Source organism: Roseobacter sp. HKCCA0434 (assembly GCF_032464675.1).
Lineage (GTDB): Bacteria > Pseudomonadota > Alphaproteobacteria > Rhodobacterales > Rhodobacteraceae > Pontivivens.
Genome location: NZ_JAWDKL010000023.1, coordinates 1 through 55,377, shown reverse-complemented (window position 1 = coordinate 55,377; position 55,377 = coordinate 1). Strand labels below are relative to the sequence as shown.

Here is a 55,377-nt window from a genome sequence, read left to right as displayed (position 1 = left end):
CACTGCGGGCGCGGCCGGCGGAGCGGCGGGCGTCGGCGCGACCCTCGCGCTCGCGCGCCAGAATTCCGACACCACCGCCACGATCGAAGGCAGCACCCTGACCGCACAGGGTGACATCACGATCCGTGCCGTGCAGGCCGAGGATGCCGATGTCGAGGGCAGCGCCCGCCCCCGCGTCACCGCGATCAGCCTGCCGCTGGGCATCGGCGGCAGCGCCGGGGTCTCCGCGGGCGTGGGCATCGCGCTCAAGTCCGGCACGACCGAGGCGCTGGTCGAGGACAGCACCCTCAGCGCGCAGGACGATGTCGCCGTGCGCGCCCGCTCGGACGCGGATATCGATGCGATCGGCATCGGCGTCGCCGCAGGCGGGGCTGCGGGCGTCACCGGATCGCTCAGCGTCATTCGGCGCGACGACCTCACCCGCGCACGCATCGCCGACGGCACCGTGACCGCGCGCGACAGCGTGGCGGTGGAATCGCTCGTGCAGACCGGGGTCGGGGCCTCGGGCGGAGAGATGATCGACGCGGGCACGCTCGGCGTCGACTTCGGGGGCGCGGGCGTCAACATCGCGGCGGGCGGCGCGGCAGGTGTCGGCATCACCGTTGCCGTGCCTGTCCTGCGCAACACGGTCGAGGCGAGCATCGGCGGCGGGGCCTCCGTCACCGGGCGCGGCTACGCGCCGCTGTCGGGCGGCGATATCGGCACCGATATCCGGCTGCGCACCTCGCAAGGCACGCAAGCCGACGCCGCGGCGGACGCGGCGGGCGACATCACGCGCGCGCAGCGGCGCGGCGTGCTCGTCAGCGCCGACAGCGCCATCTCCCACGCGGCCACCGCCGTCACCGTCGGCGTCGGCGCCAAGGCCGGGATCGCCGGTCAGGTCGGCGTGGTCAGCGTCGAGGATACCGTCCTGGCCCGCATCGGCGACGCGAGCGGCGACCGCACCACCGTCACCACCGAGAGCAGTTCCGCCGACATCGTCCTGCAGGCCGCGGGTTCGCTCGCGCTGCGCACCAGTGCGATCGCGGGCGGGGCGGGCCTTGCCGCGGGCGTGGGCGGCAGCTCCACCACCATCCTGACCGCGCGCGACGTGACGGCGGAGGCGATCCGCGCCGATCTCGACTCCAACGACGATATCGAGATGGCCGCTCTCGCGGCGGATCGCGTCACCACCAGCGATTTCGCGGGCGGCATCGCCAAGTTCGCGGGCATCGGCGGCGCCGTCACCGTCGTTTCGGGCGAGACGCAGGTGCGCGCGCGCCTCGACCGCGCGGCGCTCGACGCGCGCGACGACGTGACGATCCGCTCTCTGCTCGACCGCGACATGCGCCTCGCCACGCGCAGCGTTGGTGGCGGCATCGCGGCCGTCGCGGGCTCCGTCCTCGTCTTCGACGCTACCGACACGGCGGAGATCGAGCTGGTCGACGGCACCGCCACGGATCACGTCACGGTCGCGGGCGATGCGGTCAGGCTGCAGTCCGGGCTCGGCCTCGCCGCCGATCTCGACGCGTCCTCCTTCGGCGGCGGCATCGTCGCGGTGCAAGGGACCGTGCTGACCGGCTTCGCCGACACGACCTCGCGCGTCGAGGTCGGCCGCAACGCCCGCATCGGCACCGCGCAGGACCGCACGGGCAGCGTCGACATCGATGCGACGCAGACCATCGGCCCGCGCCAGGGCGAGGACACGATGCTGGAGACGGGGGCGATCTCCGTCAGCATCGCGGCGCTCGGCGGGACCGTCTCCGTGCTGTCCTCCAACGCGATCACCGAAGCGATCGTCGATGCGGATGCCGAACTGCACGCCACCGGCAGCATCGCCATCGACAGTCTGACCGAGCGCGACCTCGACACCTCCGCACACAGCCTGCAGGTGGGCTTCGGCGGGGCGTTCCAGGGCATCGTCGCGCAGACCATCGTCGGCGCGCCCGCCCAAGGCTCCGACGCGGCGACGCTCTCCTCCGCAGGGCAATCGCTCGCCCAAGACGACGTGCTGGTACAGGACAACGAAGGCAGCGACCAGTCCATCCTCGCCGACGGGCAAAGCGGCACGGCGGAGGCGCAGCAGGTCGCCGCACGCCGCAACTCCGTGGGAGCGAAGCTCGCAGCCGTCGACAGTTCCGTGTCGCAGTCCCGCGCCGACCGCACCGTCACCCGGATCGGCAGCGCCGCGCGCATCGCCGCGGGCGGCGCGCTGACCGTGGCCGCGACCGACCGGACGGACGCCTCCGCCAGCGCGGGTGGTCTGGGCATCTCGGGCGGTATCTCCGCCACCGCAGGCCAGGCCGCCGTCACGCTCGACAACGGCATCACGACCGAGATCGGGGCGAATGCCGTCCTCACTTCCGGCGGCACGGCGACGATCGGGGCCTATAACGGTACGGCCAGCGACCTCTCCACCATCCGTGCCGAAGGGTTCGCCGGCGCGTTCTCCGCCACCGTCTCCGCCGCCCTCGCGGCGAGCGACCTGACCCTGCGCGGCGACACGCTGCTGCGGATCCATGACGACGCCTCCATCTCCGCCGCCACCCTGCGGGCCGAGGCCGAAAGCCACATCGCCGCGACCACGGCGGCGGACGGCATCAGCGGTTCGCTTCTGGGCGCAGCCTCGGGCCTGTCCGCGACCCTCACCGATCGCGGGCGCACCCGCATCCTGCTCGGCGCCGCCGACCTGACGGCTGGAACGCTGCGCCTCGATGCGCTCAGCACCGGAACGCGCAGCGCGACGGTGGAGGCCTTCGGCATCGCGCTCGGCGCTGCCGGGGCGCTGTTGGCGGCCGAGGTCGACGACCGCGCGACCGTCACCGTCGATCTCGATGGCACGCACGTCACGGCCGACGACGCCGACCTGAGCGCCGAGGCTCGGGCCTCCGCCATCTCGCGGGCCGAGGGCCTGACGGTTGCCGGTCTCGCCGCCGGTGGGATCGCGGACGCGGAGACGGATGTCGCCCGGACCGTGCGCGTCGACAGCGATGGCGCGACCCGGTTCGATGGTGGCTCGGTCGAGCTCTCCGCCACCCAGAAGGGAAGCCTTCAGGCGATCGGCCAGTCCGGCCTGGGCGCGATCGGCGCGGCGGTCTCCGGCTCCAATGCCGCGACCACGCGCGGCGGCACCGTCACCGCGACGCTGGGCGGAACCCTCGCTCTCGACGGCGGCGTGACCGTGCGGACCTTCCAGAACGGGCTGACCCGCGCTACCGCCGACAGCACCGCCATCGGTCTGCTGGGATCGGGCGGGGCCGCGGATGCGGATGTCGCGGCGGACGTCACCTCCACCGCGACGCTCGACGCCACCGGCTACGCCGCCTCCGCTCTAATCGGCGCGATCACGGCAGAGGATCTGCGCGTCGAGGCCGAGGGCGACAGCGGCGGGCTCGGCACCGTCGGTCGCACCACGGCGAACCTCGCCACCAGCTCCAACTCCCGCGCCATCGTCGGCAGTGGCATTGGCCTGCTGGAGCTCGGCCGCCTCGACGCGCTGGGCGACCACCAGGCGCTCTACACGGCCAAGGCCGATACCAGCGTCATCGGAGCGGTCGGGCGGGCCTCCGCCATCGCCGATGCCAACCTGTCCACCGACAGCGGCGTGCGCATTGCCGACAATGCCCGGATCGAAGCGGGCGACATCGCGCTGCGGGCCGAGACCGACCTGATGCGCCGCAGCGGCGACGGTACCACCGTCATCGGCGGCTCGGGCGGGGGCTTCGGCACCACCGGCGTGCGCGCGACCACCGATATCGATCTCGACGGCTCCGTGCGGATCGGCACCGGCGCACGCCTCTCGCAGACCGGCCCGGTCGGCGGGGTGGCGATCGACGTCGCCTCCCGTGCGCAAGGTTCCGGCAACGCCACCGTCTCCACAGTCGAGGCGGCGAGCCTGCCCACCGCCAACACGCGGACCACGATCACCAACGACGCGGCCTTCGCGCTCGGCCCGAACGCGCGCATCGACGCGGCGGGCGACGTGGACGTGACCGCGGGCACCACCGGCTGGTCGCTGGCGGATGCCAGCGCGCATACCGTCGCCGCGGGGTCGCGCATCACGACGACCGCGGATGCCGATTACGACGCGAACGACACCATCCTGATCGACACGGGCGCCGTGCTCGCCGGAGATGGAGAGGTCGCGATGACGACTGGCATGGGCGCCTTCGGTACCCGCTCCGCCGCCGCGACCGCGCGGGCGGGCTACCGCTCCGACAGCTTTGTGCCGCTCGACCGCGCGCCGGTCTCGGACGCGCGCTCCGACCTCGTCTCCACCATCACCGCCCGCGGCGCGGTCGAGGCGGGCGGCACCGTGCGCCTGCGCACCGAACGGGGCAACGCGAACATCAACGCGACCGCCATCGGCAAGAACCTGTGGCGCGAGACGGCGGAAGGCATCATCAACTATGTCGGCGACATCGTCGGCGCGGACGATGTCGACCTCGACATCATCGGCACGCAGAACCGCACGCTGACCGAGGATACCGGCGTCACCGTCGCCGCGGGCGGTGCGATCCGCTCCGGCCTCGCGGCCAGCATCGACATCCACGTCAACTCCAACGGCCAGCTGACCGACGGGCTGAACGGCCCGGTCATCACCGACACGGACGGCCTGCCGGTGCGCATCAGCGAGGTCAGCGTCGACGCACTGCGCGTCCTCACGCTGATCCCGCTCTACCGCCAGCGCGCGGCCTATGCGGCCGAGGGCAACGAGAACGCCGTCAGCCTGATCGACATCCAGATCGCCGAGGTGCAGGCGCAGCTCGACGTTCTGGAGCAGGATCTCGGCGGCGCGGACGTGCGCCTCGTCATCCTCGACGATCTCGACATCGAGGGCTCGGATATCGAGATCGACGGCGGCTACCTGACCGGGCAGGGCATCCTCGCGCCCAGCACGGATGCGGGCGTCCGGCTCGATGTGAACGACGCGACGGCGGCCGTCTACCTGCGCGACATTTCCATCCCCGACCGGCCCGGTTCGGTCCGCCTGAACGGCGTGGCGGTGCGCACGAATGCGGGCGTCGGCGACGTCAACCGCTTCGATGCGAACGAAGCGCGCGCCCGCATCACCACCTCCGGTCTTACCTCCTTCTCCACCGCCACGACCGGCCATTTCGCGCCCGGCCTGGTGTTCGAGAACCCCGGCGCCAATTCCGGCGGCATCGACGTGGACGCGATCGGCTCGATCTTCGCCTTCGGGGATCTGACGAACCGCTCGGGCAGCGTCTCGCTCAACTCCACCACCGGCAACATCCTGCTGCAGGGCAACCTCGTCGCGGCGACGGCACAGATCACGGCAACCCAGGGCAATGTCGTGGTCGGCTTCGTCGACGGGTTGCGCAACGCGGGCGGCGATCCCGCCGCCGCCGCGATGGCGGATCTGGAGCGGATCGAGCGCAATGGCTCCCAAGCGCTCGTCGCCCTCATCACGTCCGAGGATCTGACGCAGGAGGCGACCGGCATCCAGGCCAACAACGTCTCGATCTACGGCGAATGGGTCAACGTCAACGCCCGTATCGAGGCCGGTCTGCCCGAGGCGACGGTTTCCATCGGCACCCGCACCGACAGCATCATCTCGCAAAGTATCGCGCCGCAGATGGGCGGCACGGGCCGCGTGCTGGTGTTCGACCCGCTCGATCCGCTGCAGGCGGATGTGGACATCACCGGCAACCTGCCCGTCTGGTACAATGCCGAGACCGGCGCGCTGGAGATCGACCGCGCCGTCGCGACCGGCGGCCAGGTCCGCATCGCGGGTGAGATCATGTCGACCGGCGGCGGCGAGATCGCGGTGCTCGACGGCTATTCGCGCATCGACATCCAGTCCGAGAGCTACCGCACGCTGCAACTGGGCGCGCTCGACACCGGCGGAACGGACGGCGTGGCGGGTCGGGTGGAGTTCATCGACACCCGCTTCGTGGTCGATCCGACCGCGACCGACGCGCTCGACCGGTTCCGCGTGACGACCTACGAGGGCACGGACGGGACCAACCCCTTCGGCTACCGCGACATCCTTGTGACCGAGAACGGCCAGCAGACCCGGATCGACAACCGGTTCGGCCAGGCGGAGGTCAGCTACCAGATCGACGCCATCAACGGTCGCGTGCCCTACATCCTCTACGACGTGCTGACCAACCGTCAGCCTCAGAACACGACCGATATCAACGAGCGCGAGGTACAGGACGCCCGTGTCGTCGACCGCGTGGCGGGCGCGCTCTACACCTATTCCAACCAGTCCGAGGCGAGCTTCGGCTTCATGGGCCAGCGCCACTCCCACGGGTTCCGCGCGGATGCGCCGATCGCCATCGAGCTGATGGGCGCGCGCACGGGCGAGATCTCGATCGACCACCGCGGTGCGGTGCGGCTGACGGACCGCGTCACCAATGTCGGCGGCGAGGTCAGCATCGCCAACCAGTTCGGCGGCATTCTCGGCACCACCGCCGATGCGCTCGTGCACGGCTACAACATCTCGCTGATGGCCGGGGCCGGCGGCGACATCGCCGGGCAGTCCGGCACCGCGCTTCAGGTCAATCACGACAACACCTTCACCGGCGGCGGCGCGCTGCATCTGTTCGACGCGCAGACCACGTCCGGAGACGTGCGGATCGAGGCCCGTTCCAGCGGCCTCGACATCGGGCAGGTGCGCGGCGACGCGGTCGAACTGCGCGCGCTGGGTAATATCACCAACGGCTACGGCTTCGACGGTCAGGAGGCGGACGTCATCTCTTCCTCCGGCCTCGTGCTCGTCAGCCGCGACGGGCGCATCGGGCGCATCGCGACCTATGGCCAGCAGAACGACGACCTGCATATCGAGACGGGCACCGGCCTGCTCAACGCCACCGCGCAAGGCGATATCGGTCTGACCCATGCCCGCTTCGGCGATCCCGACCAGATCGTGCTGAACCTCGACCGGGTCGAGAGCCGCACCGGCAATGTCAGCCTGCAGACCTCGGGCCGCATGGTCGACGCGAACGACAATGACGTGCTCGACGTCCTGGCCGAGGAAGCCGCGCTCAAGGCGTTCTGGCAGCAAGTCGGCCTGATCGACGAGAACGGCAACACCAATGCCGACCGCGTCGCGATGGAGATCGAGGCGGAAAAGGCGCGGCAGCGCAACGCGCTCGCCTTCTACCGCGACGTCTCGGGCGCGCAGGGCGTGGCCTACGATGCCGATTTCGACGGCGCGCTGTCGGCGGCGGAGCAGCAGGCGCTCACCGCGCAGGGCTTCACCGCCGAGATGATCGCGGCCGAGCGCGACCGGCGCGCCGAACTCTACCATGACGGCCGCGCCATCGCGCTCGCCAATCCCGGCGCGACCGCGCAGACGCTGGTTCCCACGATCAGCGCCACCCGTCTGGCCGAGATCGAGGAGAATTTCGGCCTCGACTTCGCCCGCGATCTCGACATCGGCCTGCGCCGCGACCTCGTCGTCGCCGCCAGCGATACCGAGCTGGAAATCGAGGAGGCCAACGTCGCCGCCGCCGGTTACGTGCGCCTCTACGCCCAGAATATCGGCGAGGACAGCGTACTGGGCACCGTCATCACCGATGACAGCTCCTCGGGCACCGGCACGGGCATCATCTGGGATCTGCGGGGCGGTGCCGACATCCCGCGCGAGCTTCTGGTCGCGCTGGCCACGGCGGAGCGCGACGACATCGTCCGCCTCGGCCATCCGATCAACAAGATCCGCATCCTGGGGCAGGAGGACGTGGACGTCTCCGCGGGCACCTCGCAGAGCGGCGGCGGCGTCGTCGCGTGGGCGGGCCGCGCCGACGATCCCGAGGACACGCTGGCCTTCATCGGATCGGAGGGCGACATCCTGGTCGACTCGATCCGCGCGACCGACAGGGCGCGGGTCAAGGCGGGCGGCGCGATCCTCAGCCGCCTGAACCAGAACGGCACCGTCTCGACCGCCACCCACGTCTCGGGGGAGCGCGTGGTGCTGGAGGCCGCGGGCGGCGCCATCGGCGACAACGTTCAGCAGATCAACCTCGCCGGCCCCGTGGGCGCGACGATCACGCTCGATGCGCGCGCGACCGAGTCCGTCCATATCGGGCGGCAGGCTCAGGGCGACATCGCCATCGCCTCCCTGCGCGCCGACAATGGCGTGGCGCGGATCGTCGCGAATGGCGGCAGCCTCGTCGCCGCGACCAATGCGGGCGACGGCACGCTGCGCGCGGCCAGCGTCGACCTGACGGCGACGGACGATATCGGCGGGGGGCTGCGCATCGCGGCCACCGACACCACTGCGCCCACCCGGATCGAGGCGGGCGGCGCCATCGACCTGGTGATCGAGGGCGACATGACCGCACGCTCGATCCGCGGCGGCGACGACATCTACCTCAACATCGAGAACGGCGATCTGACACTCGACGGCCAGCGCAGCATCTTCAGCGGCTTCCAGACCGCGCCGGTGATCTTCACGCCGGGCGACCTGACGCTGCGGGCGGATGACGGCGCGATCCTCGACGGGGGCAGCGACATTCCCACCGCGGGCGGCGACGTGCTGCAGGATATCGAGGCCGACCAGCTCAACGTCTTCACGCAGGGCTTCGGCACCAGCACCAACGCCATCGAGACGCTGGTCACGGATGTCTGGGGCTCCGCCTCCGGCACCGGGGCGTGGCTCGCCAACCGGGGCGACCTGACGGTCAGCGGCTTCAGCGCCGACGGCCTGTCGGACGGTCGCATCTCCGCCGACGGGCACGACCTGACCATCGACGTCATGACGCAGACGCGCGGGCGCAACCTCGCCTATTCGGCCTACAACATCTTCGTGGATCGCTATTTCGACGCCAACGGGTCGAGCTACGGGCATCTGGGCAATCTCGAACTCGACGCCAGCAACCAGCTGCTCCTGCGCCAGCAGCGCCGCGCGGACGGCTCGCTGATCCCGTGGGGCACGGACGTTTCCGCGCTGGGCGACCTGACCCTCTCGGCCTATGACGTGACGGTCGAGAACGCGGACGCGCCGCTGAACCTGACCGCACGCTATGACGGGCTGTTCCGCGCGACCGGCACGCTCGACGTGACGGCGGGCAACAGCCTCGACGTGCGCCAGCTGCGCGGGCGCGACGTGATCGTGACCGGCGGCGGCGTCTTCGTGCAGGGGCAGTACGGTCCGCAAGAGATCGCGGTCGACATCGATGCGGGCCGCATCGTCGGCTCCCGCGACGTGACGATCACCGCAAGCGGCAATATCGACGTGCCGCTGGTTCTCGCGGGCCGCGACGCGGCGCTGAACGCGCGCGACCTGCTCGACGTGGGCGAGGTCCGCGCCGACAGCGTCGACCTGCGCGGCATCGGCTTCGCAGGCAATCGGCTCGATGTGACGGCAGAGGCGCTGAGCGGCTACTTCACCTCCACCGCGCCGGGCCAGACCATCCGGCTCGAAGGTCCCGCGACCGAGATCCGCGGCTTCGACTGGGGCTCCGTCTGGGACACGCTGACCATCGACGCGCTCGGCACCGACGTCACCTTCGCGGATGGCATCAACGGCCCCGTCAGCACCGGCGGGCTGGATCTGACGGCGCAGAGCGTCACCGTTACCGGCACGCTCGAAGGGTCGAACATCGCCATCACCTCGCTCAACGACATCGACGTCACGGCGACCGGGGCGATCCTGGGCTGGGACGTGGACCTGTCGGCGGGCGAGCGGCTGTTGCCCGACTTCCCGACCGCGCGCCTCGCGGATATCGAGATTGCCGATGGCGGGCGGATCGTCGCGCGCGGCGACCATTCCGTCACGCTGCGGGCTACGAACGCGATCCGCGCCAGCGGCATCGTCTCCGAACGCACCAGCGGCGGCGACGCGATCGTCCTGCAGGCCGAGGTGCTGCGCGCAGGCGGTGCGGCCAACGCGCATCTGACCGCCAATGGTGCGGGTGCCGTGACCCGCATCGATGTCGGATCGAGCGAGATCAAGCAGAACGCGCCCCTGCGCACCGCCGTCAACCGGCTCGACATGCAGGTGAACCGAGGCACCATCGCGATCCGCGAAGCCGACACGATCCGCCTGGGCACGCTCGCGACCAGCATGGGCGATATCGATCTGGTGGCCGGTGGCGACATCTCGCTTGAAAGCGACGGCACCGGCGCGTCGGTCGTGCGCACCGATACCGACCGCCACGTCATCCTGACCGCGCTCGGCAGTCTGTGGACCGACACCAATGGCGGGCCCGTGACCGTCGAGGCGGGCGAGGTGCACCTGCGCGCACTCGGCGGCTCGATCGGCACGGACGCGCAGAATTTCGACCTCACCGTGGGCGGCGCGCCGCGTGGCACGGTCCTGTCCATCGCGGCCGACCGGCATGTGGTCGCCAATCTCGACGGCCGGATCGCAGCCATGCCGCTCCTGATGTCGCGCAGCGGTGTCGTCCGGGTCAGCAGCCCGAACGTGCAGGTCGGCCAGTTCGGCTCCTCCGGGCGCGACGACCTGAACGGGCCGGACATCTCGAACGCCCAGACGCGCGGGCGGGTCTCCCTGCTGCCCGTCGCCGGGCCGGTGGTCGAACCTGCCATCTACCCGATCTGGTCGCTCGACGTGGCGGGCGAGGTGGACGACAACGGCGAGCCGATCTTCGACGAGAGTGGCCTCGATCTGACCTTCGTGGACTACACCCCGCCCTCGGGCGGCGGCAATGGCGACGATGACGGCGGCGACGGCGAAGGCGGCGAAGGCGGCGGCGATGAGGGCGGCGACGGCGAGAACGGTGGCGGCGGCACCCCGCTGAGCCCGGAGCAGCGCGACCGCATCGACCAATTCCTGTCCCAGCTCAGTCGCGACGGCGGCGGCAATGCCCAGATCAACCCCAACGGGCCGATGGTCTTCTTCAAGGAAAGCCCCGCGCAACGGCGCGAGCGGCTGGAAGAGCAGCGGCGGATCGCCGAAGATGGCCCCGAAGACGAGACCGAGGAGCGGTCCGACGAGGAAAAGACGGCGAACGGGGACGAAGATGACGGCAACCGCAACACCGATATCCGGGTCCTCTTCGACATGAGCGCCTGGAGGTGACGCCGATGCGCCTGACGAGCCTCGCCCTGGCCCTTGCCGCCGGGCCCGCCGCCGCGTTCTGCCCGCCCGCGGGCAGCGCGCCGGTCCTGACCGAGATCGAGGTGAGCGAGGGGTCAGGCTACCTCGACGACGCCACCCTCGCCGCCATCGTCGCCGAGGCGGTCGGCAGCTGCACGGCGGACGTGGCGGGCCTGACCGCGGTGGCCGAGCGGATAAACGCCGCCTACGACGCGGCGGGCGCCCGTCTCGCCTTCGCCCGGCCCGTCGAGCTCGACGGCACGCGCGGGCGCGTCGAATTGGTCGAGATCACCTATGGCGAGATCATCGTCGCGCCCACCGAGGATACCGATCCGGCCTATGTGCTGCGCCGCGCGCAGGCGCAGGCGGGCGACCTCGCGGATCTCGACGCGCTGCAATCCACCCTCGCCGTCCTGCCCGAAACCGACGACATCCGCATCGTGGCCGAGCTGGAGCCGGGTGCGGTCGAAGGCACCTCCAACCTCATCCTCACCGTCGAAGAGCCGGAGCGCTGGCAGCGCGCGGCCACGCTCAGCAACAGCGGCGCGCCCGATGTGGGCGAATGGCGGTTGGGCGTCGCCGCCACGCGGTCGAGCCTGACCGGCCTGCGCGATCCGCTCAGCTTCGGCGCCTCGGTGGGCGAGGGCGCGCTGGCGCTCGACGCGGGCTATTCCCGGCCCGTGGGGCGCGACGGCGCGCGCATCGGCACGGCCCTGTCGCTCGCGCGCAACCGCTTCGTCAACGCCGCCCCGCCGGTGGACGATCTGGAAAACCGCGTCGCGACGCTGGGGTTCAGCTACTCATACCCGCTGACCGCAGGCGACGCGGGCAACGACATCCTCGACGCGGGCCTCACCCTGACCCGCGAACGCAGCGAGCTTCTGGGCGTAGACATCACCGATCAGGATCTTGCCGAGATCACCCTTGGCTCCAACCATGTCCGCCGCGATCCGGGCCGCTCGATCACCGCGCTCAGCCAGCGCGTCGGCCTCGCCCGGCTGGAGGATGGCCTGGCGGATGACGACACCATCCTGCGCTGGTCGGGCACCGCGCTGCACGCGCGCCTGCTCTCCGAGGACTGGACCCTGACCGGCCAGCTCGACTGGCAGCTGTCGAGCACCGCGGTCGCGGCCGCGCAGGTCTTCTCCGCCACCGGCCCTGCCGCCGTGCGCGGCTACCCGACCAGCGAGGGCGGCTCTGACGCGGGCTACGTCGTTCGCGTCGAATTGGCCCGCGGCTTCGGCGACGGGGAAGGGACCGATTTCGGCGGCTTCCTCTTCGCCGATGCCGGGCGCGGCTGGGACCGCGTCGCGGGCACCGGAAGCGTGGCCAAGGATCCGCTCTACTCCGCCGGGATCGGCGCCACCGCCTCGATACCGTTCGGCGCGGGTGACACCCGCCTCAACCTGCGCCTGACCGCCGCAGTGCCGCTCGCCGACACCGCCACCTTCGACGACGAGGGCGAGGTCGATCTGCTCTTCGACGCGAGCCTGTCGTTTTGAGGGCGCTCGCCTGCCTGCTCGCCGCGCTGGCGACCCCGAGCGTGGCCGAGGAGGTTTCCCGCCACCGCGACTGGTCGCTCGACTGCCGCGCGACCGGGGTGGATCAAACCTCCTGCGTGCTCGCCCAACGCCTGATCTCCCCGGATACCGAGGCGGAGATCGCCCAGATCGTCCTGCGCGCGCGCGAGGACGGCACCGCACTGGTCCTGCGCGTGCCGACGGGCGTGGACCTGACCCGCCGTCCGGCTTTCGAGGTCGATGACGGCACCGCGCAGGCCCTGACCTGGACGGCCTGCGACGCGAACCACTGTCTTGCGGCCACCGCGCTGGATGCGGAGCGGTCGCAGGCCCTGCGTGACGGCGTCACCGCGACCTTTGGCTACCAGCCGCTTTCGGCCGAGGCGCCGCTGCTCTTCGATGTCTCGCTTCTGGGCATCAGCGCCGGGTGGGACGCGCTGCTGGAGCAGAGCGCGGACTAGGATCAGCCTGCGCGGCGCAGCACGTCCTGCAATTCCGCATCCTCCAGCACCACCGGATTTGCCTGCGTCGAGGAAGCCCCCGCCGTCTGCCGCGCCATCTGCACGTGATCCTCCGGCGTGACGCCCAGATCCGCCAGCGTCGGCAGGCCGTTGCGGTCCACGAAACCCTGCAACGCGGCGATGCCATCCCCGGCCCCGAACGCCTCGCCCAGCCAGCCCCGCACCTGCTCGATGCGTGCCGTCTCCTTACCGCGCCGCGCCAGCGCCTCGCCGTTCACCGCCAGCCCCGCCGCGAGCAAGCGCCCGCAGATCGCGCCATGCGCTCCACCCCGCGCGCCCAGAACCGAGGCGAAGCCATGCACCACCCCCAGCCCCGAATTGGCCAGCGCCAGCCCGCTCAGATGGCTCGCCCGCGCCATCGCGTCGCGCGCATCCGCAGCCTCGCCGTCCATCAGTCGGATCAGCGCGGCCAGCGCCTCCGGGATCGCGCCTGCGCAAATCGCTTGCGTCACCGGGGTCTCGCGCGCGCTGATATAGCTCTCGATCAACTGCGTCACGGCGTCGAGTCCCGAGGACAGCGTCAGCCCTTTGGGCGACCCATCCGTCAGTGCCGGGTCCACCAGCGCGAGCCGCGGCACCAGCCGCACGTCGCGCAGGCTGATCTTGGCCTGCCGCTCCGGCACGCCGATCACTGCGTTGCGCGTGACCTCCGCCCCGGTCCCCGCCGTGGTCGGGATCGCCACGAAGGGCAGGGGGTCGGCCAGCGGCACGGCCTGCCCGTCGAGCCAGACGTGATCCGCGATGTCAAAGCCACCCGGCGCGACGCCCGCGATCGCCTTGCCGAGGTCGATCACCGCCCCGCCGCCGACCGCGACCACGACGTCGCACCCCGCCTCCCGCGCCACCGCGACCCCCGCGCGCACCGCGTCGAGGTCCGGCTCGCCCGTCGCCACGACCCGCACGAGTTCGCCGTCGATCTGCCGCTCCAGCGCTTCGACCCACTCGACCGAGCGTCCGCGCACCATCAGCACCCGCCGCCCCAGCCCGGCGATCCGCTCCGCTGCCACGTCGCGCGCGCCGCGCCCGAACAGGGTCGCCTCGGGGGCGGTGAAGCCGAATTCCGTCACCATCGTCTCTCTCCTTGCGGCATGAAAAAACGGCCGGGGCCGCAGGGGCTCCGGCCGTTTCGATAGGTCAGGGCAGGGGCCGCGCGAACGGCCCCCACCGCGTCCGGCTTACTGCCAGGACTGGATCAGCTCGTCATAGGAGACGGTCATCGGTTCCTCGTCCTCGTTCTCCAGCTGCGCCTTGGGCGAGCCGGGCTGCTCCAGCCAGTAGGAGGGATCCTGCTCCTCGTTCATCACCGGTCCGAGCTCGCCCTGAACGCCGGCACGCTCCAGACGCTCCAGCACCCGCTCCTGCTGTTCGCAGAGGTTGTCGAGCGCTTCCTGCGCCGACAGCGCGCCCGAGGAGGCATCGCCGATGTTCTGCCACCACAGCTGCGCGAGCTTGGGGTAGTCGGGCACGTTGGTGCCGGTCGGCGACCACTGCGTCCGCGCGGGCGACCGGTAGAACTCGACCAGGCCGCCCAGCTCGTCCGCACGCTCGGTGAAGCTCTCGTGGTTGATGGTCGACTCGCGGATGAAGGTCAGGCCCGCATGGGACTTCTCCACGTCCACGGTCATCGAGGTGACGAACTGGGCATAGAGCCACGCCGCCTGCGCCCGGTCCACGGGCGTCGATTCCATCAGGGTCCAGGAACCGGCATCCTGATAGCCGACCTTCATGCCCTCTTCCCAGTAGACGCCGTGCGGGCTGGGGGCCATCCGCCATAGCGGCATTCCGTCCTCGTCGAGTACGGCCGCCGCCCCGTCACCCACCATGTCGGCGGTGAAGGCGGTGTACCAGAACATCTGCTGCGCCACGTTGCCCTGCGCCGGGATCGGTCCAGCCTCCGAGAAGGTCATGCCGGCCGCCGCGGGCGGGGCGTAGTTGGTCAGCCAGTCCACGTAGCTCTCGATCGCGTAGACCGCCGCGGGGGAGTTCGTGGCCCCGCCCCGCGCCATGCACGAGCCGACGGGCTGCGAGTTCTCGTTGACCCGGATGCCCCACTCGTCGACCGGCAGGCCGTTGGGCTCGCCCACGTCGCCCATCCCGGCCATCGACATCCACGCATCGGTGAAGCGCCAGCCGAGCGAGGGGTCCTTCTTGCCGTAATCCATGTGGCCGTAGATATCGCCCTCGATGCCCATGTGGCTGAGGTCGCGGCCGGTGAAGAACGCGGCGATGTCGGCATAGGCCGACCAGTTCACCGGAACGCCCAGCTCATAGCCGTATTCCTCCTGGAAATCGGCCATGTTCTTCTCGTCGGTGAACATGTCGTAGCGGAACCAGTAGAGGTTCGCGAACTGCTGGTCGGGCAGCTGGTAGAGCACCCCGTCCGGCCCGGTGGTGAAGTCGAGTCCGATGAAGTCGTCGAGATTGAGGCCGGGGTTCGTCACGGACGCGCCCTCACCCTCCATCCACTCGGTCAGGTTGCGCGCCTGGCCATAGCGCCAGTGCGTCCCGATCAGGTCGGAGTCGTTGACATAGGCGTCATAGATGTTCTCGCCCGACTGCATCTGCGTCTGCAGCTTCTCGACCACGTCGCCTTCGCCGATCAGGTCGTGTGTGACCTCGATCCCGGTGATCGCGGTGAAGGCGGGGGCGAGCACATTCGCCTCGTATTCATGCGTCGTGATGGTCTCGGACACGACGGTGATCGACATGCCCTGGAAGGGCTCCGCCGCATCGACGAACCACTGCATCTCCGCTTCCTGCTCCTCGCGCGTGAGGGCGGAGCGTTCGATGGTCTCGTCGAGGAAGGCGATCGCCGCCTCCATGTCGGCGAATGCGGGCACGGTCGTCAGACCCAGCGCGATCGCCGTGGTTGTTGTCAGTAGACGGTTCATGGTTTTCCTCCCCGTTGTGAACCTTGATATTGGCCGGCGGCAGGTCGTGCCCCCGGCGATTTCGCTACACCCAGCGGAACACCGCGAGGGCATAGACGGCACAGACCGCCAGCGCCCAGGGCTGGGATCCGAACTCGAAGCCGAGCCAGGCCAGGTTGATGAAGGCCGAACCCAGAAGCGTGATGAAGAGACGGTCGCCCCGCGTCGTCTCGATGCCCAGCACACCGGCGCGCGGCGTCTCGGGAAACCGGATCGCGAGCACGGTGAACAGCACCAGCAGCGCGGCGATGACGGCGAAGAAGATCGCGGTCGGTGTGGTCCATGCCATCCAGGCCATGTTGGAACCCCTCCCTTACACGCGGCCCAGGGCAAAGCCCTTGGCGATGTAGTTGCGCACGAAATAGATGACGAGCGCTCCCGGCACGATGGTCAGCACCCCTGCCGCGGCCAGCACGCCCCAGTCGAGGCCCGAGGCCGAGACCGTCCGCGTCATGGTCGCCGCGATCGGCTTCGCGTCCACGCTGGTCAGCGTGCGCGACAGCAGCAGCTCCACCCACGAGAACATGAAGCAGAAGAACGCTGCCACCCCGATGCCCGAGGAGATCAGCGGCATGAAGATCCGCACGAAGAAGCGCGGGAACGAATAGCCGTCGATATAGGCCGTCTCGTCGATTTCCTTCGGGACCCCGCGCATGAAGCCTTCGAGGATCCAGACCGCCAGCGGCACGTTGAACAGGCAATGCGCCAGCGCCACCGCGATATGCGTGTCGAATAGGCCCACCGAGGAATAGAGCTGGAAGAAGGGCAGCGCGAACACCGCGGGCGGCGCCATCCGGTTGGTCAGCAGCCAGAAGAACAGATGCTTGTCGCCCATGAACGTGTATCGCGAGAATGCGTAGGCCGCGGGCAGGGCGACGGTCAGGCTGATGATGGTGTTGAGCACCACGTAGATCAGCGAGTTCACGTAGCCCATGTACCAGCTCGGATCGGTCAGGATCTTGGTGTAGTTGGCGAAGGTCAGGTCCCGCGGGAACAGCGAGAAGGTCGACAGGATCTCCGCATTCGTCTTCAGGCTCATGTTCACGAGCCAGTAGATCGGCAGCATCAGGAAGATCAGGTAAAGCGCCATGACGACGGCGGAGCCGTTGGGCCGGAACCGTCGGCGCACGCGCGCCTGCGGGCGGCTCTCGACGACGCTGCCGGGGATACTTGCCGCACCGGGTGCGGCGGTGTCGGCGGATGCGGCCGCGTCGCTCATCACCGGCCCTCCCTTTTGTCGAGGTTGGTCATCACCGTGTAGAACACCCACGAGATCAGCATGATGACGAGGAAATACATCAGCGAGAATGCCGCCGCGGGGCCGAGGTCGAACTGCCCCAGCGCCATCTTCACGAGGTCGATGGACAGGAAGGTCGTGGCATTGCCCGGCCCCCCGCCGGTCACGACGAACGGCTCGGTATAGATCATGAAGCTGTCCATGAAACGCAGCAGGATCGCGATCATCAGCACGCCCGCCATCTTCGGCAGCTCGATATAGCGGAACACCTTCCAGCGCGACGCCTGGTCGATCTTGGCCGCCTGGTAATAGGCATCGGGGATGGATTGCAGCCCGGCATAGGCCAGCAGCGCAACCAGCGAGGTCCAGTGCCACACGTCCATCACGATGACCGTCGCCCAGGCGGCGAAGAAGTCCTGCGTGTAGTTGTAGTCGATGCCCAGCGCGTCGAGCGTGTAGCCCAGCAGGCCGATATCGACCCGTCCGAAGATCTGCCAGATCGTGCCGACCACGTTCCACGGGATCAGCAGCGGCAGCGACATCACCACGAGGCAGAAGGACGCCCAGAACCCCTTCTTGGGCATGTTGAGCGCCACGAAGATGCCCAGCGGGATCTCGATGGCGAGGATGATGCCCGAGAAGACGAGCTGTCGACCCAGCGCGTTCCACATCCGGTCGCTGCCCAGCATCTCCTCGAACCATTCGAGGCCCGCCCAGAAAAACTGGTTGTTCCCGAACGTGTCCTGCACCGAGTAGTTCACGACCGTCATCAGCGGAATGACCGCGGAAAAGGCCACCAGCACCAGCACCGGCAGGACGAGGAACCAGGCCTTCTGGTTGACTGTCTTGTTCATCACGCGGCCTCCCGGCGCCCGGCCGGCGTCACGCGCCAGTCGTTCTCGTAGACGTTGATGCCCTCGGGCGCGAAGGTGATCCGGTCGACGCCCGCGGGTACCGCCTGATCCTCGCGCAGGATGGCGTTGACGGGCGTCTCCCCGACCTTCAGCCGCGCGATGCGGTGGCGGCCCACATCCTCGACACGCTCCAGGGTGGCGGGCAGGCCCGGCCCGCCCTGCGACAGCCGCACGAATTCGGGCCGCACGCCGACCTGCACCCGCCCCGTCCCGGTTTCGTAAGCGGTGCCGAGCTCCACCTCAGTCCCCGCGATCCGCGCCGTGCTCCCCGATATCTCGGCATCGAACAGGTTCATCCCCGGCGATCCGATGAAATACCCCACGAAGGTATGGCCCGGCCGCTCGAACAGCTCCTGCGGCGTGCCGATCTGCACCACGCGCCCATCGTGCATGACGACCACCTTGTCCGCGAAGGTCAGCGCCTCGGTCTGGTCATGGGTCACGTAGATCATCGTGTGCCCGAAATCCTGATGCAGCTTCTTGAGCTGCGTGCGCAGCTCCCATTTCATGTGCGGGTCGATCACGGTCAGCGGCTCGTCGAACAAGAGCGCGTTGACATCTTCGCGCACCATCCCGCGGCCGAGGCTGATCTTCTGCTTGGCATCCGCCGTCAGCCCCCGCGCCTTGCGGTCGAGCTGCGCTTCCATGTCGATCATCGCGCCGACCTTCTGCACCCGCCGCTTGATCTCGCCTGCATCCATCCCGCGGTTCTTGAGCGGAAAGGCCAGGTTCTCGCGCACGGTCATCGTGTCGTAGACCACGGGGAACTGGAACACCTGCGCGATATTGCGCTCCGCCGTGGGCGCATGGGTCACGTCCACATCGTCGAACAGGATGCGCCCCTGGCTCGGATGCAACAGGCCGGAGATGATGTTGAGCAGCGTGGACTTCCCGCAGCCCGACGCGCCGAGAAGCGCATAGGCCTCCCCGTCCACCCAGTCGTGGTTCAGCTCCTTCAACGCATAGTCGTCGGGCGAGGACGGGTTGGGCAGGTAGGAATGCGCCAAGTTGTCGAGCGTGATCTTGGCCATGTCAGGCGGCCTCCGCATAGGGTGCCGCGGACATCAGCGCGCCGTCCTCGGCGAAGATGTAGACGTGCGCGGGGTCGAGATGGATGGTCAGCGGCTCGCCCGGCTTCAGGCTGCGCACGCCGTGGACCAGCCCCACCCAGCGCTCGCCGTGATGGTCGAGATGGATGAAGGTCTCCGACCCCGTGATCTCCGTCACGGCAAGCGTCGTCTCGAACCGCATCGCGCCCGCGCCGGGGCTTTCCATCATCACGTGGTTGGGCCGAAACCCCGCCACGTAGTCTCCGTCGGCCAGCCCCGCCGCGCCCGAGGGCACCGGCGCGCTCTGCCCGTCGCCGAAGGCGAGGCGGTCGCCCTCCTTTCGGACCTTCAGGAAATTCATCGGCGGGTCGGAGAAGACCCGCGCCGTCACCGTGTCGCCGGGGCGACGATAGACGCTCGGCGTCGGCCCGAACTGCGTGACCCGGCCCTCCCACAGCGTCGCGGTATTGCCGCCCAGCAGGAGCGCCTCCTCCGGCTCGGTCGTGGCGTAGACGAAGATCGCGCCCGATTTCTCGAAGATGCGCGGGATTTCCGCCCGCAACTCCTCGCGTAGCTTGTAGTCGAGATTGGCCAGCGGCTCGTCCAGCAGCACCAGCCCCGCGTTCTTGACCAGCGCGCGGGCCAGCGCGCAGCGCTGCTGTTGCCCGCCCGACAGCTCCAGCGGCTTTCGATCCAGCATCGGCGTGAGCTGCATCAGCGCCGCCGTCTCGCGCACGCGGGCGTCGATCTCGGCCTTGTCCACGCCCATCAGCTTCATGGGAGAGGCGATGTTGTCGTAGACGCTCATCGAGGGGTAGTTGATGAATTGCTGGTAGACCATCGCGACCTTGCGGTCCTGCACGCGCATGCCCGTCACGTCGTCGCCGTTCCAGATCACCCGGCCTTTGGTGGGCACGTCGAGCCCCGCCATCAACCGCATCAGCGAGGTCTTGCCCGCCGAGGTCGGCCCGAGCAGCACGTTCATCGTGCCCTTTTCGAGCACCAGATCCGTCTCGTGGATATGCGTCTGTCCGTCCACGGACTTCGACACGCCCCTGAGCTCCAGCGTCATCGCGTTTCCTCTTCCACGTCGCCCGCGCGCCGGTGGCCGTCCGGTGTGGGAAGGGCGCGCGAAGACACGGACCCCGTTCGGCCCGTCGGCATCGCGACTCCTCCCCGTGCGGACGGCGCGTTCTTCGCCGCGCTCGTTCGCCTCATCTATGACGGGACGTCACGCGATACGCAAGCCGTTCCTGTTCGTTTATGTTCGATATTCCCTTGTAAGGCGAAGCCGTTTTCTTCGCCGGGAATGCGGCCCTCAGGGCATACCTGAACCAAAATCATTGCATTCGTGGCGCGCTCCGGTCAGTCTCCGGAAATCCAAGGCGATTTGAATCGCCCGAAACGAACAGAAACGAACATCGGGTCGACTCTCTTGTCGCAGACCTTCCGCCATCCCGAGATCCTCGAGATCGCCCGCCGCGACGGGCGGGTGACCGTCGAGGGGTTGGCCGACCATTTCGGCGTCACCCACCAGACCATCCGCCGCGACCTCACCGATCTGGCCGAGGGCGGGCGGCTCGAACGGGTGCATGGCGGCGCCGTCCTGCCCTCGGGCACCACCAATATCGGCTACGAGGAACGCCGCGCCCTCAATCAGGAGGCCAAGCGCGCCATCGCGCAGGCCTGCGCGCGCGAGATTCCGGACGGCATCTCCCTCTTCCTCAACATCGGCACCTCGACCGAAGCGGTGGCCGAGGCGCTGCTCAGGCACGAGAACCTGATGGTCGTGACCAACAACATGAATGTCGCCACCATCCTGTCGGCCAATCCCGACTGCCAGATCGTCGTGACCGGCGGGGCGCTGCGACGCGCGGATGGCGGGCTGGTCGGCGCGCTGGCGGCGGAGACGATCCGCCAGTTCAAGTTCGACCTCGCCGTGATCGGCTGCTCCGCGCTCGACGCCGATGGCGACCTGCTCGACTTCGACATACAGGAGGTCAGCGTCAGCCAGGCCATCCTGACCCATGCGCGCAAGACCTTCCTGGTCTCCGACCACACCAAGTTCGCGCGCAGCGCGCCCGCGCGCATCGCCTCTCTCTCGGCCATCGACACCTTCTTCACCGACCGCGCGCTGCCGCCTGGCCTGGCCGAGGCGTGCCGCAGCTGGGGCACCCGTGTCGAGATCGCGGAGTGATACCGCGTTAACCCTTCCTTAACCAATCGGGCGGCCTTACCCGCGGGGAAATCGCAAACCCGCGCGCCTGGCCGACCCGCGCGATCCGCCCTCCGTTTCCCCGCGGGGAAATGGTCAGCGCTCTTGCCCTATCCGCGCCGACTGGCGCACGCCGCTCCACGCCCTAGTTTCCCCGCGGGGAAACGAAGGGGCCGCCCGTGGACAGCATCGAAACGCTCGCGCTCGTCGCGCATGACGGCATGAAGGACCGGCTGGTCGACTGGGCCGGTCGTCACCGAGAGGCGCTGTCGCGCCGCACGCTCTACGCCACCGGCACCACAGGCGGGCGGCTGGTCGACGGGCTGGGGCTGGAGGTCACGCGCCTGCGCAGCGGCCCGCTCGGCGGCGACGCGCAGCTCGGCGCCATGATCGCCGAAGGCCGGCTCGACGGGCTGGTCTTCTTCATCGATCCTCTCTCCGCCCTGCCGCACGACGTCGATGTGAAGTCTCTGCTGCGCCTCGCCACGCTCTACGACACCGCCCTCGCGATCAACGAGCGCACGGCCAACGCCCTGCTGGCCGCGGGCTGATGCGCGTCTCGGCCAGCCTGCCGATGCTGTTCCCCGACCTCGCCCCGCCCGCCGCGGTCCACGCGGCCAAGGCGGCGGGCTTCGACGCGGTGGAGCTGCACTGGCCCTACCAGACCGACGCGGGCGAGGTCGCCGACGCGCTCGACGCGACCGGCCTGCCGCTGCTGTCGATCAACACGGCACGTGGGGATGACGGCGATTTCGGCCTCTCCGCCCTGCCGGATCGCGGGGCCGAGGCCCGCCGTGCCATCGACGCGGCCATCGGCTATGCCCGCCGCACGCGTGCGCGCTTCGTGCACGTCATGGCCGGGAAGGCCGAGGGGTCGCAGGCCGAGGCGACGTTTCGCGACGCGCTTCTCTACGCCTGCGAGGGGGCGCAGGCGCACGGCCTCACGACCCTGATCGAGCCGATCAACGGCCACGATGTCCCCGGCTATTTCCTGCAAGACATCGACCACGCCGCGCGCATCGTGGACGAGCTTGCCTGCGACGGCCTACGGCTGATGTTCGACTGCTACCACGTCGCGCGCATGGGCGGCGACGTGATGTCCGCGCTGAAGGCCCACCTGCCGCGCATTGCCCATATCCAGATCGCGGGCGTCCCCGACCGGGCCGAGCCCGACCACGGTACGCTCGACTACCGCCCCATCCTCGACTGGCTGGATGCGCAGGGCTGGGAGGGCTATGTCGGCGCCGAGTACCGCCCCGGCATGCCCGGCGATTTCGACTGGATGACGCGCCTGCGCTAGAACGCCTCGTCCTTGATCGATTCCATCGACACATGGGTCGAGGTCGAGGCGACATGCGGAAGGGACGAGATCTTCTCCCCCAGCACCTCGCGATAGGAATGGATGTCGCGCGTGCGGACCTTCAGCAGGTAGTCGAAGGCCCCCGCGATCAGGTGGCACTGTTCCACCTCGGACAAAACGCGGACGGCGCGCCGGAACTCGGCCAGCGCCGCCTCGCGCGTATCACTCATCTTCACCTCGACGAAGGCGATATGCTCCAGCCCCATCTTGCGCGGGTCGAGCCGAGCGTGAAACCCCTGGATGAACCCGTCCGCCTGCAGCCGCTTCATGCGGACCTGGCAGGGGCTCTTGGACAGACCGACCTCCTTGGACAGCTCCGTGACGGGGATCCGCCCGTCGCGCGACAGCACGTCGAGGATCTTGCGGTCGAACATGTCCAATTGACTGGCATCGGCAGTAATATCGGGTCTCATCACGGCGTTTCCTCGAAAACTCGGGTCGAATTCCGACTTGCGTGGCGGATGCGGGAAGATTTCCCGTGGCTTCAGGCGTAATCTGGCTTGGCAGTTCCGGCAAGGATTTTTGAGATGAACAGGCAGAGCACGTCCCCCCTCGACCATTATCGCAGCGCGCTGCGCGAGCTGACACTCGCGCCCGAACGGATGGTGATCGACGGATTGCTGGAGGCGCACCCGCTCGACGACGACCTGCGGGCGCGGGCGGGCGAACGGGCGGTAAAGCTGGTGCGCGCGATCCGCGACGATACGCGCCCCGGCGTGATGGAGGTCTTCCTCGCCGAATACGGCCTGTCGACCGAGGAAGGCGTCGCACTGATGTGCCTGGCCGAGGCGCTGCTGCGCGTGCCCGATGCCGACACGATCGACGCGCTGATCGAGGACAAGATCGCTCCGTCTGAATGGGGCACACATCTGGGCAAGTCGTCCTCCTCGCTGGTCAACGCCTCGACCTGGGCCTTGATGCTGACCGGCAAGGTGCTGCGCGAGGATCGGCGCGACGGCGTGGCGCGGACGCTGCACGGCGCGGTCAAGCGGCTGGGCGAGCCGGTGATCCGCACCGCCGTGGGCCGCGCCATGCGCGAGCTCGGCCACCAGTTCGTGCTGGGCCGCGATATCGGCGAGGCGGTGAAGCGCGGCAAGGCACAGCAGGCCAAGGGCTACACCTATTCCTACGACATGCTGGGCGAGGCGGCGCTGACCTATGCCGATGCGCAGGGCTTCCACGATGCCTATGCCGACGCCATCGCGCGCATCGCCAAGCATTGCGATGAGAGCGATATTCGCGACAATCCGGGCATCTCGATCAAGCTGTCGGCACTCCATCCCCGCTACGAGGTCGCGCAGAAGGACCGCGTGATGGCCGAGCTGGTGCCGCGTGCGATCGAGCTCGCGCTGGCGGCGAAGCGGGCGGGCATGGGCCTCAACGTCGATGCGGAGGAGGCCGACCGGCTGGACCTGTCGCTCGACGTGATCGAGGCGGTGCTTGCAGAGCCGGAACTGGCCGGATGGGACGGGTTCGGCGTTGTCGTGCAGGCCTACGGCAAGCGGGCAGGCGCCACGATCGACTGGCTGCACGCGCTGGCGGCCCGGCTCGACCGGCGGATCATGGTGCGGCTGGTCAAGGGCGCCTATTGGGACACCGAGATCAAGCGCGCTCAGGTCGAGGGGCTGTCGGGTTTCCCGGTCTTCACGCACAAGGCGGCGACGGATGTGAGTTACCTGACCTTGGCGCGCAAGCTGTTGGGCCTGACGGATCGGATCTATCCGCAGTTCGCGACGCACAACGCGCATTCGGTCGCGACGATTCTGGAGATGAGCGCGCCGGGCCCGCATTACGAGTTCCAGCGGCTGCACGGCATGGGTGCCGCGCTGCACGATCTGGTGATGCGGGAGAAGGGCGCGCGCTGCCGCATCTACGCCCCCGTCGGCGCGCATCGGGACCTTCTGGCCTATCTGGTGCGCAGACTGTTGGAGAACGGGGCCAACTCCTCCTTCGTCAACCAGATCGTCGACGAGGACGTGCCGGCCGAGGTCGTGGCCGCCGATCCGCTGGTCGAATGGCAGGCCGCGCAGGGGCTCGGGCCGGGGGTGGTGCCACCGGCGGAGATCTTTGCCCCGCGCGATAATTCCCGCGGTTTCGACCTGACCGATCCGCGCGACTTGGAGGAGATCGAGGCGGCGCGCGCGCCCTTCGCCACCCATGTCTGGCAGGCGGCCCCGCTGATCGCGGGCGATGCCGACGATGGCGCGGGGGAGGAGCGGTTCAATCCCGCCCGCCCCGGCGAAGTGGTCGGCAGGGTGCGCGACGCGAGCGACGCGGAGATCGCGCGGGCGCTCGACGCGGCCCGCCCCTGGGATGCCCCGGCGGAGAAGCGGGCGGAGGTGCTGCGCCACGCCTCATACCTCATGGAGGACCGGTTCGGCGAGATCTTCGCCCTGCTGACGCGGGAGGCGGGCAAGACGCTGATGGACGGCGTGGCCGAGCTGCGCGAGGCGGTGGATTTCCTGCGCTACTACGCCGGGCAGGCGGGCGAGGTGGAGGCCCCGGCGGGGGTGTTCGCCTGCATTTCGCCCTGGAACTTCCCGCTCGCCATCTTCTGCGGGCAGATCGCGGCGGCACTGGCGGCGGGCAACGGCGTGATCGCGAAACCGGCGGGGCAGAGCCCGCTGATCGCCCACCGCGCAGTCGAATTGCTGCACGAGGCAGGGGTGCCGCGAACGGCCTTGCAACTGCTGCCGGGTGACGGGGCGCGGGTGGGCGGGGCGCTCGCCTCCGATGCGCGCATCGACGGGTTGTGTTTCACCGGCTCGACCGCAACGGCCAAGCGGATCGACAGGGCGATGGCGGAGGCGATGGCCCCCGAGGCACCGCTGATCGCGGAGACCGGCGGGCTGAACGCGATGATCGTCGACTCCACGGCGCTGCCCGAACAGGCGGTGCGCGACATCGTCGCCTCCGCCTTCCAATCGGCGGGGCAGCGCTGCTCGGCCTGCCGGATGCTCTACGTGCAGGAGGACGTGGCCGGGCCGATGCTCGCGATGCTGGAAGGCGCGATGGATGCGGTGGTGGTCGGCGATCCGTGGCATCTGTCGACCGATGTGGGGCCTGTGATCGACGCGGCGGCGCGCGACCGGATCGAGGGGCATGTGGCGAAGAATGCCGCGCGCGTGCGCAAGCGGCTCGTCGCGCCGGGCGAGGGCACCTTCGTCGCGCCGACCCTGATAGAGGTCGACGGCATCGCGGATCTGGAGGAGGAGATCTTCGGCCCGGTACTGCATGTCGCGACCTACCGGGCGGATCAACTCGACGCCGTGGTCGATGCGATCAACGCGACGGGCTACGGGCTGACCTTCGGGATGCACAGCCGCATCGATGATCGTGTGCAGCGGGTCTGCGCGCGGGTCGCGGCGGGCAATCTCTACATCAACCGCAACCAGATCGGCGCGATCGTCGGCTCGCAGCCCTTCGGCGGCGAGGGGCTGTCGGGGACCGGGCCGAAGGCGGGCGGTCCGGCCTACGTGCCGCGCTTCGGACGCGTGGAGGTCGCGCCGGGCGAGGCTGCGGAGGCAGTGGCGGAATCCGGTGCGATCCGCACGGCCATCGAAGGCGCGCGTCCGGTCGATCCGAAGGTAGCCGTCACCGCGTTGCCCGGCCCGACGGGCGAGTCGAACCGGCTGACCACGCTGGGGCGGGGCACGATGCTGTGCCTCGGCCCGACCCGCGAACTGGCCGCAAGGCAAAAGGAGGCGGCCGAGGCGGCGGGATGCGCGGCAGTGGTGCCGGACCGGCTGCCCGAGGCGTCGGTTCTGAGCACGCTCGACGGGTTCGACGGTGTCATCTGTGACGGACCGGAGGCGCTGCGCCGCTTGTATCGTCAGGCGCTCGCCGCACGCGACGGCGCGATCCTGCCCTTGATGACATTGGCGGAAGTGCCGCGCCGCGCGCGGGCCGAGCGGCACGTCTGCATCGACACGACGGCTGCAGGTGGCAACGCGCAGCTTCTGGCGGCCTCGGGCTGAGGTCGCGCTTACTCTCTCCCCCCTCTTCCCGGTGGGGAAACTCGGGCCGTCCTGCACCTTCCCGGCAGGACGGCCCTTTTTTCAGCGGGCGAAGGCGGCGAGCGCGTCGATCTCGCCCTGCGCGATCTCGTGACCCGAGCGATGCCAATGCGTATGCAGGTCCGCGCCAGCGGCGCGCAAAGTCGCGATCAGGCTTTCCGTCAACGGCGCCGGGCAGATCGGGTCGGCCTTGCCCGCCGTTACGAGGATGCGCTTGCCCTGCAGCCGGTCGCCCAGATCCGGTTGCCACGGGATCAGCGGGTGTAGCAGGGCGGCTTCCTCGAACAGTTCGGGCCTATCGAACAGGACGGATGCGAGGATGTTCGCGCCATTTGAGTAGCCCAGGCCAATCACCCGCTCAGCCCCCAGACGCGCGCGATGCCCCGCGACGAAATCGGCCATCGCCGCCGTGCGCCGCGCGAGATCGTCCATGTCGTAGACGCCTTCGCCCGTTCGGCGGAAGTAGCGGGCCGCGCCCATCTCCGACACGTCGCCGGCAGGCGAGATCACATGCGCACCGGGCCAGAGCTGCCGGGCGAAGCCGTGGAACTGGTCCGGCCCGCCGCCCGTACCGTGGAAGGTGAAGACGAGGGGCGCGCCCTCGGACCCCTCCGTCTCCTGGTAGCGGTAATCGCCCATCGTTCAGCCCTCCAGCGGTTGCAGGTGATCTTCGAGGAAGCCGCGCAGATGCTCGTGCTGGCTCGGCAGCTTCAGTGCCTCGCCCAGATGCGCGCGATCCTCGTCGCGGTCGAAGCCCGGCTCGTTGGTCGCCACCTCGAACAGCACGCCGCCGGGGGTGCGGAAATAGATCGCCCAGAAATAGTCGCGGTCGATCACCGGCGTGACCTGATAGCCGGTGTCGAGCAGGGCCTTGCGGACCTCAAGCTGCTTTTCGCGGTTCTCCACGGCGAAGGCGATGTGGTGGACCGAGCCTGCGCCCTGCTGAGCCTGGGCGGCCCCCGGCAGCGTCTCCACGTCGATCACTGTGGCCGCATCGCCGTTCACGGCGAAGCGGGTCACGTCGCCGCTGGTGTCGAGCTTCTCGTAGCCCATGAAGCCCAGCAGCTCGCCCATCGCGCCGCCGTCGCGCAGCCGCATGGAGGCGGAATGGAAGCCGCGGATCGCCTCGTCCGCGCCGACGCCGTTGCCCGCCCAGGGGGTACGGGTGTCGCCCGGCTGCTCGACCAGCGCGAATCCGTCGCCATCGGGGCCGTCGAAGGTGAGGCGGGCCTGACCGAAGGGCGCGTCCTCGGCGAGATTCGCCGCGCCCTTCGCCGCCAGCCGGTCGCGCCAGAAGCCGAGGCTCCCTTCGGGGACCGAGAACACGGTGGTCCCCACCTCGCCCGTACCGGGACGGCCGCGCGCGGCATTTGGGAACGGGAAGTAGGTCATCACCGAGCCGGGCGTGCCGACCTCGTCGCCATAATAGAGGTGATAGACGTCCGGCGCGTCGAAATTGACGGTCTTCTTGACCCGGCGCAGGCCGAGCGTGTCGGTGAAGAAGGCGTTGTTCTGCGCGGCATCCCCCGCGATGGAGGTGACGTGGTGCAGGCCCTTGATCTGGTTCAGCATGGAATCGCTCCTTGGATTGCGTGATGGGATAAAGGTGGGCTTGCGGCGTCGTTTCGAGAAGCTAGGCTTATTGCAATTCATCGTTCCGAATTGTGTAATGATCGCATGTCCGGTCAGATCGAACGCATCCGCATCTTCCTCGACGTGCTGGACGCGCGCAGTTTCGCCGAGGCGGCACGGCGGCGAGGGCTGTCGCCGCCAGCCGTCACACGCGCGGTGGCGGAGCTGGAGGCGGAGCTCGGCACGCAGCTGCTGGTGCGCACGACGCGCAAGGTCGCGCCCACACTCGCGGGAGAGAGGTATGGCGTGGATGCCGCCCGGATCGTCGCCGATCTCGACCGGGCGGATGCGGCACTCAAGGCGCTGTCGGACGGGGATGGCGGGCTGCTGCGGCTGGCGGCACCCCTGAGCTTCGGCCTGCGCTTCCTGCCGCAGATCGTCGCGCAGTTCCGGGTCCTCTGGCCGCGGACCGAGCTGAGGCTCGACCTGTCGGACCGGTTCGTCGACATCGTCGAAGGCGGCTACGACATGGCGCTGCGCATCTCAGGCCCGCCGGACGACAAGTCCTCGATCTGGCGCAAGATCGCTTCGGTGGAGCGGGTGCTGGTGGCGGCGCCAGCGCTGGTGGCGGAGCACGGTCCGATGGACCACCCGAGGGACCTGCGCGCGCTGCCCTGTCTCGGCTACGCCAACATGGCCGATGGATGGTCGCTGCGTGATCCTGCGAGCGGCGCGAGCGTGCCCGTGCCGGTCCGGGCGATGACGGTCAGCGACAATGGCGACGTCCTGGCGCGACTGGCTGAGATGGGGCAGGGCGTGGCGTTGCTGCCCTGCTTCATGGTGGCGGAGGCGCTGGAGGAGGGCCGACTGGTCGAGCTGCTGCCGGACTGGAAAGCGCCCGAGATCTGGCTGACGGCCTTCTACCCGCCCTATGAACGGCTGCCGTTGCCCGTTGCGCGCTTGACCGAAGTGGTGGAAGGGTTCGACTGGTCGGGGCTCGCGCGCAGCCCGTAATAGAGGCCGACGACGTGCTCGGCTTCGGCGAAGAACAACCAGCGCTGGACGAAGGTGCCTGCAAGGTGGACCAGCACCGCGAGACCGGCGAGCAGATGGCTGTTGTAGAGCAGACCGATCATCGCGGCGGGCAGCAGGCTCATGGCCAGCAGCGAAATGATGCGCAGGCGGGCGGCGTGCTTGCGCCCGATGCGGTAGACCATCTCGTGCGTCAGGTAATTGCCGCCCGTGTGCGGCGGCTCGAACAAGCGCACGGTCGCGGCAGGGCCGAGGCCCGTGGCGGTGCCGGTATCGCTTCCCGAGCGGGCGAGCGCGCTATCACCGTGGTGCCAGGCGTAGAGCTGCAGCCCGCCCGCGATCAGCAGCAGGATCGCCGCGGCCTCGCCTTGGGCCGCCAGCAGCGCACCGCCGCCGAGGGAGAGCGTCAGGAACAGCGCGGGCGTGGTCCAGTGGCGCCAGCGCGGGACAGTCTTCATCTGCGTGTAGATCATCGCCGTGCTGAATACGGTCGCAAGGCTGAGCAGGGCTGCGAGCCAGCCAAGCGGGGCGATGCGCGCCTCCCAGAACACCGGGCCGAGTGCGTACAAGCCATTGGCGGTCAACGCGGAAACCGAGAGCCAGGCCTCCCGGCTCAGCCAGCTCGTGCGCCATTGGGTGAAGGCGAGGAGCGCGCGCTGCGGGTTGCCCAGGTGGAAGGTGGAAGAGATCAGACCGCCGACCGCCAGCGCGAAGCCGAGCGCGAAGAAGGTCGCGGCGACCCAGCCGGTGACGGCAGGAAAGCCGAGTCCGAGCCAGGCCAGAAGGCCGAAGCCGAGACCGGAGAGGACCGAGAAGATGATGACGGAAGGTGCTGGATTCACGGCAGTTTCTCCAGCGCGCGGTCGAGCCAACCGAGGAACCCGCCGGGTGTTTCCTCGACGCTGTCGAGCGGCGGGGCGCTCGTCTCGTCGAGCGTATCGCGCGGGCGAGGCGGCAGGTACTGGTTGACGGGTCTCGTGCCCTGCTCGGGCATCAGATCGATGCCGCCACGTTCCCTAACCAGTTGGGAAACATGGCTTTCCGGGTCGGCGAAATCGCCGAAATGCCGGGCGTTCGCGGGGCAGGTGCGCACGCAGGCGGGGATGCGATCCTCCTCGGCGAGGTCGTCGTTGTAGATGCGGTCGACGCAGAGGGTGCATTTCTTCATCACGCCCGCCGCCGCGTCCATTTCGCGAGCGCCGTAGGGGCAGGCCCAGGCGCACAATCCGCAGCCTATGCAGCTGTTTTCGTTGACCAAAACGATGCCGTCCTCGACCCGCTTGTAGCTGGCGCCGGTGGGGCAGACGGTGACGCAGGGGGCGTCCTCGCAATGCAGGCAGGATTTGGGGAAGTGGACGAGCCGCGCGGCGGAGCCGTCCTCGGGCGTGACCTCGTAGGAGTGGATGCGGTTGAGGAAAGTTCCTTTTGGATCAGCGCCGTAGGCGTCGATGTCCGAGAGCGGCGCTCCGTAGTTCTGCGTGTTCCAGCCCTTGCAGGAGGTGACGCAGGCGTGGCACCCGACGCAGGTGTCGAGGTCGATGACGAGGCCGAGTTTCCGCTCGGTCCGGGTGGGCAGATCGGTCATTTCGGGCGGTCTGCCATGCGTATGCACCCCGTATGGATTGCGTATGGCGAGTAAATGGCTCGGGTATTGTCGGCGCGATGCGGAAAACGGGCCGTTCGGGGCGACGGACGGGAGCCTCCGGCGGGGATATTTGGCGGAAGTGAAAGCGGGACGGTCATGCGCCGACCTTTCGGGTGACGCGCGCGGGCGCGGGGGGAACGGGGGAGGTCTGCGCGCCGGTGTCGGGGCGCGCGGCGGCGTCCGCCGGGGCGGTGGTCTTCTCCAGCCGGACACGCAGGTCGAACCAGGCGGCCTGTCCGGTGACCGGATCGGAATTGGCCCAGCGCAGCCCGTCGCCTCTCGGCGGCAGCAGCTCGTGGATCAGGTGGTTGAGGAGGAAGCCCTTGGTGGTCTCTGGGGCGTCGCGGTCGAGCGCCCAGGCGCCCTTGCGCTTGCCGATCGCGTTCCAGGTCCAGACGGTGTTCTCGTTGAGGGCGGCCATGTGGGCGACCGGCACCACGATCTCGCCGTGCGGGGAGGTCACGCGCGCCCAGTCGCCCTCCGCGAAGCCGTGGCGCTGCCAGAGTTTTGTCGGGACGTAGAGCGGATTGCGGCCGTGGATCTGGCGCAGCCAGGCGTTCTGGCTGCCCCAGCTATGATACATCGCCATCGGGCGCTGGGTCAGGGCGTGGACCGGGTACTCGGTGCCGTCGGTCGCCTGCTGTTCCAGCGGCTCGGACCAGTGCGGCAGCGGGTCCATCGCGGCGCGGACATGTGCGCGCAGGTGCTCGGGCGGTTGGGTGTCGCCATGCCCCTCGGCAGCGAGCTGGAAGCGGCGCATCGGCTCGACATAGAGCTGGAAGAGGTAGGGCGTCGGCGCGTCGAAGATGCCAAGCTGCACCGCCCAGTCCTGATAGGCGGCGTTCCAGGGTTTGTAATACTGCGCCTCCTGCGGAATGTGGTGCATCCAGAAGGCGCCGTTTTCCTTGTAGCGCTCGATCTGCTCGGGATTGGGCGCGCCGCGGCCCGAATCCGTGCCGTCGCCGCGCCAGCCCGCGAGCGGGCCGATGCCGGGGCGGCGTTCGTGATTGGCGATGTAGTCGGCATAATCGGACCAGAGCGGGCTTCCATCCTCGGCGGTGAAGCCGGGCAGCTTCATCCGGTTGGCGAGGTCCACCAGCACCGACTGGAAACCGCGCACGCCCGCGTGGCCGGGGCGCTTGGGCTCCACCACCGGCCAGCGGATCGCGTCGGCGGCGGCGTCGGCCTCGCTGATCGGGCGATCGAGCAGGGAGATGCAGTCGTGCCGTTCGAGATAGGTCGTATCCGGCAGGATCAGGTCGGCATAGGCCACCATCTCGGACGAATAAGCGTCGGAATAGATGATGTAGGGAATGCGGTAGTCGCCATTCTCGTCGGTGTCGGTCAGCATCTCCATCACGCCGCGCGTGTTCATGGAGGAGTTCCAGGCCATGTTCGCCATGTAGAGGAACAGCGTGTCGATCCTGTAGGGATCGCCTGCATGCGCGTTCGAGATGACCATGTGCATCAGCCCGTGCGCCGACATCGGGTTCTCCCAGGTGAAGGCCTTGTCGATGCGGGCGGGGGTGCCGTCGGGCTTTAGCGCGAGGTCTGCGGGCGACTGGACGAAGCCCAGATGCGGGCCGTCGAGCGGGCTGTCGGGATTGGCCGCGCAATGGGGCGTGGGATGCGCCTCGGCCGGTTTGGGGTAGGGCGGCTTGAACCGGAAGCCGCCGGGCACCTCCACCGTGCCGAGCAGGATCTGCAGGATGTGAAGGGCGCGGCAGGTCTGGAAGCCGTTGGAATGGGCGGAGATGCCGCGCATCGCGTGGAAGGAGACGGGGCGGCCGGTCATGCTCTCGTGCCGCTCCCCGCGGAAATCGGTCCAGACGATCGGCAGTTCGAACGCCTCGTCGAAGGCCACGCGGGCAAGCTCCGCGGCCAGGGCGCGGATGCGGGGCGCGGGGATGCCGCAGCGGCCGGCCACGGCGTCGGGGGAATAGGCGTCGGAGAGGTAGCGTTCGGCGAGATGCTGGAAGACGGGGCGGTGGGTGTGGCCCTCCGACTGGTAGGTGGCGGCGAGGTCGGGTCGCACACCCTTGCGGTCGAAGGGGGTGAGGGTGCCGGTCGCGCGGTCGATGACCAGCGGCTTGCCGTCCGCGTCGCGCAGGAACAGGCCGTGTTCGGGGCTGTCGGGGTTGCCGTTCACGAGGACGGGCGCGTTGGTGAAGCGGGCGAGGTAGTCGAGGTCGATCTTTCCCGAGCGCAACAGCTCATGGACCAGCGACAGGATCAGCAGGCCGTCGGTGCCGGGCGTGATGCCGAACCAGTCGTCGGCGATCGCGTTGTAGCCGGTGCGGATCGGGTTGATGCCGACGGTGCGCGCGCCGCGGGCCTTGAGCCGGGCGAGGCCCATCTTGATCGGGTTGCTGTCGTGATCCTCGGCCACGCCGAAGAGCAGGAAGAGCTTCGTCCGCTCCCAATCGGGCTGGCCGAACTCCCAGAAGGCGCCGCCCATCGTGTAGATGCCCGCGGCGGCCATGTTGACCGAGCAGAAGCCGCCATGCGCGGCGTAGTTCGGCGTGCCGTAGTTCTGCGCCCAGAAGGAGGTGAAGCTCTGCGACTGGTCGCGGCCGGTGAAGAAGGCGAGCTTCTCGGGGGCCTCGTGCCGGATGCGGGTGAGGCGGTCGGTGGCGAGGGTCAGCGCCTCCTCCCACGGGATTTCCTCGAACTGGCCGGAGCCGCGGGGGCCGGTGCGCTTCATCGGGGCGTTGAGGCGGGCGGGGGAGAGGTGCTGCATCAGGCCGGCCGCGCCCTTGGCGCATAGCACGCCGCGATTGACCGGGTGGGCGCGGTTGCCCTCGATATAGGAGACCTCGCCCGCCTTGATGTGCACGTCGATGCCGCAGCGGCAGGCGCACATGTAGCAAGTGGTGCGCCGGATCTCGTCGGAGGGGGCGGCGGTGAGGTCGGGATTGTCCATGAGCCCTCGTCGCAGAACGGCGTTGCGCTTGAGCGCGCATTGAAGGACCGATCGTGCGCCTTGTCCAGCGTTCGTGCGAACGAAATTCCGTCACACTCGACCGGGGTCGCGACGGATTGATTCGGGGGGCGTCAGCGGCTATCCCCGGCCCCGGTGCGGAGGGTCGGATGATCGCGCGCCCTTCGGGGCACGAGGAAAGTCCGGACTCCGGGAAGAGACGGCGCCGGGTAACGCCCGGCCGGGGTAACCCGAGGGACAGCGCCACAGAGATGAGACCGCCCGGTCGAGGCCGGGTCAGGGTGAAACGGTGGGGTAAGAGCCCACCGCCGGGGTGGCGACACACCGGGCATGGCAAGCCCCGCCGGGAGCAAGGCCGAATAGGAATCGCATAGGGCCTCGGCCCGGAGGGTGCTTCCCCCTCGACGATTCGGGTTGGCTGCTCGAGGTCGCGCGCGAGCGTGGACCCAGATGAATGATCATCCATGGGACCGCATGGTCCCGGGACAGAATCCGGCTTACAGACCCTCCGCACCGCATGATCCAGGATGGCATGGGACGAAATGGTCCGCCGTGGCGCCCGCGACACACTCCCTAGATATAGTGGCTTCAAGGATTTTCGCGCAGAAGGGGTGGTGTGTCCGACGCCGCGTTAATCTGTATTGACAAGGTTTGGGCGGATTTCTGCCGTTTTTCCCATCAAATTTGTTTGTCTCCCATGTGCGCCCATGCTATCCCTTTTGACAGACGAGAGCAGGGCCGCACCGGGACAGAAAAAGAATTCGGGCGGCGAGTTGGCAGAGCTCATACAGGCAAGCTCTCGTCATTAAAGACCGAAGGTGAAAACGATAAGAAATCAGGCGCGGACCGAACCAATGCAGCCGATCTATCGAATAGCTTTCGAGGGACAGTATGGCGGATGTGCTTTGCGAGCAGCACATCCGCCATTTCTGTTCGGAACCATGACTTCGTAAGAGGTCGAGCAGGGACAGGACAGTGGCGCAGCGGTTTCGCGGAGAATGGACGCATAAGGTGGACGCGAAGGGTCGCGTCTCCGTCCCTGCGCCGTTCCGCCGGGTTCTGGAGAGCGTGCAGGGCTGGCAGAGCGGCGATCCCGTGCAGCTGGTCGTGGTGCTGGACCAGGACGAGCGGCCCTGCCTCAACGTCTACACCACCGACGAGATCGACCAGATCGACGACCTGATCGCGTCGCTGCCGCGATTCGCGCGGGAGCGCGAGGCGCTGTCGACGCGGCTCGCCTCGGGGGCGGAGCACGTCACGCTGGACGAGAACGGGCGATTCGGCCTGACCAAGGAGATGCGGGCCAAGGCCGGCATCGAGGGGCAGGCGGTGTTCGCGGGCCTGATCGACAGCTTCCAGATCTGGTCGCCCGAGGGCTACGAAGAGAAGAAGGCCCGGATGGCCGACTGGATCAAGGAAGAGCGCGACCCGAACGACCTGTTCGAGCTGCTCTACGCCGCCCAGCAGAAATACCTGGGATGAGCGGAGCGCCGCATATCCCCGTCCTGCTGGACGAGGTGATCGCGGCGGCGTCGCCGGTGGGGGGCGTCTGGCTCGACGGCACGCTCGGCGCGGGCGGCTACACGCGGGCGCTGCTGGACGCGGGCGCGTCCCGCGTGCTGGGCGTGGATCGCGATGCGCGGGCGGAGGCGGAGCTGGCGGTCTGGGCCGCGCCTTATGGCGAGCGGTTCACCTTCCTCAAGGGCACGTTCGGGCGGCTCGACAAGCTCGCGGCGGAGGCCGGGGTCGAGGCGCTGGACGGCGTGGTGCTCGATATCGGGGTGTCCTCGATGCAGATCGACGCGGCGGAGCGCGGGTTCTCGTTCCAGAAGGACGGGCCGCTCGACATGCGCATGGGGCAGGAGGGGCCGCGCGCGCTCGACCTCGTGAACGGGGCGAGCGAGGCGGAACTGGCCGACATCCTGTTCCAGTACGGGGAGGAGCGGGCCTCGCGCCGGATCGCGAAGGCGATCGTGGCGGCACGGCCCGTCGCCGATTCGACGCTGGCGCTGGCGGGTATCGTGTCGGGCGAGCTGCCGCGGCAGAAGGCGGGCCAGCCGCATCCGGCGACGCGGACCTTCCAGGCGCTGCGCATCGCGGTGAACGAGGAACTGGCCGAACTGGTGCGCGGGCTGATCGCGGCGGAGCGGGCGCTGGCCCCCGGCGGCGTGCTGATCGTCGTGACGTTCCATTCGCTGGAGGACCGGATCGTGAAGCGGTTCCTGGCCGATCGCGCGGGGAAAGGCGGCGGGGGCAGCCGATATGCACCCGTGGCCGACGGCCCGCAGGCGAGTTTCGAGGCGGTGACGCGCAAGGCGGTCACGGCCACGGGCGGGGAGCTGGCGCGCAACCCGCGCGCGCGCTCGGCCAAGCTGCGCGCGGCGCGGCGGACCGATGCGCCGGCATTCCCCGCGGAAATTTCGGGTCTGGGCCTGCCGGGCCTCGACCGCAAGCTTTTGTCGCGTGAGGTATCGTCATGAAGTCCCCCATCTATGTGCTGGCCACCGCGCTGGTCGTCGGCGTCGCCTTCTGGGCCTACCAGGTGAATTACCGCACCAAGGCCGCATTGGAATTCGCCCATGACCTGCAGCGCGAGATCGACCGGGAGCGGGAGGCGATCTCGGTGCTGGAGGTGGAGTGGGCCTGGCTGAACCGGCCCGAGCGGTTGCAGTCGCTGGTCGCGCTGCACATGGAGACGCTGGGCCTGATGCCGCTGCATCCCGACCATTTCGGGGAGCTGCGGATGGTGGCCTATCCGGTCGAGGACATGCTGGTGGCGGGCCCCGTGCCGGTGCAGGCGACGCGGCTGCCGATGACGCTGGACGAGGCCTTCGAGGAGGCGATGCAATGATGCGCGTCCCCCTGCGCCCGCTGGCGCGCGTCATCGCGGCGCGCGACCAGGGGCTCGATCCCGATCTGGGCGAGGCGGAGCGGCGCGCGAACGCCCTGCGCGCTCGGCGCAGCGAGGAGCGGCGGCGCGCGGAGTGGCGGCTGTGGCTGCTCTGCGCGGCCTTCGTCATGGGCTTCGGTGCCGTGGGCGGAAAGATGGCGGTGCTTGCCACCACCGATCCCGAGGAGCCGGTGCAAAGCGCGGGCGGCGAGCCGATCCGCGCGCATCGGGCGGATATCGTCGACCGCAATGGCGTGCTGCTGGCCACGAACATCGTGACCTCGTCCCTCTATGTCGAGACGCGGCAGATGGTGGACAAGCCCGGCGTGGCGCGCGGCCTCGCCGCGATCTTCCCCGATCTGGACGAGGCGGTGCTGCTGGCGCGGCTGGAGGGGCGCGGGAACTTCCACTGGATCCGCTCGGAGATCAGTCCTGAGCAGCGGCAGGCGGTGCATGAGTTGGGGCAGCCGGGCGTCTATTTCGGCCCGCGCGAGACGCGGGTCTACCCGCAGGGGCGGCGCATCGGGCATATCCTCGGCGGCTCCCGCTTCGAGCGGGAGGGCGCGCGGGCGGCGGAAGTCGCGGGCGTGGGGGGCCTCGAATACCTGTTCGACGAGCGGCTGGGCGATCCGGCGCGCGTGAACGAGCCGATGCGGCTGTCGATCGACATGCGGGTGCAGAACGCCGCGCGCGAGGTCATGGCCGCGCAGATGGAGCGCTATGACGCGATCGGGGCCGCGGCGGTGGTGATGGACGCGCATAATGGCGAGATCGTCGCGATGGTCTCGTTGCCCGATTTCGACCCGAACCAGCGGCCTGCGGATGACGACCTCCTGTTCAGCCGTGCCTCGCAGGGGGTGTACGAGCTGGGCTCCACCTTCAAGGCCTTCGCCGTCGCCAATGCGATGGAGCGGGGCGTCGCCAATGCCAACACCATCGTGGACACGCGCGGGCCGCTGACCTGGGGGCGGTTCCGCATCCGCGACTATCGCAACTACGGCTCGGAGCTGAGCGTCACCGACATCATGGTGCACTCGTCCAATATCGGCACGGCGCGGCTGGCGCTGGAGACGGGGACCGAGGCGCAGCAGGACTTCCTGCGCGAGCTCGGTTTCTTCGACGCCTCGCCGGTGGAACTGCCCGAGGCGCGGTCCGCGCGCCCGCTGCTGCCGCCCAACTGGTCGGAGCTGAGCACGATGACCGTCAGCTATGGACACGGGCTGGCGGCGACGCCGCTGCACCTCGCCTCGGCCTATGCGTCGCTGGTCAATGGCGGCCTGCGGGTCGAGCCGACGCTGATGGCGGACGCTCCGCTGCCGACAGAGGAAGACCGGATCGTCAGCCCCGAGACGAGCCGCGCGCTCAACATGATGCTGCGCGCGGTGGTCAGCCGGGGCACGGCGAGCTTCGCCGACGTGCCGGGCTACGAGGTCGGCGGCAAGACGGGGACGGCGGACAAGCCGGTCGCGGGCGGCTATGCCGAGGACCGTGTGATCGCCACCTTCGCGGGCATGTTCCCGGCCTCCGACCCCCGGTACGTCATCGTCATCAGCCTCGACGAGCCGGAGACCTTCGCCGCCGGGATGGTGCGCCGGACGGCGGGTTGGACCGCAGCACCCACGATGGGAATGCTGGTGTCGCGGATCGCGCCGATCCTGGGGATGCGGCCGCGCCCGGAGGTGACGGTGGAAGACGCGGACGTGACCACCCTTGCGGCTTCGACCCGGTGACACAGATTGAGGGGCGCGCGGGGCCGCGAGCGGCCTCGGCGCACCAAATGTTGACACCACCCGACCGGAAAGACCGAACACTTGTCCGACCAGACGTCCCCTGCCGCCCGTTCCCGTGACCTCGCCGCGCTGGGCCTCGACCGGTTGCGCCGTTCGGGGCCGGAGGGGCCGGTCGTCCTGACCGATCTGGCCGTGGACAGCCGAAAGGTGGGGGCGGGCACGCTGTTCGCCGCGTTGCCGGGGACGAAGGTGCATGGGGTCCGCTTCGCCGAAACCGCGATCGCCGCGGGCGCGGCGGCGATCCTGACAGACGAGGAAGGGTTCGCGCAGGCCGACGAAGGTTCGCGCGCGCGTGCCGTCTGGCTGGTGGCCGAGGATGTGCGCGCCACCCTCGCGCACGCGGCGGCGGCCTGGTTCGACGCCCAGCCCGACACGATGGTCGCGGTGACCGGGACGAACGGCAAGACCTCGGTTTCGAGCTTCACCCGGCAGTTGTGGCAGGTCGCGGGGCTGTCCGCGGTCAATTTCGGCACCACCGGCGTCGAGGGCGCGGTGAGCGCGCCGCTGACGCATACGACACCCGAGCCGGTGGAACTGCACGGGCTGCTGGCGGACCTCGCGGATCGAGGCGTGACCCACGCGGCGATGGAGGCGTCGAGCCACGGGCTGGCCCAGCGGCGGCTCGACGGAGTGCGGCTGAAGGCGGCGGGGTTCACGCATCTGACGCGCGACCATCTCGACTATCACGACACGGTCGAGGAGTACGAGGCGGCCAAGGCATTGCTGTTCACACGCGTCCTGCCCGAAGGGGCGGTGGCGGTGGTCAATCTCGACACGCAGGCCGGGCGGCGCATGGCGGCGCTGGCCGAGGGCGCGGGGCGCAAGGTGTTCGGCGTGGGCGAGGCGGAGGACGCGAAGCTGCGGCTGGTCAGCGCGCGCTTCACCGGGGAGGGGCAGCGGATCACCTGGGAGTATGACGGCGAAAGCCATGCGGCGAGCGTCCCGCTGATCGGGGCCTTCCAGGCGGAGAACGCGCTGCTGGCCGCCGGGCTGGCCGTGGCGGCGGGGGCCGAGCCGGGGGCGATCTTTGCCGCGATGAACGGGTTGCGCCCGGTGGCGGGGCGGATGGAGCTGGTGGCGCGGTCCCGCTCGGGCGGGGCGGTCTATGTCGACTATTCCCATACGCCCGACAGCGTTGAGACGGCGCTGAAGGCCCTGCGCCCGCATGTGGCCGGGCGGCTGATCTGCATCGTCGGCGCGGGCGGCGACCGGGATGCGGGCAAGCGGCCCCTGATGGGGCAGGCGGCGGCGGAGAACGCGGATGCGGTCATCGTCACGGACGACAACCCGCGCAGCGAGGATCCCGCGACGATCCGCGCGGCGGTGCTGAAGGGTGCGCCCGGCGCGCGCGAGATCGGCGACCGGGCCGAGGCGATCGCGGCGGGGGTGGCCGAACTCGGCCCCGACGACGTGCTGCTGATCGCGGGCAAGGGGCACGAGACCGGGCAGATCGTGGGCGACCGGGTGTTGCCCTTCTCGGATGCCGAGGTCGCACGGGCGGCGGTGGCGCGATGAGTATTTCAGACCAATCCGAAGGAGGCGGCATGGGCGCGTTGTGGACGGCCGCGGAGGCGGCGGAGGCGACGGGCGGCGGCGCGGTGGGTGATTGGCAGGTCACGGGTGTCAGCATCGACACGCGCGAGATCGCCAGGGGCGACCTGTTCGTGGCGCTGAAGGCGGCGCGGGACGGGCACGAGTTCGTGGCCGCGGCGCTGGAGGCGGGGGCCGGGGCGGCGCTGGTGTCCCGCGTGCCCGAGGGCGTGGCCGAGGATGCACCGCTCTTGATCGTCGAGGACGTGCTGGAGGCGCTGGAGGCGCTGGGCGTCGCGGCGCGTGCGCGTTCGGAGGCGAAGGTGGTGGCGATCACCGGCTCGGTCGGCAAGACCGGGACGAAGGAAATGCTGCGCACGGTGCTCGGCGATGCGGGCCGTGTGCACGCGGCGGAGCGGAGCTTCAACAACCATTGGGGCGTGCCGCTGACGCTGGCGCGGATGCCGCGCGAGACCGAGTTCGCGGTAATCGAGATCGGCATGAACGCGCCGGGCGAGATCGCGCCACTGTCGCGGCTGGCGCGCCCGCATGTGGCGGTGGTCACAACCGTCGCCGCGGTTCATGCCGAGGCCTTCGAGGACGTGCGCGGCATCGCGCGCGAGAAGGCGGAAATCGTCGCGGGGCTGGAGCCGGGGGGCGTCGCCGTGCTGAACCGCGATGTCGAGACCTATCCGATCCTGCGGCGGCGGGCGCAGCGCGTGGGGGCCGAGATCGTGCCCTTCGGCAGCGGCGGGCGGCCTCCATTCCGGCTGGTGAATGCGACGATGTCGGGGACGACGACCTGCGCCACGGCGCGGATCCGGGGCGAGAAGGTGATGTTCAAGCTCGCCACGCCGGGGCGGCATCTGGCCGAGAACGCGATGGCCGTGCTCGCCGTGGCGGAGGCGGTCGGCGTGGATGTGGCCCATGCGAGCCTGTCGCTGGGGTCCTGGCAGGCGCCGAGCGGGCGTGGCGCGCGCTGGCGCGTGAACCTGGGGCTCGCGGCGCTCGACGGGGCGATCCTGCTGATCGACGATGCGTACAATGCCAACCCGACCTCGATGGGCGCGGCCTTCGAGGTGCTGGCCGCCGCGGAGCCGCGCAACGGGGTTGGCCGGGTCGCGAAGGGGCGGCGGGTCGCATTTTTGACGGATATGCTGGAACTGGGGCCGCAGGCGGAGCGCCACCACGCGGACCTGGCGCAGCATCCGGCGCTGGCCACGGTCGACCGCATCCATTGTGCGGGGCCCTTGATGAAGCATCTGCACGCCGCGCTGCCGCACGGGCAGCGGGGCGAGTGGCACGAGGAGGCGACGGGCCTCGCGGCGAAGGTCGGGCGGTTGCTCGACGCCGGTGACGTCGCGCTCGTCAAGGGATCGAACGGTTCGCGGGCCGCACTGGTCGTTGACGCCATCCGTAAACTGGGCCAAGCCGTGCCGGCGGCTGACGCGGGCGAGGACGAGGAACTCTAGAGTGCTGTATCTGTTGACGAACCTTTCGGATGGCGGGGATTTCTTCAACCTGTTCCGATATCTGACCTTCCGCTCGGGCGGGGCGTTCTTCACCGCGCTCGTCATTGGCTTCGCCTTCGGCCGACCGCTGATCGACGAATTGCGCCGTCGCCAGAAGAAGGGCCAGCCGATCCGCGAGGACGGGCCGGAGCGGCACCTGATCGAGAAGGCGGGAACGCCGACGATGGGCGGCGTCCTCATCCTGGTGGCGCTGCTGATTTCCACCCTGATGTGGGCACGGCTCGATTCGGGCTGGGTCTGGATGGTGCTGATCGTGACCTTCGGCTATGGCGCGGTCGGATTCGCGGACGATTTCGCCAAGGTGAGCGCGGGCAACGTGGCGGGCATCTCGGGCAAGATGCGGCTGGCCATCGGCTTCACCCTCGCCGCGATCGCGGGGGTCTGGGCGATGTACCTGCACACGCCGGACCTGTCGGGGCAACTGGCCTTCCCGGTGTTCAAGAACGTGCTGCTCAATCTCAGCTTCGTCTTCGTGCCGTTCGCGATGATCGTCATCGTGGGGGCGGCGAATGCGGTGAACCTGACGGATGGGCTGGACGGGCTGGCCATCATGCCGGTGATGATCGCTGCCGCCTCCTTCGGCGTGATCTCTTATTTCGTCGGACGGACCGACTTCACCGAATATCTCGACGTGCACTATGTCGAAGGGACGGGGGAGATCACGGTGTTCTGTGCTGCGGTGATCGGCGCTGGGCTCGGGTTCCTGTGGTACAACGCGCCGCCGGCGGCGGTCTTCATGGGCGACACGGGATCGCTGGCGCTGGGCGGCGCGCTGGGCGCGATCGCGGTCGCGACGAAGCACGAGATCGTGCTGGCCATCATCGGCGGGCTGTTCGTGGTCGAGGCGCTGAGCGTCATCATCCAGGTCGCCGTCTATCGCCAGACCGGCAAGCGGGTGTTCCTGATGGCGCCGATCCACCACCACTTCGAGAAGAAGGGCTGGGCGGAATCGACCATCGTGATCCGCTTCTGGATCATCGCGCTGATCCTGGCGCTGATCGGGCTCGCGACACTCAAGCTGCGGTAACGCGTGGCGGCCGTCGGAGCCTCCGGCGGGGATATTTGACACGAAGAAGAAGGATGGGCCGATGATCCCGGTCAGGGGCTACGAAGGCTGCAAGGTCGGTGTCCTGGGGCTGGGCCGGTCGGGGCTGGCCACCGCGCGCGCACTGCGTACGGGCGGGGCGGAGCCGATTTGCTGGGACGACGGCGAGAAGGGCCGCGCGGTCGCCGAGGCCGAGGGCTTCGCCATCGCGGATCTGCGACGCGAGGCGGCGTGGGAGGGGATCGTGGCGCTGATCACCTCTCCCGGTATCCCGCATCTGTACCCCGAGCCGCACCCGGTCATCGCGCTGGCGCAGGAGCGTGGCGCGGTGGTCGACAACGATATCGGGCTGTTCTTCCGCAGCTTCGCGACCGAGGACTGGGAAGCGTTCGACCGGGTGCCGCGGGTGGTGGCCGTCACGGGCTCCAACGGGAAATCCACGACGACCGCACTGATTGCGCATATCTGCCGGGAGGCCGGTATGCCGGTGCAGATGGGCGGAAATATCGGGCGCGGGGTTCTGGACCTCGACCCCGGCGTCGAGGGCAGCGTGACGGTGCTGGAGCTGTCGAGCTACCAGACCGAGCTGGCGCGCGCGCTGGCGCCCGACATCGCAGTATTCCTGAACCTGTCGCCCGATCATCTCGACCGGCATGGCGGCATGGGCGGCTATTTCGCGGCCAAGCGACGGCTGCTGGTCGAGGGCGGGCCGGAGCGGGCCGTGATCGGCGTCGACGAGAAGGAAGGCCGCTTCCTGGCCGCGCAGATGCGCGAAGACGCCGAGAGCGGCGATCCGGTGATCCGCATCTCCTCGGGGCGCAAGCTGTCGGGGCCGGGTTGGTCGGTCTTTGCCCGCAAGGAGTTCCTGGCCGAATGGCGCAAGGATCGGCAGGTCGCCTCGCTCGACCTGCGGGGAATCGCGGGGTTGCCGGGGGCGCATAACCACCAGAACGCCTGTGCGGCCTATGCCGTCGCGCGCTCGCTGGGGCTGGGGCCGAAGGTGATCGAGGGGGCGCTGCACTCCTATCCGGGCCTGCGGCATCGCTGTCAGGTGCTGCGCGAAGTCGGCGGCGTGCGCTGGGTCAACGACTCCAAGGCCACGAATGCCGATGCGGCGGAGCAGGCGCTCAAGGCTTTCGACAAGATTCGCTGGATCGCGGGTGGTGTGGCGAAGGAGGGCGGGATCGCCTCGCTGATGCCGCTGATGGACCGGGTGGAGCGGACCTACCTGATCGGTGCTGCGGCAGAGCAGTTCGCCGGGCAGTTGGGCGACCGGCCGCATGTGGTCAGCGGCACGTTGGCGCAGGCCGTGGCCGATGCGCGCGCCGATGCCGAGCCCGGCGAGGTCGTTCTGCTGGCGCCCGCCTGCGCGAGCTTCGACCAGTTCGAGAGCTTCGAGGCGCGCGGCGAGGCGTTCGAGGCGCTGGTCGCCGCACTCGACTGAGCGGCGGCGCGTCCTAGCTGGCGGGTCACACAGCTGTGAAGCGATGCGAGGATGCCTGTGTTGTATCCGCCACAGACGCTACGCAAATATAGGCGATCCGGCCGCCGAGAACGGCCGGAAGAGGTAGATCAGGAGGACAGAGAGAGTGACCCCAATGCGCATGACGATCGCCCGGACGGGCAACGCAGCCCTGGCGCTGTGCCTCGGCCTCGGGATCGTGATGGCCGATGTCGCGCCCGCCACGGCGCAGGCGCGGCCCGACAGTTTCGCCGAACTGGCCGAGAGGCTGAGCCCCTCGGTTGTCAACATCACCACCAGCCAGACCATTACCGAGCAGGGGCCGGGCGGCATGTCGCCGATGATCCCCGAAGGCTCCCCGTTCGAGGATTTCTTCCGCGAGTTCATGCAGCCCGAGGGGCAGGTGCCCCGGTCGCGCCAGGCTTCGGCGCTGGGCTCGGGCTTCGTCATTTCGGCGGACGGGTTCATCGTGACGAACAACCACGTCATCGAGGAAGCGGACGAGATCCTGATCGAGTTCCTCGACGGCAACGAGCTGCCGGCGGAGCTGATCGGGACCGATCCGCGCACCGATGTGGCGCTGCTGAAGGTCGAGCCGGAGGAGCCGCTGCCCTTCGTCGAGTTCGGCGACAGCGACACGGCCCGCGTGGGCGAGTGGGTGCTGGCGATCGGCAACCCGCTGGGGCAGGGCTTCTCGGTCTCCGCCGGGATCGTGTCGGCCCGCAACCGGGAGCTGTCGGGCAGCTATGACGACTTCATCCAGACCGATGCCGCGATCAACCGGGGCAACTCGGGCGGTCCGCTGTTCAACATGAACGGCGAGGTGATCGGCGTGAACACCGCGATCCTGTCGCCCAATGGCGGCTCGATCGGGATCGGGTTCTCGATGTCTTCGGCGGTCGTGTCGGGCGTCGTGGACCAGCTGCGCGAATTCGGCGAGACCCGTCGTGGCTGGCTGGGCGTGCGCATCCAGCCGGTCGACGAGGGTGTGGCCGAGGCGATCGGGCTCGAGGATGCACGCGGCGCGCTGGTCGCGGATGTCCCCTCCGGCCCTGCGGCCGAAGCGGGGATCGAGGCGGGCGACGTGATCCTGACCTTCGACGGGACCGAGATCGAAGAGATGCGCGAATTGCCGCGCGTGGTCGCCGCGACCGAGGTCGGCAAGGCCGTCCGCGTCGTGGTGTTCCGCGACGGTCGCACGCGCACGCTTTCCGTCACGCTGGGACGGCTGGAGGAAGCCGACAGTGCCGAGGTCGCGACCGTCGAGGACGAGAAGGGCGAGACGCCCCGCACCGCCGAGGTCGCCGGTCTGACGCTGCAGAACATGACCGCCGACCTGCGCGAAGCCTTCGACATCCCCGACAATGTCCGCGGCGTCGTCATCTCGGATGTCGATGCGGAGAGCAACGCCTACGAGCGCGGCCTGCGCTCGGGCCAGGTGATCGTCGAGGTCGGGCAGCGCAGCGTCGCCGATCCCGACGACGTGGTCGAAGCGGTCGAGGCCGCGCGCGAGGCGGGCCGCAAGTCGGTGCTGATGCTGGTGCGCGACCAGGGCGAGCCGCGCTTCATCGCGCTGGAACTGGCCGACTGATCCGAGACGGGATCGAACGAAAAAGGGGCGTCGCGACGGATCGCGGCGCCCTTTTTCGTGGTCTCAGGCCGCTTCGAGCAGGAAGTCGTCGGCGGCCAGATCCTCGGCCACCAGACCGTCGAGAAGGACTTGCGAATTGCCGCGATGCCAGCTTAGCAGCACGCCCTCGGCGGTGTCGGTGATCGCGATCTCCGCCAGGTCGAACACGGTCTCGTCGGTGAAGTAGAGCAGATCCTCTCCGGCGGTGAAGTCGGTGATGCGATCATGGCCGCCGGACGCTTGCGAGAAGACGAACACGTCCGCGCCCGCGCCGCCCTGCATGGCGTCGTCGCCCAGTCCGCCATTGAGCACATCGTCGCCGTCACCGCCCGAGAGCGTGTCCGCGTCGCGCGAGCCATAGTGAGCCTCGCCCGCGGCCCGGTCGCCCAGCGCGCGCTGCACGAGGTCGCTTTCGGGGGAGAGACGTTGGCGTCCGGCTTCGGCGAACTCGATTTGCCACGGCGCGCGCTCGACCGGCGGTTCGGGCGCCGGTTCTAAGGTGGTCTCGGGCTCGGGTTCGGGCGCGGGGGTGACCTCCTCCAGCTCGTTCATGAGGCTGGTCCAGTCGGCAGGCACGGTGGGCGCGGTGAAGTCCGACAGTCCGATGATCTCGCGACCGATCCCGGCGGACGGCGTGTCGAAGAGGAACAGGTCGATTTCGATCAGCTCCTGAGTCACGGTGTCGTCGGAACCGCGGCCTTCAAGTGCCGAACGCAGGTAGTGGCCGACGCGGATTTCGCTGTGCAGGACGCCGCGGCCCTGGGGGCTGTCCGCGGTCTCGATCAGGTCTGCCGTCAGGGTCATCACGTCGGCCTTTATGCAAAATCATCTAAAATTCGATGCAACTGCGAGGCTTATGGACGGCAGGGACCGTGAGACCGAGTCTTTTCTGCAATAAAGGTTAACGCCGGGATCGGGAAATGCCCCGGCCTCCGCCCCCTTGTCGGGCGGGACCGCTTGCGCATAGATGTGCGCCGAACGTCTGATTGAAGGATGCGAGGCGATGGCGAAGATCACCTATATCGAGCATAACGGCACCGAGCACGTGGTGGATGTGCCCACCGGCCTGACCGTGATGGAAGGCGCGCGGGACAACAACATCCCCGGCATCGAGGCCGATTGCGGCGGGGCCTGCGCCTGCTCCACCTGTCATGTCTACGTGGCCGAGGACTGGGTGGGCAAGTTGCCGCCCAAGGATCCGATGGAAGAGGACATGCTCGACTTCGCCTACCAGCCCGATCCCGAGCAGTCGCGCCTGACCTGTCAGTTGAAGGTCACGGACGCGCTGGACGGGCTGGTCGTGAAGATGCCCGAAAAGCAGATCTGAGGCGCGGCGGTCCCGAGGCGGGGCCGCGCCCTTCTGCTTCGTGGAAAATATCCTCGCGCGGCAGCGCGAAACCGTGTCCTAGAGCGCGCGCCATCCGATGTCGCGGCGGTGGAAGCCGCCGGGCCAATCGATGCGGTCCACCACGCCGTAGGCACGATCGCGTGCCTCCTGCAGGCTCGCGCCGCGTGCGGTGACGGCGAGGACGCGGCCGCCGTTCGAGACGAGCTGGCCGTCCTTCTCGGCCGTGCCGGCGTGGAAGATCTGCACGAGCGGTTCGCCCGCGAGGTCGGGCAGGCGGATCGGCTCTCCCTTCGCGTAGTCGCCGGGATATCCCTTCGCGGCCAGCACCACCGTGACGGCGTGGTCGTCGGCCCAGTTGACGCGGGCCTGCGCGAGATCGCCCTCGGCCACCGCCAACAGCACGTCGAGCGCCTGCGCGCCCATGCGGGCCATCAGGAGCTGGCATTCGGGATCGCCGAAACGGGCATTGTATTCGACGAGCCGTGGGCGGCCATCCTGGATCATCAGCCCGGCATAGAGCACGCCCGCGAAGGGCGTGCCGCGCTCGCGCAGCACTTTCAGGCAGGGGCCGACGATGGTGTCGAGCGCGCGGTCGCGCAGTGCGTCGGTCAGGACGGGGGCGGGGGAATAGGCGCCCATGCCGCCGGTATTGGGGCCCTCGTCGCCGTCGAAGGCGCGCTTGTGATCCTGGGCGGAGGCGAGCGGCAGCATCGCCTCGCCATCGGTCAGAACGAAGAGGGAGACCTCCTCGCCCTCCATGAACTCCTCGATCACAACCTCGGCGCCCGCATCGCCGAAGGCCCCGTCGAAGCAGTCGTCGATGGCGGCGCGGGCGGTGGCGTCGTCCATCGCGACCGTCACGCCCTTGCCCGCGGCGAGGCCGTCCGCCTTGATGACGATGGGGGTTCCCTGTTCGGCCACGTAAGCGTGGGCGGAGGCAGCGTCGGTAGAGCGGGCGTAGCGGGCGGTATCGGCCCCGGCCTCGTCGCAGAGCTGCTTGGTGAAGGCCTTGGACGCCTCGACCTGGGCTGCGGCCTGCGAGGGGCCGAAGGTCAGGTAGCCGTCTGCGCGCAGGGCGTCCGCCACTCCGGCGGCGAGCGGTGCCTCCGGCCCGATCACGACGAAGTCGATGGCGTGCTCGGCGGCGAAGGCGCAGACCTCGGAGGCATCCTCGGGGTTCAGGCGCACGCATTCGGCGACCTCGGCGATGCCGGCATTGCCCGGTGCGCAGAACAGCCGGTCGCATTTGGGATTCTGCGAGATCGCCCAGGCCAGCGCATGTTCGCGCCCGCCGCCGCCGAGGATGAGGATGTTCATGGGTGCCGCTCCCGCTCTTGGCCCGTTGCCGACGGGGCGCTGATAGACCGGCGGGGGCCCCTGTCGCAAGCGCGGGGCCGTGCGTATTTGGGGAAAGATGAAGGTGGGCTTGCCCCGCGGGGCAAGCGCGCCCTATGTCTGGGACAACGACAAGGAGAGCTTCATGACCGCACCGCGCCCCGTGATCCTGTGCATCCTCGACGGCTGGGGCCTGCGCCCGGAGCGGGATGGAAACGCGGTGGCGCTGGCGGACACGCCCGTCTTCGACAGGTTGATGGCGACCTGCCCGCAATCGAGCCTGGCGGCGCATGGCCGCGATGTCGGCCTGCCCGACGGGCAGATGGGCAATTCCGAGGTCGGCCACACCAATATCGGGGCGGGCCGCGTGGTCTGGATGGATCTGCCGAAGATCGACAATGCGATCGAGGAGGGGGCCTTCGATAGCAATGAGGCGCTGATCGGGTTCATCGACAAGCTGAAGGCGAGCGGCGGGGCCGCGCATCTGATGGGCCTCGCCTCGCCCGGTGGGGTGCACGCCCACCAGCGGCATATCGCGCGCGCCGCGGGCGTGATCGCGGCAGCCGGGGTGCCGGTGAAGCTGCACCTGTTCACCGATGGGCGCGACGTGGCACCGAAATCGGCGCGCGAGCAGATCTACGCGCTGGAGGAGAGCCTGCCGGAGGGCGTCGAGGTCGCGACGGTGACCGGGCGTTTCTACGCGATGGACCGCGACAACCGCTGGGACCGGGTCGAGGCGGCCTATCGGGCCATCGCCGCGGGCGAGGGGCTCGGCAAGGACAATGCCGATACCGCCATCGCCGCCGCCTATGATCGCGGCGAGACGGACGAATTCATCGCGCCCTCGGTCCTGGGCGGCTACGCGGGAATGGCGGCGGGCGACGGGCTGATGTTCCTCAACTTCCGGGCGGACCGGGCGCGGGAGATCCTGTCTGCCTTCCTCGACCCGGAGTTCGACGGGTTCGCGCGCGAGACGGTTGATCTCGCCGCCGCGCTGGGGCTGGTGGAATATTCCGAGCGGCACAACGGCTGGATGGACGTGATGTTCCCCTCCGAGGAGATCCCGAACACGCTGGGCGAATGGGTCGCGAAGCAGGGCAAGCACCAGTTCCGTATCGCGGAGACGGAGAAATACCCGCATGTGACCTTCTTCCTCAATGGCGGGGAGGAGGAGCCGAACACGGGCGAGGATCGCACGATGCCCAAGAGCCCGGATGTGCGGACCTACGACATGCAGCCGGAGATGAGCGCAGGCGAGGTGACCGACAGGCTGGTCGCCGCGATCGAGGGCGGGACCTACGACCTGATCGTGGTGAACTACGCCAATCCCGACATGGTCGGGCATACCGGCGATCTGGAGGCTGCGAAGGCGGCCTGTGCCGCGGTCGACGAGGGGTTGGGCCGCGTGGTCGCGGCGGTCGAGGCCGCGGGCGGCGCAATGATCGTCACCGCGGATCACGGCAATTGCGAGGTGATGGTCGACCCCGAGACGGGCGAGCCGCATACCGCGCACACGCTCAACCCCGTACCGGTGATCCTGGTCGGCGGGCCGGAAGGCGCGCGGCTGTCGCCGGGGCGGTTGGCGGATCTGGCGCCGAGCCTGTTGCAGCTGATGGAACTCGACCAGCCCGAGGAGATGACGGGCAGGAGCCTGATATCCGTCTGAGGGCGCTCGCATATGTGTTGACGTTATGGGCCCTGCCGCTCACCGCGCAAGTCGACGCGGTCGGTCGGACCGAGCGCGCGGCGGCGCTGATCGCCGAGGCGGGCGAGCGGTTCGCGGATCTGCCGCGCGGTGCGGACCGGCTGGCCGCCCTCGCCGAGGTCGTGCAGGGCTACGAGATCGGATTGGTCGCACAGCGGGAGGTCGAGCGGGACCTAGCGCGGCGCGCGGGCGTGCTGCGCGCGGAGGTGGAGCGGGAAAATGCCCGCATCGCCCGCCTGCTGGCCGGGTTGCAGCGCGCGGCGCTGGCGCCCGCGCCGCTGTTGATGCTGCATCCTCAAGGGCCGGAAGGTGCGGCGCGGGCCTCTCAGGTGATGGCCGGGCTGGTGCCGCGCCTGCAGGCGGAGGCGGAGGGTGTGCGCACGTTGATGGCGGAGCTCGATGCGCTGGCGAGGGAACAGGCGCGATCGGCCGAGTCTCTGCGCGACGGCTTGGCGGGCGTAGAGGCAGCGCGGGCGGAACTGCATGCGGCGCTCGACGGCCGCACCCTGACCCCGCCGCCGGACCCCGCGCTGGTGGCGCGACTGCGCGCGGATGCGACGAGCCTTCAGGATTTCGCGCGGATGCTTGCGCGGCAAGGCGGCGGGTCGGGCCAAGACGAGGGGTTCGCGGACCAGCGCGGTCGCTTGCCTCTGCCCGCGCCGGGGCGCGTCGTGCGGGCCTTCGGCGAGGCGGGCGGCGACGGGATCGTGCGGCCGGGCATCGTGCTGGCCGTCGATGGGGTGCGACAGGTGATCGCGCCCGCGGCGGGGACGCTGCGCTATGGCGGGGCGTTTCTCGACTACGGCCATATCGTCGTGCTGGAGCCGGAAAACGGCTGGCTCATGGTGATCGGCGGGCTCGACGAGGTGCAGCGTGCGGCGGGCGAGGTTCTGCTGGCGGGCGAGCCTGTCGGAACGCTCACGCAAACGCGCAGTGGTCCCGCGGGCTTTGGACTTGAACCGCAGGGCGAAACCGGAACAAATCGGCAGCGAACGATTTACGTGGAGTTGCGCCGGAACGGCGTGCCGGTCGATCCGGCGCCGTGGTTCACGATGCAACCGGAACAGGGATTGGGAAGCGAGTAGATGAACAGGATGTTTCTGGCCGGGTTCGCCGGCACGATCGCGGGTGTGATGGCAACGACGCAGCTGGCAGGTCCGCTGCTGGCGCAGAACGACGCGTCGGAACGGTCGACCTATGAATATCTCGACCTGTTCGGCAACATCTTCGAGCGGGTGCGGGCCGACTATGTCGAGGAGGTGGACGAGCGCGACCTGATCGAGAGCGCGATCAACGGGATGCTGACCTCGCTCGACCCGCATTCGAGCTATCTGCCGCCTGACGATTTCTCCGACATGCGCGAGCAGACTCGCGGCGAGTTCGGGGGGCTCGGCATCGAGGTCACTCAGGAGGACGGGTTCGTGAAGGTCGTCTCGCCGATCGACGGGACGCCCGCGGACGAGGCGGGGCTGGAGGCCAACGACTTCATCACCCACGTCGATGGCGAAAGCGTGCTGGGCCTGACGCTGAACGAGGCGGTGGACCTGATGCGCGGGCCGGTCGGCTCCGAGATCGTCATCACCGTGGTGCGCGAGGGCGAGGAGCCGTTCGAGGTCACCATCATCCGCGACACGATCCAGATCCGCGCCGTGCGCGGGCGGACCGAAGCGAGCGCGGTGGTGCTGCGGGTCACGACCTTCAACCAGCAGACATTCTCGAATCTAGAAAGCGAGATGGAGGCTCAGGTCGAGGAGCTGGGCGGGATCGATAACGTGTCGGGCATCGTGCTCGACCTGCGCAACAATCCGGGCGGGCTGCTGGATCAGGCGGTCTACGTCTCGGACGCGTTCCTGGAGCAGGGGGAGATCGTCTCAACCCGCGGGCGCAGCGCGTCCGACAGCGACCGCTACAATGCGAGCGCGGGCGATATCGCCGAAGGTTTGCCGATGGTGGTGCTGATCAATGGCGGGTCGGCCTCGGCTTCCGAGATCGTCGCCGGCGCCTTGCAGGACCATCGCCGCGCGATCATCGTGGGCGAAAAGAGCTTCGGCAAGGGATCGGTGCAGACGATCATGCCGCTGCAGGGCAATGGTGCGATGCGCCTGACCACGGCGCGCTACTACACGCCGTCGGGCCGCTCGATCCAGGCGCTGGGCATCGAGCCCGACGTGATCGTCGGCCAGCGCATCGCCGGCGAGGAAGAAGAGGAGGGCGTGATTCCGCGCCGCTCCGAGGCCGACCTGCGCGGCTCGATCAGCAATGACAGCCTGACGCCCGAGGAGCTGGAGCAGTTGGAGGAAGAGCGCGAGCGGCTGGAGGCGGATGCCCTGCTGCGCAACGACGACTTCCAGCTGGCCTATGCGCTCGACATTCTCAAGGGGCTGGCCGTCTACGGCGACCGCTGATGGATGTGAGTGCCTTGCCCTATCGTCCGTGCGTCGGCGTCATGCTGACGGACGGGCGGGGGCGGCTTTTCGCGGGCGCGCGCGTGCACGGGGCCGCGGGGGCCTGGCAGGCCCCGCAAGGCGGCATCGACGATGGCGAGACGCCCGAGGTCGCGGCCCTGCGCGAGTTGGAGGAGGAGGTCGGCGTGCGCGCCGATCAGGTCAGCGAAATCGCCCGGACCTCCGACTGGCAGTATTACGATCTGCCGGTGGAGATCGTGCCGACCCGCTGGGGTGGTAAATACCGCGGGCAAAAGCAGATGTGGTTCCTGCTGCGGCTGGATACCGACGATGCCGCGATCGACATCGCTACGGAGCATCCCGAATTCTCGGACTGGGCGTGGATGCGGCCCGAGGTATTGCTCGATGAAATCGTCGCCTTCAAGCGCCCGGTCTACGAAGCGGTGCTGACCGAGTTCGCGCCGCACCTGTCGGGCAGCGCGGATTAGAGCGGCGCGCAGGCCCGACCGGCGTTGATCGAGGAGACCCGGCCGAGCCGGTAGGCGCCCGAGAAACCGTCGGCAGAGAAGCCGTCGGCCATCGCCATGCCCATGCCATAAGCGTTCTGCACGTCGCCGATGCTCGACCCGATGCCGACGCCTGCGTCCGTGCGCAGCCGGTCGTCGCCGGTGGCCGTCCAGCCGGAGAACTCGATCCCCTCGGCGAAGAGCGTCACATCGTCGAAGCGGACCGCGGTGACGATGCCCCCCGGACAGGTGATGCCGCTGTCGCGCGACAGGACGGGACCGAGCACGGGGGCGAGCGTCATCTCCACCAGATTTATAGGCTCTCCGAATCCGATCAGGCGATCGCTGCCGGGCTGTTCGAGAATCAGGCCGGAGCGGGCCAGCAGGACGCGGCTGTCCCCGTCGAGTCGCGCCCGGTCGGACACGGGCGCGCAGGCGATGACGGCCGAGGCCAGGAGGAGGGAGAGGACGATACGCATGGAACGGGTACTCGGAACAGGAAACTAGGAGGGCAGGTCAGCCGAGGGGATGATGGGGAAGAAAATCCCAGATGACCAGAGGCCGAACCAGCTCTCGCCCTCGACCTCGTGATGGGATCCGATCTCGACCAGGCGGTAGAAGCTCTTGCGGTCGATCAGCGCGTCGAGATTGCGACGGATGTTGACGTAAGGAGACGGCTCCCCGGTCTCGGCGTCGCGGGTGACGCGGATCGGGTGGTCGGGACCGGCGGTCGCCTCGTCGCCGACATGGGTGGTGAAGGTGAGGCGCATGTCCTCGCCCGATCCCTCGGCCACGAAATCCTGCGCGACGAAGGGCGCGTCCTCCACCGTGATGCCGACCTTCTCGACCGGTGTGACGAGGAAGTAGTCGTCGCCCTCGCGCTTGAGGATCGAGGAAAACAGCTTCACCAGCGGTTTTCGCCCGATCGGGGTGCCGAGGTAGAACCACGTCCCGTCCCGCGCGATGCGCATGTCGAGATCGCCGCAGAAGGGCGGATCCCATTTCTCGACCGGGGGCAGGCCGCGCGGGGCGGCCTTGCGCACCTGCGCCTCCAGGCTGTCGGCTGTGACGTTTTGCGCGGGCTTTGCGATATCGTTCACGGGTCTTTGCCTTTCGGATCGTGCGGTTCCATGTTCCAATGATAGTGCTGATCGCGCACAGGACAGGGGACGGGTATGAGCGAGCAACTTCTCAACGAGATCGAGGCGGCCGGGGAGCGGCTGTCGCGCGTGCGCGAGATGGTCGCCCGCCGGGTGATCGGGCAGCGCGCCGTGGTAGATCTGTCGCTCGCCGCGATCCTGTCGGGCGGGCATGGCCTGCTGGTCGGCGCGCCGGGTCTCGCCAAGACGCTGCTGGTCGAAACGCTCGGCACGGTCCTGGGTCTGAGCGCCAACCGGGTGCAGTTCACGCCGGACCTGATGCCGGCGGATATTCTGGGGGCCGAGGTGCTGGAGACCGCACCCGATGGCAGCCGGGCGTTCCGCTTCATCGAGGGGCCGATCTTCTGCCAGCTTTTGATGGCGGACGAGATCAACCGCGCGGGGCCGCGCACGCAGTCGGCGCTGTTGCAGGCGATGCAGGAGCGTCACGTGAGCATCGCGGGCGCGCGGCGCGATCTGCCCGCGCCATTCCATGTGCTCGCCACGCAGAACCCGATCGAGCAGGAGGGGACCTATCCGCTGCCCGAGGCGCAGCTCGACCGGTTCCTGTTCCAGATCGACGTCGATTACCCCGAGCGGGAGGACGAGCGGGCGATCCTGATGGCCACGACCGGCGCGGAGAGTGCCGGGATCGAGGGTGTGCTGAGTGCCGCGGAACTGATGGCGATGCAGGACACGCTGCGCCGGATGCCGGTAGGCGACGCGGTGGTGGAGGCGATCCTCGACCTCGTGCGCGCGGCGCGGCCCGGTGCGGATGCCGAGGTGACGCGTGACGTCGCCTGGGGGCCGGGGCCGCGGGCGGCGCAGGCGCTGATGCTGGGCGTTCGGGCGCGGGCGCTGCTCGATGAGCGGTTGGCGCCGGATCTGGGCGATGTGGCGGCCTTGGCGGGGCCGGTCCTGCAGCACCGGATGGCGCTGACATATGCCGCGCGAGCGGAGGGCGTGACGCTCGACGCGACCATCGCGCGGCTGGTGGAGCGGCAGGTCGGACTGGCGGACGCGGCGTGAGCGGAACCGCCCTGCGCGCCCGTGCCGAAGGGCTGACCCGCGCGCTGCCGCCACTGCTGGCGCGGGCG

Annotated in this window: 40 protein-coding genes and 1 other RNA gene; 24 read left to right on the top strand and 17 right to left on the bottom strand. The window is 69.2% G+C overall.

The annotated features are described in order from the left end of the window. The first annotated feature begins 130 nt into the window (after positions 1-130). From RX333_RS13780 to RX333_RS13770, 3 genes are read left to right on the top strand one after another with little or no spacing between them, the layout of a single operon-like run. On the top strand, positions 131-10,993 hold the full coding sequence (locus RX333_RS13780; RefSeq protein WP_316015528.1) for a hypothetical protein: 10,863 nt from the start codon (positions 131-133) through the stop codon (positions 10,991-10,993). A gap of 5 nt (positions 10,994-10,998) precedes the next feature. After that, positions 10,999-12,513, top strand: coding sequence for a ShlB/FhaC/HecB family hemolysin secretion/activation protein (locus RX333_RS13775; protein ID WP_316015527.1), 1,515 nt, complete (start codon positions 10,999-11,001; stop codon positions 12,511-12,513). After that, complete coding sequence (locus tag RX333_RS13770; protein ID WP_316015526.1) at positions 12,510-12,992, top strand: invasion associated locus B family protein; 483 nt, start codon at positions 12,510-12,512, stop codon at positions 12,990-12,992. Before RX333_RS13775 ends, RX333_RS13770 begins: the two co-directional genes overlap by 4 nt. 2 nt (positions 12,993-12,994) lie before the next feature. On the opposite strand, the gene RX333_RS13765 is transcribed toward RX333_RS13770, so the two are convergent. The 7 genes from RX333_RS13765 to RX333_RS13735 all read right to left on the bottom strand — a co-directional run bounded on the left by RX333_RS13765 (position 12,995) and on the right by RX333_RS13735 (position 20,254). Then, on the bottom strand, positions 12,995-14,122 hold the full coding sequence (locus RX333_RS13765; RefSeq protein ID WP_316015525.1) for an iron-containing alcohol dehydrogenase: 1,128 nt from the start codon (positions 14,120-14,122) through the stop codon (positions 12,995-12,997). 105 nt (positions 14,123-14,227) lie between these two features. Beyond that, on the bottom strand, positions 14,228-15,943 hold the full coding sequence (locus RX333_RS13760) for an ABC transporter substrate-binding protein (protein ID WP_316015524.1): 1,716 nt from the start codon (positions 15,941-15,943) through the stop codon (positions 14,228-14,230). A 64-nt stretch (positions 15,944-16,007) separates the two neighbouring features. Next, positions 16,008-16,280 carry a DUF2160 domain-containing protein gene (locus RX333_RS13755; protein ID WP_316015523.1) on the bottom strand — a complete coding sequence of 91 codons (273 nt, stop codon included), beginning with the start codon at positions 16,278-16,280 and terminating at the stop codon, positions 16,008-16,010. A gap of 15 nt (positions 16,281-16,295) precedes the next feature. Further along, a complete protein-coding gene (locus RX333_RS13750; protein ID WP_410056084.1) occupies positions 16,296-17,201 on the bottom strand; it encodes a carbohydrate ABC transporter permease in 906 nt (301 codons plus the stop codon). After that, the gene (locus RX333_RS13745; protein WP_316015522.1) at positions 17,201-18,073 is read right to left on the bottom strand and encodes a sugar ABC transporter permease; all 873 of its coding nucleotides are present in this window, start codon (positions 18,071-18,073) and stop codon (positions 17,201-17,203) included. Before RX333_RS13745 ends, RX333_RS13750 begins: the two co-directional genes overlap by 1 nt. Further along, positions 18,073-19,164: an ABC transporter ATP-binding protein gene (locus RX333_RS13740; protein ID WP_316015521.1), complete on the bottom strand. Its 1,092-nt coding sequence runs from the start codon at positions 19,162-19,164 to the stop codon at positions 18,073-18,075. The genes RX333_RS13745 and RX333_RS13740 overlap by 1 nt, the downstream gene beginning before the upstream one ends. A gap of 1 nt (position 19,165) precedes the next feature. Next, positions 19,166-20,254: an ABC transporter ATP-binding protein gene (locus RX333_RS13735; protein WP_316015520.1), complete on the bottom strand. Its 1,089-nt coding sequence runs from the start codon at positions 20,252-20,254 to the stop codon at positions 19,166-19,168. A gap of 363 nt (positions 20,255-20,617) precedes the next feature. On the opposite strand from RX333_RS13735, the gene RX333_RS13730 reads away from it, so the two are divergent. The 3 genes from RX333_RS13730 (at position 20,618) to RX333_RS13720 (ending at position 22,697) form a co-directional block, all read left to right on the top strand. Continuing rightward, positions 20,618-21,379 carry a DeoR/GlpR family DNA-binding transcription regulator gene (locus RX333_RS13730; protein ID WP_316015519.1) on the top strand — a complete coding sequence of 254 codons (762 nt, stop codon included), beginning with the start codon at positions 20,618-20,620 and terminating at the stop codon, positions 21,377-21,379. 197 nt (positions 21,380-21,576) lie between these two features. After that, the gene (locus RX333_RS13725; RefSeq protein ID WP_316015518.1) at positions 21,577-21,948 is read left to right on the top strand and encodes a methylglyoxal synthase; all 372 of its coding nucleotides are present in this window, start codon (positions 21,577-21,579) and stop codon (positions 21,946-21,948) included. Next, on the top strand, positions 21,948-22,697 hold the full coding sequence (locus RX333_RS13720) for a hydroxypyruvate isomerase family protein (protein WP_316015517.1): 750 nt from the start codon (positions 21,948-21,950) through the stop codon (positions 22,695-22,697). The genes RX333_RS13725 and RX333_RS13720 overlap by 1 nt, the downstream gene beginning before the upstream one ends. Here RX333_RS13720 and RX333_RS13715 read toward each other — a convergent pair. Continuing rightward, positions 22,694-23,170, bottom strand: coding sequence for an Lrp/AsnC family transcriptional regulator (locus RX333_RS13715; RefSeq protein ID WP_316015516.1), 477 nt, complete (start codon positions 23,168-23,170; stop codon positions 22,694-22,696). The two genes, RX333_RS13720 and RX333_RS13715, sit on opposite strands and share 4 nt — an antisense overlap. A gap of 114 nt (positions 23,171-23,284) precedes the next feature. Here RX333_RS13715 and putA point away from each other — a divergent pair, with 114 nt between their 5' ends. Further along, positions 23,285-26,734, top strand: coding sequence for a bifunctional proline dehydrogenase/L-glutamate gamma-semialdehyde dehydrogenase PutA (gene putA / locus RX333_RS13710; protein ID WP_316015515.1), 3,450 nt, complete (start codon positions 23,285-23,287; stop codon positions 26,732-26,734). Positions 26,735-26,815: 81 nt separating this feature from the next. On the opposite strand, the gene RX333_RS13705 is transcribed toward putA, so the two are convergent. Both RX333_RS13705 and RX333_RS13700 read right to left on the bottom strand, forming a co-directional pair. Next, a complete protein-coding gene (locus RX333_RS13705) occupies positions 26,816-27,412 on the bottom strand; it encodes an alpha/beta hydrolase (RefSeq protein WP_316015514.1) in 597 nt (198 codons plus the stop codon). Positions 27,413-27,415: 3 nt separating this feature from the next. Next, positions 27,416-28,345: a VOC family protein gene (locus RX333_RS13700; protein ID WP_316015513.1), complete on the bottom strand. Its 930-nt coding sequence runs from the start codon at positions 28,343-28,345 to the stop codon at positions 27,416-27,418. 105 nt (positions 28,346-28,450) lie between these two features. Between RX333_RS13700 and RX333_RS13695 the strand changes: the two genes are divergently transcribed. After that, positions 28,451-29,359 (top strand): LysR family transcriptional regulator, encoded by a 909-nt coding sequence (locus RX333_RS13695; protein ID WP_316015512.1) that lies wholly within the window; start codon positions 28,451-28,453, stop codon positions 29,357-29,359. Here RX333_RS13695 and RX333_RS13690 read toward each other — a convergent pair. From RX333_RS13690 to RX333_RS13680, 3 genes are all read right to left on the bottom strand, one after another. Continuing rightward, positions 29,275-30,219 carry a dimethyl sulfoxide reductase anchor subunit family protein gene (locus RX333_RS13690; RefSeq protein ID WP_316015511.1) on the bottom strand — a complete coding sequence of 315 codons (945 nt, stop codon included), beginning with the start codon at positions 30,217-30,219 and terminating at the stop codon, positions 29,275-29,277. The two genes, RX333_RS13695 and RX333_RS13690, sit on opposite strands and share 85 nt — an antisense overlap. Then, a complete protein-coding gene (locus RX333_RS13685; protein WP_316015510.1) occupies positions 30,216-30,962 on the bottom strand; it encodes a 4Fe-4S dicluster domain-containing protein in 747 nt (248 codons plus the stop codon). The genes RX333_RS13690 and RX333_RS13685 overlap by 4 nt, the downstream gene beginning before the upstream one ends. 154 nt (positions 30,963-31,116) lie before the next feature. Then, positions 31,117-33,945 (bottom strand): molybdopterin oxidoreductase family protein, encoded by a 2,829-nt coding sequence (locus tag RX333_RS13680; RefSeq protein WP_316015509.1) that lies wholly within the window; start codon positions 33,943-33,945, stop codon positions 31,117-31,119. A 155-nt stretch (positions 33,946-34,100) separates the two neighbouring features. On the opposite strand from RX333_RS13680, the gene rnpB reads away from it, so the two are divergent. The 10 genes from rnpB to RX333_RS13630 all read left to right on the top strand — a co-directional run bounded on the left by rnpB (position 34,101) and on the right by RX333_RS13630 (position 45,803). Further along, positions 34,101-34,479: RNase P RNA component class A (rnpB, locus tag RX333_RS13675), an RNA gene on the top strand. Between the two features lie 459 nt (positions 34,480-34,938). Next, entirely contained in the window at positions 34,939-35,445 is a 507-nt protein-coding gene (locus RX333_RS13670) for a division/cell wall cluster transcriptional repressor MraZ (RefSeq protein ID WP_316015508.1), read from the top strand. Beyond that, complete coding sequence (gene rsmH, locus RX333_RS13665) at positions 35,442-36,443, top strand: 16S rRNA (cytosine(1402)-N(4))-methyltransferase RsmH (protein WP_316015507.1); 1,002 nt, start codon at positions 35,442-35,444, stop codon at positions 36,441-36,443. The genes RX333_RS13670 and rsmH overlap by 4 nt, the downstream gene beginning before the upstream one ends. Beyond that, positions 36,440-36,814 (top strand): cell division protein FtsL, encoded by a 375-nt coding sequence (locus RX333_RS13660; RefSeq protein ID WP_316015506.1) that lies wholly within the window; start codon positions 36,440-36,442, stop codon positions 36,812-36,814. Before rsmH ends, RX333_RS13660 begins: the two co-directional genes overlap by 4 nt. Further along, positions 36,811-38,583, top strand: coding sequence for a penicillin-binding protein 2 (locus RX333_RS13655; RefSeq protein ID WP_316015505.1), 1,773 nt, complete (start codon positions 36,811-36,813; stop codon positions 38,581-38,583). Before RX333_RS13660 ends, RX333_RS13655 begins: the two co-directional genes overlap by 4 nt. 81 nt (positions 38,584-38,664) lie before the next feature. Beyond that, the gene (locus tag RX333_RS13650; protein WP_410056083.1) at positions 38,665-40,158 is read left to right on the top strand and encodes a UDP-N-acetylmuramoyl-L-alanyl-D-glutamate--2,6-diaminopimelate ligase; all 1,494 of its coding nucleotides are present in this window, start codon (positions 38,665-38,667) and stop codon (positions 40,156-40,158) included. A gap of 29 nt (positions 40,159-40,187) precedes the next feature. Next, entirely contained in the window at positions 40,188-41,645 is a 1,458-nt protein-coding gene (gene murF / locus RX333_RS13645; RefSeq protein ID WP_316015504.1) for a UDP-N-acetylmuramoyl-tripeptide--D-alanyl-D-alanine ligase, read from the top strand. 1 nt (position 41,646) lies between these two features. Next, positions 41,647-42,732: a phospho-N-acetylmuramoyl-pentapeptide-transferase gene (gene mraY / locus RX333_RS13640; protein WP_316015503.1), complete on the top strand. Its 1,086-nt coding sequence runs from the start codon at positions 41,647-41,649 to the stop codon at positions 42,730-42,732. Positions 42,733-42,793: 61 nt separating this feature from the next. After that, positions 42,794-44,194 carry a UDP-N-acetylmuramoyl-L-alanine--D-glutamate ligase gene (gene murD / locus RX333_RS13635; RefSeq protein WP_316015502.1) on the top strand — a complete coding sequence of 467 codons (1,401 nt, stop codon included), beginning with the start codon at positions 42,794-42,796 and terminating at the stop codon, positions 44,192-44,194. Between the two features lie 154 nt (positions 44,195-44,348). Then, positions 44,349-45,803 carry a DegQ family serine endoprotease gene (locus tag RX333_RS13630; RefSeq protein WP_410056085.1) on the top strand — a complete coding sequence of 485 codons (1,455 nt, stop codon included), beginning with the start codon at positions 44,349-44,351 and terminating at the stop codon, positions 45,801-45,803. Between the two features lie 63 nt (positions 45,804-45,866). On the opposite strand, the gene RX333_RS13625 is transcribed toward RX333_RS13630, so the two are convergent. Next, entirely contained in the window at positions 45,867-46,646 is a 780-nt protein-coding gene (locus RX333_RS13625) for a hypothetical protein (protein WP_316015501.1), read from the bottom strand. A gap of 199 nt (positions 46,647-46,845) precedes the next feature. Between RX333_RS13625 and RX333_RS13620 the strand changes: the two genes are divergently transcribed. Next, positions 46,846-47,169 carry a 2Fe-2S iron-sulfur cluster-binding protein gene (locus RX333_RS13620; protein ID WP_316015500.1) on the top strand — a complete coding sequence of 108 codons (324 nt, stop codon included), beginning with the start codon at positions 46,846-46,848 and terminating at the stop codon, positions 47,167-47,169. Positions 47,170-47,247: 78 nt separating this feature from the next. On the opposite strand, the gene purD is transcribed toward RX333_RS13620, so the two are convergent. After that, positions 47,248-48,507 carry a phosphoribosylamine--glycine ligase gene (purD, locus tag RX333_RS13615; protein WP_316015499.1) on the bottom strand — a complete coding sequence of 420 codons (1,260 nt, stop codon included), beginning with the start codon at positions 48,505-48,507 and terminating at the stop codon, positions 47,248-47,250. A gap of 163 nt (positions 48,508-48,670) precedes the next feature. On the opposite strand from purD, the gene gpmI reads away from it, so the two are divergent. Genes gpmI through RX333_RS13595 form a run of 4 tightly spaced genes read left to right on the top strand, consistent with a single transcriptional unit; the run spans position 48,671 to position 53,123 of the window. Continuing rightward, complete coding sequence (gene gpmI, locus RX333_RS13610) at positions 48,671-50,191, top strand: 2,3-bisphosphoglycerate-independent phosphoglycerate mutase (RefSeq protein ID WP_316015498.1); 1,521 nt, start codon at positions 48,671-48,673, stop codon at positions 50,189-50,191. A 14-nt stretch (positions 50,192-50,205) separates the two neighbouring features. Beyond that, positions 50,206-51,315 carry a murein hydrolase activator EnvC family protein gene (locus tag RX333_RS13605; RefSeq protein ID WP_316015497.1) on the top strand — a complete coding sequence of 370 codons (1,110 nt, stop codon included), beginning with the start codon at positions 50,206-50,208 and terminating at the stop codon, positions 51,313-51,315. Then, positions 51,316-52,635 (top strand): S41 family peptidase, encoded by a 1,320-nt coding sequence (locus tag RX333_RS13600; RefSeq protein ID WP_316015496.1) that lies wholly within the window; start codon positions 51,316-51,318, stop codon positions 52,633-52,635. Then, positions 52,635-53,123 carry an RNA pyrophosphohydrolase gene (locus RX333_RS13595; RefSeq protein ID WP_316015495.1) on the top strand — a complete coding sequence of 163 codons (489 nt, stop codon included), beginning with the start codon at positions 52,635-52,637 and terminating at the stop codon, positions 53,121-53,123. Before RX333_RS13600 ends, RX333_RS13595 begins: the two co-directional genes overlap by 1 nt. Here the strand turns inward: RX333_RS13595 and RX333_RS13590 are convergent. Then, on the bottom strand, positions 53,120-53,620 hold the full coding sequence (locus RX333_RS13590; RefSeq protein WP_316015494.1) for a hypothetical protein: 501 nt from the start codon (positions 53,618-53,620) through the stop codon (positions 53,120-53,122). The two genes, RX333_RS13595 and RX333_RS13590, sit on opposite strands and share 4 nt — an antisense overlap. A 24-nt stretch (positions 53,621-53,644) precedes the next feature. Further along, positions 53,645-54,232, bottom strand: a complete 588-nt coding sequence (locus RX333_RS13585; protein ID WP_316015529.1) for a DUF1285 domain-containing protein — start codon at positions 54,230-54,232, stop codon at positions 53,645-53,647. An 84-nt stretch (positions 54,233-54,316) separates the two neighbouring features. On the opposite strand from RX333_RS13585, the gene RX333_RS13580 reads away from it, so the two are divergent. Further along, entirely contained in the window at positions 54,317-55,309 is a 993-nt protein-coding gene (locus RX333_RS13580) for a MoxR family ATPase (protein ID WP_316015493.1), read from the top strand. The last annotated feature ends 68 nt before the right edge of the window (positions 55,310-55,377 follow it).

Bases quoted from the DNA above. Each gene is read 5' to 3' on its own strand.
- murD (WP_316015502.1), top strand. From the start codon at position 42,794: ATGATCCCGGTCAGGGGCTACGAAGGCTGCAAGGTCGGTGTCCTGGGG.
- RX333_RS13735 (WP_316015520.1), bottom strand. From the start codon at position 20,254: ATGACGCTGGAGCTCAGGGGCGTGTCGAAGTCCGTGGACGGACAGACG.
- RX333_RS13620 (WP_316015500.1), top strand. From the start codon at position 46,846: ATGGCGAAGATCACCTATATCGAGCATAACGGCACCGAGCACGTGGTG.
- murF (WP_316015504.1), top strand. From the start codon at position 40,188: ATGGGCGCGTTGTGGACGGCCGCGGAGGCGGCGGAGGCGACGGGCGGC.
- RX333_RS13760 (WP_316015524.1), bottom strand. From the start codon at position 15,943: ATGAACCGTCTACTGACAACAACCACGGCGATCGCGCTGGGTCTGACG.
- RX333_RS13580 (WP_316015493.1), top strand. From the start codon at position 54,317: ATGAGCGAGCAACTTCTCAACGAGATCGAGGCGGCCGGGGAGCGGCTG.
- RX333_RS13595 (WP_316015495.1), top strand. From the start codon at position 52,635: ATGGATGTGAGTGCCTTGCCCTATCGTCCGTGCGTCGGCGTCATGCTG.
- rsmH (WP_316015507.1), top strand. From the start codon at position 35,442: ATGAGCGGAGCGCCGCATATCCCCGTCCTGCTGGACGAGGTGATCGCG.
- RX333_RS13630 (WP_410056085.1), top strand. From the start codon at position 44,349: ATGCGCATGACGATCGCCCGGACGGGCAACGCAGCCCTGGCGCTGTGC.
- RX333_RS13680 (WP_316015509.1), bottom strand. From the start codon at position 33,945: ATGGACAATCCCGACCTCACCGCCGCCCCCTCCGACGAGATCCGGCGC.
- RX333_RS13705 (WP_316015514.1), bottom strand. From the start codon at position 27,412: ATGGGCGATTACCGCTACCAGGAGACGGAGGGGTCCGAGGGCGCGCCC.
- RX333_RS13750 (WP_410056084.1), bottom strand. From the start codon at position 17,201: ATGAGCGACGCGGCCGCATCCGCCGACACCGCCGCACCCGGTGCGGCA.
- RX333_RS13755 (WP_316015523.1), bottom strand. From the start codon at position 16,280: ATGGCCTGGATGGCATGGACCACACCGACCGCGATCTTCTTCGCCGTC.
- RX333_RS13625 (WP_316015501.1), bottom strand. From the start codon at position 46,646: ATGACCCTGACGGCAGACCTGATCGAGACCGCGGACAGCCCCCAGGGC.
- RX333_RS13660 (WP_316015506.1), top strand. From the start codon at position 36,440: ATGAAGTCCCCCATCTATGTGCTGGCCACCGCGCTGGTCGTCGGCGTC.
- RX333_RS13715 (WP_316015516.1), bottom strand. From the start codon at position 23,170: ATGAGACCCGATATTACTGCCGATGCCAGTCAATTGGACATGTTCGAC.
- RX333_RS13695 (WP_316015512.1), top strand. From the start codon at position 28,451: ATGTCCGGTCAGATCGAACGCATCCGCATCTTCCTCGACGTGCTGGAC.
- RX333_RS13745 (WP_316015522.1), bottom strand. From the start codon at position 18,073: ATGAACAAGACAGTCAACCAGAAGGCCTGGTTCCTCGTCCTGCCGGTG.
- RX333_RS13765 (WP_316015525.1), bottom strand. From the start codon at position 14,122: ATGGTGACGGAATTCGGCTTCACCGCCCCCGAGGCGACCCTGTTCGGG.
- RX333_RS13590 (WP_316015494.1), bottom strand. From the start codon at position 53,620: ATGCGTATCGTCCTCTCCCTCCTCCTGGCCTCGGCCGTCATCGCCTGC.
- gpmI (WP_316015498.1), top strand. From the start codon at position 48,671: ATGACCGCACCGCGCCCCGTGATCCTGTGCATCCTCGACGGCTGGGGC.
- RX333_RS13740 (WP_316015521.1), bottom strand. From the start codon at position 19,164: ATGGCCAAGATCACGCTCGACAACTTGGCGCATTCCTACCTGCCCAAC.
- RX333_RS13700 (WP_316015513.1), bottom strand. From the start codon at position 28,345: ATGCTGAACCAGATCAAGGGCCTGCACCACGTCACCTCCATCGCGGGG.
- RX333_RS13655 (WP_316015505.1), top strand. From the start codon at position 36,811: ATGATGCGCGTCCCCCTGCGCCCGCTGGCGCGCGTCATCGCGGCGCGC.
- putA (WP_316015515.1), top strand. From the start codon at position 23,285: ATGAACAGGCAGAGCACGTCCCCCCTCGACCATTATCGCAGCGCGCTG.
- RX333_RS13600 (WP_316015496.1), top strand. From the start codon at position 51,316: ATGAACAGGATGTTTCTGGCCGGGTTCGCCGGCACGATCGCGGGTGTG.
- purD (WP_316015499.1), bottom strand. From the start codon at position 48,507: ATGAACATCCTCATCCTCGGCGGCGGCGGGCGCGAACATGCGCTGGCC.
- RX333_RS13685 (WP_316015510.1), bottom strand. From the start codon at position 30,962: ATGACCGATCTGCCCACCCGGACCGAGCGGAAACTCGGCCTCGTCATC.
- RX333_RS13720 (WP_316015517.1), top strand. From the start codon at position 21,948: ATGCGCGTCTCGGCCAGCCTGCCGATGCTGTTCCCCGACCTCGCCCCG.
- RX333_RS13775 (WP_316015527.1), top strand. From the start codon at position 10,999: ATGCGCCTGACGAGCCTCGCCCTGGCCCTTGCCGCCGGGCCCGCCGCC.